The 57,671-nt window shown below is 41.5% G+C and carries 60 protein-coding genes (1 of these 60 running past the window's edge); 2 read left to right on the top strand and 58 right to left on the bottom strand.

All coding sequences use genetic code 11. The features are described from left to right. The 5 genes from BLU58_RS05280 to BLU58_RS05260 form a co-directional block, all read right to left on the bottom strand. Positions 1-36, bottom strand: the start of a protein-coding gene (locus tag BLU58_RS05280) for an ABC transporter permease (RefSeq protein WP_093291186.1). It extends 1,032 nt beyond the left edge of the window; 36 of the gene's 1,068 nt are visible here — the first part of the coding sequence; its start codon is at positions 34-36; its stop codon lies beyond the left edge, outside the window. Next, positions 33-1,556, bottom strand: coding sequence for an ABC transporter ATP-binding protein (locus tag BLU58_RS05275; RefSeq protein WP_093291185.1), 1,524 nt, complete (start codon positions 1,554-1,556; stop codon positions 33-35). The genes BLU58_RS05280 and BLU58_RS05275 overlap by 4 nt, the downstream gene beginning before the upstream one ends. Positions 1,557-1,665: 109 nt before the next feature. Further along, a complete protein-coding gene (locus BLU58_RS05270) occupies positions 1,666-3,996 on the bottom strand; it encodes an FtsK/SpoIIIE family DNA translocase (protein ID WP_093291184.1) in 2,331 nt (776 codons plus the stop codon). Positions 3,997-4,144: 148 nt separating this feature from the next. After that, positions 4,145-4,408 (bottom strand): YlzJ-like family protein, encoded by a 264-nt coding sequence (locus BLU58_RS05265; protein ID WP_093291183.1) that lies wholly within the window; start codon positions 4,406-4,408, stop codon positions 4,145-4,147. Further along, positions 4,405-5,157, bottom strand: coding sequence for a ClpP family protease (locus tag BLU58_RS05260; protein WP_093291182.1), 753 nt, complete (start codon positions 5,155-5,157; stop codon positions 4,405-4,407). The genes BLU58_RS05265 and BLU58_RS05260 overlap by 4 nt, the downstream gene beginning before the upstream one ends. Before the next feature lie 158 nt (positions 5,158-5,315). Here BLU58_RS05260 and BLU58_RS05255 point away from each other — a divergent pair, with 158 nt between their 5' ends. Then, complete coding sequence (locus BLU58_RS05255) at positions 5,316-5,873, top strand: PadR family transcriptional regulator (RefSeq protein ID WP_176786501.1); 558 nt, start codon at positions 5,316-5,318, stop codon at positions 5,871-5,873. A 63-nt stretch (positions 5,874-5,936) separates the two neighbouring features. Here BLU58_RS05255 and BLU58_RS05250 read toward each other — a convergent pair whose 3' ends face one another. From BLU58_RS05250 to BLU58_RS05005, 51 genes are all read right to left on the bottom strand, one after another. After that, entirely contained in the window at positions 5,937-6,548 is a 612-nt protein-coding gene (locus BLU58_RS05250) for a hypothetical protein (protein WP_093291180.1), read from the bottom strand. 196 nt (positions 6,549-6,744) lie between these two features. Further along, positions 6,745-7,365, bottom strand: coding sequence for a hypothetical protein (locus tag BLU58_RS05245; protein WP_093291179.1), 621 nt, complete (start codon positions 7,363-7,365; stop codon positions 6,745-6,747). A gap of 156 nt (positions 7,366-7,521) precedes the next feature. Further along, complete coding sequence (locus tag BLU58_RS05240) at positions 7,522-8,358, bottom strand: lipase family protein (RefSeq protein WP_176786500.1); 837 nt, start codon at positions 8,356-8,358, stop codon at positions 7,522-7,524. A 138-nt stretch (positions 8,359-8,496) separates the two neighbouring features. Then, a complete protein-coding gene (locus tag BLU58_RS05235; protein ID WP_093291177.1) occupies positions 8,497-10,167 on the bottom strand; it encodes a ribonuclease J in 1,671 nt (556 codons plus the stop codon). Between the two features lie 146 nt (positions 10,168-10,313). Continuing rightward, positions 10,314-11,186 carry a 4-hydroxy-tetrahydrodipicolinate synthase gene (dapA, locus tag BLU58_RS05230; RefSeq protein ID WP_093291176.1) on the bottom strand — a complete coding sequence of 291 codons (873 nt, stop codon included), beginning with the start codon at positions 11,184-11,186 and terminating at the stop codon, positions 10,314-10,316. Positions 11,187-11,201: 15 nt separating this feature from the next. Further along, a complete protein-coding gene (dapG, locus tag BLU58_RS05225; RefSeq protein ID WP_093291175.1) occupies positions 11,202-12,428 on the bottom strand; it encodes an aspartate kinase in 1,227 nt (408 codons plus the stop codon). Positions 12,429-12,430: 2 nt separating this feature from the next. Beyond that, positions 12,431-13,474 carry an aspartate-semialdehyde dehydrogenase gene (locus BLU58_RS05220; protein ID WP_093291174.1) on the bottom strand — a complete coding sequence of 348 codons (1,044 nt, stop codon included), beginning with the start codon at positions 13,472-13,474 and terminating at the stop codon, positions 12,431-12,433. Between the two features lie 150 nt (positions 13,475-13,624). Then, complete coding sequence (locus tag BLU58_RS05215; RefSeq protein ID WP_093291173.1) at positions 13,625-14,227, bottom strand: dipicolinate synthase subunit B; 603 nt, start codon at positions 14,225-14,227, stop codon at positions 13,625-13,627. Continuing rightward, complete coding sequence (gene dpsA / locus BLU58_RS05210; RefSeq protein ID WP_093291172.1) at positions 14,224-15,123, bottom strand: dipicolinate synthase subunit DpsA; 900 nt, start codon at positions 15,121-15,123, stop codon at positions 14,224-14,226. Before dpsA ends, BLU58_RS05215 begins: the two co-directional genes overlap by 4 nt. Before the next feature lie 97 nt (positions 15,124-15,220). Next, positions 15,221-15,463: a YlmC/YmxH family sporulation protein gene (locus BLU58_RS05205; RefSeq protein WP_072332554.1), complete on the bottom strand. Its 243-nt coding sequence runs from the start codon at positions 15,461-15,463 to the stop codon at positions 15,221-15,223. 138 nt (positions 15,464-15,601) lie between these two features. After that, positions 15,602-15,784, bottom strand: a complete 183-nt coding sequence (locus tag BLU58_RS05200; protein ID WP_072332556.1) for an aspartyl-phosphate phosphatase Spo0E family protein — start codon at positions 15,782-15,784, stop codon at positions 15,602-15,604. A gap of 15 nt (positions 15,785-15,799) precedes the next feature. Further along, entirely contained in the window at positions 15,800-16,243 is a 444-nt protein-coding gene (gene dut / locus BLU58_RS05195; protein WP_093291171.1) for a dUTP diphosphatase, read from the bottom strand. Positions 16,244-16,254: 11 nt separating this feature from the next. Next, positions 16,255-17,502, bottom strand: a complete 1,248-nt coding sequence (locus BLU58_RS05190) for a M16 family metallopeptidase (RefSeq protein WP_093291170.1) — start codon at positions 17,500-17,502, stop codon at positions 16,255-16,257. Positions 17,503-17,582: 80 nt separating this feature from the next. Further along, entirely contained in the window at positions 17,583-18,545 is a 963-nt protein-coding gene (locus BLU58_RS05185) for a polysaccharide deacetylase family protein (RefSeq protein WP_176786499.1), read from the bottom strand. A gap of 103 nt (positions 18,546-18,648) precedes the next feature. Further along, a complete protein-coding gene (pnp, locus tag BLU58_RS05180) occupies positions 18,649-20,781 on the bottom strand; it encodes a polyribonucleotide nucleotidyltransferase (protein ID WP_093291168.1) in 2,133 nt (710 codons plus the stop codon). A gap of 130 nt (positions 20,782-20,911) precedes the next feature. Continuing rightward, a complete protein-coding gene (rpsO, locus tag BLU58_RS05175) occupies positions 20,912-21,181 on the bottom strand; it encodes a 30S ribosomal protein S15 (protein WP_093291167.1) in 270 nt (89 codons plus the stop codon). A gap of 125 nt (positions 21,182-21,306) precedes the next feature. Further along, positions 21,307-22,257: a bifunctional riboflavin kinase/FAD synthetase gene (locus tag BLU58_RS05170; RefSeq protein ID WP_176786498.1), complete on the bottom strand. Its 951-nt coding sequence runs from the start codon at positions 22,255-22,257 to the stop codon at positions 21,307-21,309. Between the two features lies 1 nt (position 22,258). Then, positions 22,259-23,167 (bottom strand): tRNA pseudouridine(55) synthase TruB, encoded by a 909-nt coding sequence (gene truB, locus BLU58_RS05165; protein WP_093291165.1) that lies wholly within the window; start codon positions 23,165-23,167, stop codon positions 22,259-22,261. Further along, positions 23,164-24,141, bottom strand: a complete 978-nt coding sequence (locus tag BLU58_RS05160) for a DHH family phosphoesterase (protein WP_093291164.1) — start codon at positions 24,139-24,141, stop codon at positions 23,164-23,166. Before BLU58_RS05160 ends, truB begins: the two co-directional genes overlap by 4 nt. After that, a complete protein-coding gene (rbfA, locus tag BLU58_RS05155) occupies positions 24,138-24,494 on the bottom strand; it encodes a 30S ribosome-binding factor RbfA (protein ID WP_093291163.1) in 357 nt (118 codons plus the stop codon). Before rbfA ends, BLU58_RS05160 begins: the two co-directional genes overlap by 4 nt. 57 nt (positions 24,495-24,551) lie before the next feature. Beyond that, the gene (infB, locus tag BLU58_RS05150) at positions 24,552-27,152 is read right to left on the bottom strand and encodes a translation initiation factor IF-2 (RefSeq protein WP_143123711.1); all 2,601 of its coding nucleotides are present in this window, start codon (positions 27,150-27,152) and stop codon (positions 24,552-24,554) included. Between the two features lie 5 nt (positions 27,153-27,157). Further along, the gene (locus BLU58_RS05145; RefSeq protein ID WP_072332586.1) at positions 27,158-27,460 is read right to left on the bottom strand and encodes a YlxQ family RNA-binding protein; all 303 of its coding nucleotides are present in this window, start codon (positions 27,458-27,460) and stop codon (positions 27,158-27,160) included. After that, positions 27,453-27,731 carry an RNase P modulator RnpM gene (gene rnpM, locus BLU58_RS05140; protein WP_093291161.1) on the bottom strand — a complete coding sequence of 93 codons (279 nt, stop codon included), beginning with the start codon at positions 27,729-27,731 and terminating at the stop codon, positions 27,453-27,455. The genes BLU58_RS05145 and rnpM overlap by 8 nt, the downstream gene beginning before the upstream one ends. A 41-nt stretch (positions 27,732-27,772) precedes the next feature. Then, on the bottom strand, positions 27,773-28,849 hold the full coding sequence (nusA, locus tag BLU58_RS05135) for a transcription termination factor NusA (protein ID WP_093291160.1): 1,077 nt from the start codon (positions 28,847-28,849) through the stop codon (positions 27,773-27,775). Between the two features lie 22 nt (positions 28,850-28,871). After that, a complete protein-coding gene (gene rimP, locus BLU58_RS05130; protein WP_093291159.1) occupies positions 28,872-29,339 on the bottom strand; it encodes a ribosome maturation factor RimP in 468 nt (155 codons plus the stop codon). A gap of 153 nt (positions 29,340-29,492) precedes the next feature. Continuing rightward, positions 29,493-29,753 (bottom strand): GNAT family N-acetyltransferase, encoded by a 261-nt coding sequence (locus tag BLU58_RS05125; protein ID WP_255404623.1) that lies wholly within the window; start codon positions 29,751-29,753, stop codon positions 29,493-29,495. Next, positions 29,690-30,040 (bottom strand): GNAT family N-acetyltransferase, encoded by a 351-nt coding sequence (locus BLU58_RS16855; RefSeq protein WP_255404611.1) that lies wholly within the window; start codon positions 30,038-30,040, stop codon positions 29,690-29,692. Before BLU58_RS16855 ends, BLU58_RS05125 begins: the two co-directional genes overlap by 64 nt. Before the next feature lie 32 nt (positions 30,041-30,072). Next, on the bottom strand, positions 30,073-31,017 hold the full coding sequence (locus BLU58_RS05120) for a CPBP family intramembrane glutamic endopeptidase (protein WP_255404622.1): 945 nt from the start codon (positions 31,015-31,017) through the stop codon (positions 30,073-30,075). Positions 31,018-31,216: 199 nt separating this feature from the next. Next, positions 31,217-32,929, bottom strand: a complete 1,713-nt coding sequence (locus tag BLU58_RS05115) for a proline--tRNA ligase (protein WP_093291156.1) — start codon at positions 32,927-32,929, stop codon at positions 31,217-31,219. Positions 32,930-33,014: 85 nt separating this feature from the next. Further along, a complete protein-coding gene (rseP, locus tag BLU58_RS05110; RefSeq protein WP_093291155.1) occupies positions 33,015-34,304 on the bottom strand; it encodes an RIP metalloprotease RseP in 1,290 nt (429 codons plus the stop codon). Positions 34,305-34,322: 18 nt separating this feature from the next. Beyond that, complete coding sequence (locus tag BLU58_RS05105; protein ID WP_093291154.1) at positions 34,323-35,483, bottom strand: 1-deoxy-D-xylulose-5-phosphate reductoisomerase; 1,161 nt, start codon at positions 35,481-35,483, stop codon at positions 34,323-34,325. A 19-nt stretch (positions 35,484-35,502) separates the two neighbouring features. Next, positions 35,503-36,300 (bottom strand): phosphatidate cytidylyltransferase, encoded by a 798-nt coding sequence (locus BLU58_RS05100; RefSeq protein WP_093291153.1) that lies wholly within the window; start codon positions 36,298-36,300, stop codon positions 35,503-35,505. 20 nt (positions 36,301-36,320) lie between these two features. Then, positions 36,321-37,106, bottom strand: coding sequence for an isoprenyl transferase (locus BLU58_RS05095; protein WP_093291152.1), 786 nt, complete (start codon positions 37,104-37,106; stop codon positions 36,321-36,323). A gap of 87 nt (positions 37,107-37,193) precedes the next feature. After that, entirely contained in the window at positions 37,194-37,751 is a 558-nt protein-coding gene (gene frr / locus BLU58_RS05090; protein WP_093291151.1) for a ribosome recycling factor, read from the bottom strand. Next, positions 37,752-38,480 carry a UMP kinase gene (pyrH, locus tag BLU58_RS05085; RefSeq protein ID WP_093291150.1) on the bottom strand — a complete coding sequence of 243 codons (729 nt, stop codon included), beginning with the start codon at positions 38,478-38,480 and terminating at the stop codon, positions 37,752-37,754. Between the two features lie 76 nt (positions 38,481-38,556). Then, positions 38,557-39,210 carry a translation elongation factor Ts gene (gene tsf / locus BLU58_RS05080; protein WP_093291149.1) on the bottom strand — a complete coding sequence of 218 codons (654 nt, stop codon included), beginning with the start codon at positions 39,208-39,210 and terminating at the stop codon, positions 38,557-38,559. A 97-nt stretch (positions 39,211-39,307) separates the two neighbouring features. Beyond that, the gene (gene rpsB / locus BLU58_RS05075) at positions 39,308-40,030 is read right to left on the bottom strand and encodes a 30S ribosomal protein S2 (protein ID WP_093291148.1); all 723 of its coding nucleotides are present in this window, start codon (positions 40,028-40,030) and stop codon (positions 39,308-39,310) included. Positions 40,031-40,201: 171 nt separating this feature from the next. Further along, positions 40,202-41,614, bottom strand: coding sequence for an ATP-dependent protease ATPase subunit HslU (gene hslU, locus BLU58_RS05070; protein WP_093291304.1), 1,413 nt, complete (start codon positions 41,612-41,614; stop codon positions 40,202-40,204). Positions 41,615-41,623: 9 nt separating this feature from the next. Further along, positions 41,624-42,163 (bottom strand): ATP-dependent protease subunit HslV, encoded by a 540-nt coding sequence (gene hslV / locus BLU58_RS05065; RefSeq protein ID WP_093291147.1) that lies wholly within the window; start codon positions 42,161-42,163, stop codon positions 41,624-41,626. A gap of 54 nt (positions 42,164-42,217) precedes the next feature. Next, on the bottom strand, positions 42,218-43,525 hold the full coding sequence (gene trmFO, locus BLU58_RS05060) for an FADH(2)-oxidizing methylenetetrahydrofolate--tRNA-(uracil(54)-C(5))-methyltransferase TrmFO (RefSeq protein WP_093291146.1): 1,308 nt from the start codon (positions 43,523-43,525) through the stop codon (positions 42,218-42,220). A gap of 52 nt (positions 43,526-43,577) precedes the next feature. After that, complete coding sequence (gene topA, locus BLU58_RS05055; RefSeq protein ID WP_093291145.1) at positions 43,578-45,665, bottom strand: type I DNA topoisomerase; 2,088 nt, start codon at positions 45,663-45,665, stop codon at positions 43,578-43,580. Between the two features lie 92 nt (positions 45,666-45,757). Beyond that, positions 45,758-46,024, bottom strand: a complete 267-nt coding sequence (locus BLU58_RS05050; protein WP_093291144.1) for a DprA-like winged helix domain-containing protein — start codon at positions 46,022-46,024, stop codon at positions 45,758-45,760. Positions 46,025-46,125: 101 nt separating this feature from the next. Beyond that, positions 46,126-47,631, bottom strand: a complete 1,506-nt coding sequence (locus BLU58_RS05045) for a recombinase family protein (RefSeq protein WP_093291143.1) — start codon at positions 47,629-47,631, stop codon at positions 46,126-46,128. 487 nt (positions 47,632-48,118) lie between these two features. Then, entirely contained in the window at positions 48,119-49,456 is a 1,338-nt protein-coding gene (locus BLU58_RS05040; protein WP_093291142.1) for a helix-turn-helix domain-containing protein, read from the bottom strand. A 230-nt stretch (positions 49,457-49,686) separates the two neighbouring features. Beyond that, on the bottom strand, positions 49,687-50,883 hold the full coding sequence (locus BLU58_RS05035) for a transglutaminase-like domain-containing protein (protein WP_093291141.1): 1,197 nt from the start codon (positions 50,881-50,883) through the stop codon (positions 49,687-49,689). A gap of 61 nt (positions 50,884-50,944) precedes the next feature. Next, positions 50,945-52,336 carry a DCC1-like thiol-disulfide oxidoreductase family protein gene (locus BLU58_RS05030; RefSeq protein WP_093291140.1) on the bottom strand — a complete coding sequence of 464 codons (1,392 nt, stop codon included), beginning with the start codon at positions 52,334-52,336 and terminating at the stop codon, positions 50,945-50,947. Positions 52,337-52,371: 35 nt separating this feature from the next. Next, positions 52,372-53,037 carry a DUF5819 family protein gene (locus tag BLU58_RS05025; RefSeq protein ID WP_093291139.1) on the bottom strand — a complete coding sequence of 222 codons (666 nt, stop codon included), beginning with the start codon at positions 53,035-53,037 and terminating at the stop codon, positions 52,372-52,374. 55 nt (positions 53,038-53,092) lie between these two features. Further along, on the bottom strand, positions 53,093-53,386 hold the full coding sequence (locus BLU58_RS05020; protein WP_093291138.1) for a hypothetical protein: 294 nt from the start codon (positions 53,384-53,386) through the stop codon (positions 53,093-53,095). A 16-nt stretch (positions 53,387-53,402) separates the two neighbouring features. Continuing rightward, a complete protein-coding gene (locus BLU58_RS05015; RefSeq protein WP_093291137.1) occupies positions 53,403-53,693 on the bottom strand; it encodes a hypothetical protein in 291 nt (96 codons plus the stop codon). Between the two features lie 16 nt (positions 53,694-53,709). After that, positions 53,710-53,988, bottom strand: coding sequence for a hypothetical protein (locus BLU58_RS05010; protein ID WP_143123709.1), 279 nt, complete (start codon positions 53,986-53,988; stop codon positions 53,710-53,712). A 16-nt stretch (positions 53,989-54,004) separates the two neighbouring features. Next, entirely contained in the window at positions 54,005-54,307 is a 303-nt protein-coding gene (locus BLU58_RS05005; protein ID WP_143123708.1) for a hypothetical protein, read from the bottom strand. A gap of 430 nt (positions 54,308-54,737) precedes the next feature. Here BLU58_RS05005 and BLU58_RS05000 point away from each other — a divergent pair, with 430 nt between their 5' ends. Continuing rightward, complete coding sequence (locus BLU58_RS05000; RefSeq protein ID WP_093291134.1) at positions 54,738-56,021, top strand: MFS transporter; 1,284 nt, start codon at positions 54,738-54,740, stop codon at positions 56,019-56,021. Positions 56,022-56,090: 69 nt separating this feature from the next. Here the strand turns inward: BLU58_RS05000 and BLU58_RS04995 are convergent, their stop codons facing one another. Continuing rightward, a complete protein-coding gene (locus tag BLU58_RS04995; protein ID WP_093291133.1) occupies positions 56,091-56,819 on the bottom strand; it encodes a Rha family transcriptional regulator in 729 nt (242 codons plus the stop codon). A 273-nt stretch (positions 56,820-57,092) separates the two neighbouring features. Further along, complete coding sequence (locus tag BLU58_RS04990) at positions 57,093-57,617, bottom strand: hypothetical protein (RefSeq protein WP_093291132.1); 525 nt, start codon at positions 57,615-57,617, stop codon at positions 57,093-57,095. Positions 57,618-57,671 lie beyond the last annotated feature (54 nt).

Below are 57,671 nucleotides of genomic sequence, written 5' to 3'. Positions count from 1 at the left end.
AAAGAGGGTTGAATTTCGGTTTAATTTCCCAATCATTGTGAAGTACCTCCTTTCGCTTTGCTTCCCGCCATTAAGAGTCCAAGCTCTTCTTCTGTTGCTGTTTTTGGATCAACCCAGCCCTGAATTTTCCCTTCATAAATCACGGCCACTCGATCACTTACTTTCAGAACCTCTTCTAACTCAAGAGAAATGAGCAACACTGCATTGCCTGTATCGCGGTGCTCAATAAGACGTTTATGGATAAATTCGATCGCACCCACATCTAGTCCACGAGTAGGTTGAGCCGCAATCAGGAGAGAAGGATTTCGATCCACTTCACGTGCGATGATCGCCTTCTGTTGGTTACCACCTGAAAGCGCGCGTGCTGGTGTATCTTTATCAGGTGTTCGTACATCAAACTCTTGAATCAATTTGTTTGCATAGTCACCCACTGCCTTGTAATCAATCCCAAAACCATTTGAAAACGGTTTCTTATAATAGGACTGTAAAATTATATTCTCACTAACAGAAAAGTCTAGCACCAAGCCGCGTTTATGCCGATCTTCCGGAATATGTCCGAGTCCTATTTCAGTAATTTTCCGAGGAGCCAATCCAGTAACATCTTTATTATTTAAAATGACTCTTCCTGATTTCGGTTTCATAAGCCCGCAAATCGCTTCAATAAGCTCAGATTGACCATTGCCGTCAACCCCAGCAATTCCTACGATCTCACCCGCTTTCACTTCCAGATCTAAACCACGAACAGATGGATTATTACGGTTATCATTCACTTCCAAACTCTGAACCTTTAAAACGGGCTCCTGTGGATTAGCTGGTTGCTTATCTAGTTCAAACGAAACCTTACGACCCACCATAAGCGATGCTAACTCATTTTCATTGGTTTCATTGATATTAACCGTGTCAATCATCTTCCCACGGCGTATGACGGTACAACGATCACAAGTGCTCATGATCTCTTTTAACTTATGGGTAATGAAGATGATCGTCTTACCTTCTTTTACCAGTTTCCTCATAATTTCAGTTAGCTCATGAATCTCCTGAGGCGTTAATACAGCTGTAGGCTCATCAAAAATAAGAATATCTGCTCCACGATACAAAGTCTTTAAAATTTCAACACGTTGTTGCATTCCTACCCCAATATCTGCAACAACCGCTCGCGGGTCGACTTGAAGTCCATATTGATCTGACAAGGCTTGTACTTCACGTTCAGCCTTTTTATAATCAATCATTCCACCCGAAGCTCTTTCGTCACCAAGAATAATATTTTCGGTTACGGTAAACGGTTGCACTAACATAAAATGTTGATGGACCATCCCAATTCCTAGCTCGTTTGCCATCGTCGGACCCGTAATCGCAACTTCTTTTTCTTTAATGAAAATCTTACCTAGTTCTGGTTGGTATAGACCAAACAGGATATTCATTAATGTTGATTTACCAGCACCATTTTCACCAAGTAGGGCATGAATTTCACCCTTTTTTACAACTAGATTTATATTATCATTCGCAGTAAACGAACCAAAGTATTTGGTAATGCCCCGCATTTCTACAACGTTCATCCGTGTCCCTCCCCTGCATTAGGATAAAAAAAGCCAGCGGCATTTGCGCTAGCTCGCTTTTTTTAGTTTGCGTAATCGCTACCAAAAAATCAAGAGATTTTTTTTTATCTTACGTGTTGGAAATTTCTTGAATAAGATCTTCTGTCACTAATACCTCTCTCGGTTTACTCCCTTCATAAGGGCCCACAATTCCGCGAGACTCCATCAGATCAATTAATCGTGCCGCCCGAGTATACCCAACCCGAAGCCGCCTTTGAAGCAATGATACCGAAGCAGTTCTCGCTTCCAAAACTAACTGAACCGCTTGAGGATACATATCATCATCAACCAAATCGGCTCCTACATTCTCTGGAACATCTGGGATCATCTCTTCATTATAATGCGCTTCTTGTTGATTTTTAACAAAATTAACCACAGACTCCACTTCTTCATCTGTTACAAAGGTACCTTGTACACGGATCGGTTTAGGTGCACCGATCGGCATGTACAACATATCGCCGCGACCTAGTAACTTTTCTGCTCCCCCCATATCTAAAATGGTACGGGAATCAGCTTGTGAAGATACTGTGAATGCGATTCGGGAAGGAATATTTGCTTTAATGACCCCTGTGATCACATCTACGGAAGGACGCTGTGTAGCTAAAATCATATGAATACCAGCCGCACGTGCCATCTGGGCAAGTCGGCAAATAGCATCCTCTACATCTCCAGGTGCAACCATCATTAAATCCGCAAGCTCATCTACAATCACAACTATGTACGGTAAAATGGGCATGACAGTCTCGTCACTTCGATCCCGTGCCAATTGGTTATAACGTTCTAGATCACGCGCCCCGTTTTTAGCAAATAGTTCGTATCGCTTCTCCATCTCAGAAACTACTTTCTTTAATGCAATAGCCGCCTTTCTGGCATCTGTTACAACGGGTACAAGCAGATGAGGAATGCCATTGTATATGTTCAGTTCTACCATCTTAGGGTCAATCATCATTAGCTTTACCTCATCGGGTCTTGCTTTGTACAGGAGGCTGATAATAATTCCGTTTACACAGACACTTTTCCCTGCCCCTGTCGCACCTGCCACTAACAAATGGGGCATCTGAGCTAGATTGGCAATTACGGCTTCTCCTGATATATCTTTTCCAAGTCCAATTGATAGCTTACTTGGATTTTTTTGGAACCCTGTAGAATCAATTACATCTCGCAAGCCAACCATCGCTGTTTCTGAGTTCGGCACTTCGATCCCAATCGCTGCTTTACCTGGAATCGGCGCTTCGATTCGAATCGATTTTGCTGCCAATGCGAGAGCAATATCGTTGGATAAGCGTACGATTTGACTTACTTTCACTCCTACTTTGGGTTGAATCTCATATCTTGTTACCGCAGGTCCTTGTTGAACATGGTTTACCTTTGCCTTTACTCCGAAATTTTCTAGCGTCTCTTCTAATTTAGAGGCTTTTGATTTTAAGTCCTCAACATCCAAACTATCTCTGTTCTTTAACGCTCTCAAAATGGTGGATGGTGGGATTTTGTAATGATCCAAACGCTCTGTAGTATGAAATTTCACTACTACATCTTCCCCATCGTTTTGATTTCCTTGTGGTTCATGTTTCATCTCAGAAGTTGATTTTAATGAAAGAGTCAACTGCTTCGGCTTTTTTACAGGCTCCATATCAGGTATTGGATCTGGTTCATAGTAGTAGGCGATAGTAGGCTCAGAAGAGGATGATGACTCCAATTCTTCCTCAAACTCTGGATTCCCGGCACTTTCTACTTCCCGATTATGCGATGGCTTTTTTTGCCCCTTCGCTTTTGCATTTTTTTCTAACATGGAATTGACATTTTTTTTAACACTCGCTCTTTGACGTTGAAAAAGAACATATAATTTCTGTAAAAATTGGATATATGAAATCCCAAATACTAAGAGGATCCCCGCTAACAAAAACGCGGACAAAGCAATGACGGTACCGACATCATCAAATAGAAAATGGAACATACCATAAATAAGTCCACCGATCATCCCGCCGCCTATATCTGTCGGGAGTCTAGATGAGTATTCATTTATCAGAAGATTCCACGTGGTATCCATAACAGGGCCCACTTTCCCCGCGGCTTGTAAGTACTGAAATGTATTGAAATGAACAAAACCGAGTGTACACAAGAGAATCATCAAAACCCCTGTCATCTTAGGCGTCCAATTTTGCGGCCATCTTCGTTTTATCATGATATATAGGGCAAGCCCAATGGTGACAATTGGAATAAGAAAGTCCCACGTTCCCACTAAAAAACGAGATAAGTATGTTAGGTTCCGTCCGATTGCTCCTAAATTAGCTAAACTAATTACAGCAAGTGCTATCATGGCAATTCCATAGATTTCAAATAGCAGGTCATGTTTTACACGACTTGTTCGCTTCACTTCTTTTCGTTTCTTCTTTTTGGACATTGTATCCCCTTCTCCCGAAACAAAGCAGTCTTCTGAACATTATACATTTATTTGCCATATTTTTGTAGATGTAAGTAGTGTAAAATCTTTCGTCCCGGGACAATGTATCTGCCCACAGCTGGCTATTGAGCTGTAGGCAGATACATTTTTAGTCAATAATGCTTTGGGATGGCGATGAATACGTAGACTCCAGCATAGGATGAAGGGTAAGTTCCGTGCCTGGTTGGTATTTGGGATTTAGATAGTCTTGTGGGTTGGGACTTAGTAGGCGATTGATTTGAGCCTTTCCAGAGGGAAGAATCTCAATCACCATTTGAATCCCATTGATGGTGCATTCTTGAAAGTGAGGCTGATAGATTTGACCAGCCTCACTTTCATCCCAATTAGATGGTAATACTGTCCAGTGAATCATTGGAGATACTCTCCTTTTTTCTCTTGAATCAAACGATCTAGTTCTTGCAATGCGCTCGAGATGCCACCTAATCGGTCGATAAGACCCATATCAACGGCATCTTTTGCGACTACATTTGTCCCGATATCTCGTGCCAATTCTCCCGTTCGAAACATTAATTCTCGTAACTTTTCTTCTGTAACTTTGGAATGGCTCGAAATAAAATGAATGACTCGATCTTGCATCCTTTCCAGATATTCAAATGATTGAGGCACACCAATCACTAATCCCGTTAACCGAACTGGATGAATCGTCATCGTGGCTGTCTCCGCGATAAAGGAGGTACATGCAGAAACTGCTATAGGTACCCCGATACTATGCCCTCCACCTAAGACAATCGATACAGTCGGCTTACTCATCGTTGCTATCATCTCCGCAATGGCTAGTCCCGCTTCCACGTCTCCCCCTACGGTATTTAATATCAGAACAACCCCTTCAATTTTGGGATTCTGTTCAGCCGCCACGATTTGAGGAATGACATGCTCGTATTTCGTTGTTTTATTTTGGGGTGACATCACCATATGCCCTTCGATTTGTCCAATAATCTGGAGGCAAAATATATTCGATTCTAACTGAGGAACATTGGTTTGACCTAAAGATTGTAGCGTTTGGAGCATGTTTTTCTTCTTTAGTTCATCTGCTATTGCCCGATCGGGTGCCGTTTCCGGTGATTCGGCATTTGGGTTTAACTCTTCATTCATCTGGTACATATTCACCCTCCTTGCTCGCTCTTGTATATGTTCAATAGATGCTATGTAGACTCTAAGCTAATTTGCTTCTAATTTATTATCTTATACCATCAGGATTGTAAAAAATTACTATTTTTTATATACTAAACTAATGAAAGATGTATAGGAGAGGATGTCAGTTGGAATCTTTTGTTTATACCGTTTTGGCGATCTTAGCAAGGGATAGTGGGTCTAGCTTTGAGATTGCCAAGAGAATGGATTTGTGCTGGCAAACAAAACATAATCAGATTTATCCGATTTTAGTAGAACTAGAGGAACGCGATTTGGTATCTTGTACCACAATCCCCCAATCTGGAAAGCCAGATAAAAAGGTGTTTTCGATTACGGAACAAGGAAAAGAAGTGCTTGCTAAATGGATACCCAATGCTTTTCAAGAGCCGATCATTCGAGATGGATTTCTCGCAAAAATCTATGCACAATGGTTATTAGCTCCTGATACAATGGTTCAGTTATTGGAAGAGCGGATGAAGTTTTTTCAACACAAAGTGGAAGGACATGAATGTGAAATTGCACAGTTAGAATCGGAAGCAGGCTCTTCCCTTAAAGACCCTAGCAGCCCTCACTTCGGACGCTATATCCTCCTTATGCGCAAATTACAAATGGAGCAAGATGAAGCAGACTGGTGCGCTTGGGCGCTTGCCTTCTATCAAAAAGAGCCAATTATCCAATATGAATAACAAATAATGCCCTACAGTCCTGTTCGAGACAGGTTGTGGGGCATTATTTGTTATTCATGAGCTTTACTTTGTAACCTGCTCACCAGTCACTTTTTTATTAAACTCATTCCAAGACTTATTGAACTCGTTTATACTTGCTTCTGATTGATTCACTAGATCATTATACTTTACTCGCGCATCATCAATAGAACTATCTTTGCCTAGCGATTTAACATTTTTACCCTTGGCCTCAACAAATTGTTCTTGTGCCACACCAAATTGAATGTCTAATTTCGAGGATTTCTCAAAGTCAGCAACAAATTGTTCTGCTAATTTTTTAGTTTCAGCATCAGTAAATTTAGCAGCCAACTCTTTTAATTTGGGAATGTCAGCTTCAATTTTTTTCATAGCCTCACTAAATGCTTTTGCTTCTTTTAATGCATTATCCAAAAATGGTTGTGCTTTTTTGGATACATCAGGAGTGATTTTACCCTCCGGCGCCAATTTTTCAATTTCGGCTAGTTGTAGATCGACTTTCCTAGAAAACTCTCCGTTATTATTTGCTTCTTTAACTATCTTATCCATATCGTTAGCGATTGCCGTTGCGTTCACTTGATCTTTAACAAAAGAACAGCCTGTCACAACAGTAAGCAGAGATAGAGATACTACAAGTGCTAAAATCGATTTTTTCAACATGATCATTCCTCTATATTATATGTAGATACAGCAACTCTCATCATAATACATGGATATAATCATGTAAATACGAAATTGGACCAATATATATGTTTTTATGGCTATAATAAATAAAGAAACTCTTCTGATATGGAAGGGGATTCTGAAAGCTGATGTAGGTTCTTTATCTCAAGGGCTACCAGCCCTCGCTTTGAACTTATTTTGGCTCTTCTTTGAGTTTCTCACCAGTCATTTTTATACTAAATTCTTCCCAAGACTTATTAAACTGGTCTACACCTGCCTCAGATTGATCCGAAAGATTATCATATTTATCCACTATATCATTTACATCTTTGTCATCTTTACCCAATGATTTTAACCATTTACCATTCGCTTCAATATATTGTACTTGGACTGCACTAAATTGAATATCTAATTTTGTAGACTTCTCAAAATCGGTGACAAATTGGTCTGCTAATTTCTTTATTTCCACATCATTAAATCTAGCAGCTAGTTCTTTTAATTTGGGAATGTCGCTTTCGATTTTTTTATTCGCTTCACTATACGCCTGTGCTTCCTTCAAAGCATTATCCAAATGTGGTTGAGCTTTTTTAGCTATATCAGAAGTAATATTACCATCTTCAATCATCTTCTCAAATTTAGATAATTCCTCGTTAGCTTTTTTATTGAATTCAATGTCTATCCATGTTTGATCAACAACCTTACTCATCTCATCAAAAATTGCCGTTACATTCACTTGGTCTTTTACAAAAGTACAACCTGTCCCAACAGTCAGAAAAAATAGGGTTACAGATAGTGCTAGAATCATTTTCTTCATCGTATCAATCCTCTTTATATATGTAATATGGCGTTCCAATCATAATACATACTCATAAGTATTGTAAACACTCATTTCAATATAAATGTTAACATTTCTCTATAAAGAATACCCCAATAGTAGTCAATGCTCTACTTAGAGGGGTAAAAAGCACCATTACTTTTGAATAACAGACAATCTACATAAATCATCCGAAAACACGGGACAAAATCCGGGATTCTGCTCACACATTTTCATCGCAAAATCAGGGACCTGCAAACGAACGGTATTAAAATAGTTTTTCAACGTATGATTTCTACCTAGCGGGATATCTAGTGGAGTTGATTCCTTATTACATTGAAACGAAATCGGAAATAGATGATGGACATGGGAATAAGAAATCGTTTCTTCAGTAAAAGGTGGGGAAATCTCTGAGATTGGATTCAGAGGAATATAGTCGTGGATATTGGCAATGCGAATACTTTGAGAGACTAGAGAATTATATGAATCGACAAACTTAGGGTCCCCTACTTTGGGAGAACCGCTGTGAGAAACACAAATTCGCGGATAAGGGCCATTCACTGTTAAATCCAGAGCAGCTAGTGTGGCTAAGGCAGCTCCTAAACTGTGACCAGTAAGGAAGATTGTTTTTCCATTAGCGACAGGAGCAAGATTGGAAAGGCTAGAAAAGATCTGTTTTCTTAAAAGCCCATAAAGAAAAGTGAATCCTCTATGCGTTTTCCCCGCTCCCATAATCCAAGGAAAACGAGTTTGATATATATCCATATCGATACTAATGTCAAACGGTTTAAGCGAAGTAGCTTTGAATGCAATGACGATACTGTTATGATTTTCCATAATAAAACCAAAGCCATCAGCACCTAGAGAAGGGGGTGTGGCAAGCTTCTCCACAAGCTGATACCCGTAACCACTGGGAATAACAAATTGTTCAGGACGATCCAGATACTGTGTCTGATAACTACAAGCGATTAAAAATAGAACACGTTCGAGCATAGAGAGATCCTCCTCTACTGGGCATTTATCATCATATTTTATGCCTACCAGCCTGAAAAAGTTAATTGAATGGTGGAGGCACAACAAAGAGCTGAGCCCCTGCATTTCAAAGGACTCAGCTCAAGTAAGTGTAGAGGATTATACCTCCATGATAATTGGCAGGATCATCGGACGACGACGAGTACGTTCAAATAAAAATTTGCTTAGAGAATCACGAATGTTCGTTTTCAACGATGCCCATTCGCTAACTTGATCTTTCATACAGCGTTCCATCGTATTACGAACCACATGATTTGCTTCATCAAGGAGCTTTTCAGACTCCCGAACATAAACAAAACCACGAGAAATAATATCAGGTCCAGCAAGGATGGTACCGTGTTCTTTACTTAGGGTGACCACTACTACAAGAATACCATCCTGGGATAAGAGCTTCCGATCTCGTAACACAATATTTCCAACATCACCGACGCCAAGTCCATCAATTAGAACTTTGCCAGTTGGGATTTTCGGACCGTAACGAGCTCTCCCGTTTACGATCTCCACTGTGTCTCCATTATCGCAAATAAATACATTTTCAGGTCGTACGCCTACCGCTTCGGCAAGTTGGGCGTGAGCACGTAGCATACGATACTCACCATGAATCGGAATAAAATATTTTGGTTTTAGTAGACTGAGCATAAGCTTCAGATCTTCTTGAGAACCGTGACCAGACACGTGTACGTGGGAAACTGCACTATATACTACATCAGCACCAATTCGGAACAACTGATCTATCGTTTTACCGATCGCGCGTTCGTTACCTGGGATTGGGGTAGCAGCAATCACTACTGTATCTCCAGGTAGGATTTCCACCTTACGATGAGATGAATTTGCCATACGCGTAAGTGCCGACATCGTTTCCCCTTGGCTTCCAGTAGAGATAACCGCTACTTTATGTCCAGGAAGTCGATTAATATCATCGGTATCAATAATAAGATCCTCAGGCATTTGCAGATATCCAAGCTCAGTAGCAATATTGATTACATTAATCATACTACGCCCTACAACAGCTAATTTTCTTCCATAAAGTACACATGCATCCACTACTTGTTGGATACGATGAATGTTGGAAGCAAAAGTAGCAACGATCACGCGTTGTTTCGCATGTCTGAACGTCTCTTTCAGGCTTTCACCAACGGATTGCTCAGAACCTGTAAAGCCAGGACGTTCTGCATTCGTACTATCTGACAAAAGGCAAAGTACACCCTTCTTCCCAAGTTCAGCCATCCGGTGCAAGTCTGCATACTGGTCATTCACTGGAGTCATGTCAAACTTAAAATCACCTGTATGAACAACTGCCCCTTCTGGTGTATCAACACAAACCCCTACCGAATCTGGAATGCTATGGTTTGTTTGGAAGAAAGTTGCCTTTAGTCGTCCAAGTGTCAGCTCCGAATTCACATGAATCACAGTACGCTTAATATCATGAACATGAGCTTCACGTAGCTTGTGCTCAATTAACCCCATTGTTAATTGAGTAGCGTACAGTGGTACCTTTAACTGTTTTAAGATATAAGGCAAGCCACCGATGTGATCTTCGTGTCCATGTGTAATAATAATTCCCCGTACTTTATCTTGGTTCTCAACAAGATAACTCACGTCTGGGATCACTACATCGATCCCCAGCATTTCTTGATCAGGGAACATAAGTCCAGCGTCAATGACGACGATATCATTCCCATATTGAATTGCGTACATATTTTTTCCGATTTCATCCATCCCACCGAGAGCAAAAATCAATAATTTATTGCCTCGTTGGTTCTTACTCAATTTGTAACCTCCTAATAAACTTTCGTATCACCCTAAACCGCACAAATCACACTTGCTCTTATTATATACGATTCAATTTTAATGTTGCAAGTGAGAACAAAAAAAAGATACCTCTTGGGCCGACCGCAAGAGATATCTTTAGATAACTATAAAATGCTTTTGATCCAAACGTCTGCTATTGCTTTTTCCTCAGAAGTTAACGTTACAAGGGGTAAACGGACGTGCTCTTCCATCAACTTCATACGTGATAAAGCATACTTTAAAGGTCCAGGGCTCGTTGTGGAGAAGAGTCCATGAAATACTGGCGTTAGTGTATGATGAATCACTTGTGCTTTTTGATGGTCATTCGATAAGAACGCATCGATCATTTCCTTCATCTCTATTCCTACTACATGACTCGCCACACTTATCACTCCTGCTCCACCTAATGCTAAAACAGGGAGAGTTAGGGCATCATCACCACTATAAACCGCCACATCCTTCGGAACGAGACGAATCACATCCGAAATCTGCGAGATACTTCCACTCGCTTCTTTGATTGCCACTACACCCGGCAAAGCCGCCAAACGTACGAGCGTTTCTGTAGTAATGTTTACACTCGTGCGCCCTGGAACGTTATAAATCATTAAAGGAAGGTTCGTTTCGTTGTGAACGGCTGCAAAATGTTGATAGAGCCCTTCTTGAGAAGGACGGTTATAATAAGGAGCTACCAACATAACTCCATCTACACCCATTTCCTCCGCTTGCTTCGTTAGGGCAATCGTATCTGCTGTGGAGTTACTTCCTGTTCCAGCGATTACTTTTACCCGCTTCTTTACTTTTTCAAGTGTAAAAGCAAATAGTCTGCATTTCTCTTCTTTTGTAAGGGTAGGAGATTCTGCTGTCGTACCCGAAACTACGATCGTATCTGTACCCGTAGCAATTAGATGCTCAATGAGTGCTGCTTGCCTGTTCCAATCAATTTGTAAACTAGAATCAAAAGGGGTACACATCGCCGTAACCATTCGTCCAAAATTCATAAAATCTCCTCCTGCTTAATCATTAACACGGTGCAGCTCAAATTTACGGTGCAGAGCTCGAACCGCACGAATCATGTCTTCACCTTGAACTAACACCCAAATTGTCGTATGAGAATCAGCCGACTGTAGCACTCGAATATCTTCTTCCGTTAATGCTTCTAAAATTTTCGCCATCACTCCAGGAACTCCTGTTATTCCAGCGCCTACGGTGGAGACTTTTGCACAGTTCGGGCTTAGTTCTGGCTCTAGATCTAATTCACGTAAGATCTGTTCTGCCTTTCCTGCTAAAGCATCGTGTACGGTGTATGCGATCCCACTTGGATTTACACTAATAAAGTCTACACTAATCCCGTGATCGGCCATCTCTTTAAATACTTTTAGTTGTAAGTCAAATTGGCCCTGCTTCGCCGCAATTTTGATTTGAGTCACATTGGCCATCTGTGTAATCCCTGTAATTAAGCGATCACTCAGTTCACCCGCTACCCGATCTGCCTCAGGACGGCTCATCACCAACGTGCCAGGATGATCAGACATAGTCGAACGAACTCGGATCGGAACATTGGTCTGCATCGCAATTTCAACTGCACGTGGATGGACAACTTTCGCTCCCTGAAAGGCTAAGTTACACATTTCGGTATAGGTTACCGTATGGAGTGGTATCGCATCCTCCACAATTCGTGGATCTGCCGTTAAAACCCCCGCTACATCTGTAAAAATATCTACATACTCAGCATTAAGGGCCACCCCGAGCGCTGTTGCCGAAGTATCACTTCCCCCACGCCCTAAAGTGGTGATCTCTCCCTCTTCGGTGATTCCTTGGAAACCAGCCACGATAACAACTTTTCCTCGTTGTAGTTCTTGTGTGATTCGCTTTGGCTTTAGATCAACAATCTGTGCATTGGTAAAATGATCATTGGTGATAATTCCCGCTTGTCCACCTGTTAATACAACATGATCAATTTCATTTAGATGTAGCATGCTTGAAAAAACAGACGAAGATATCAATTCTCCGCAGTGAAGTAGCAAGTCTAATTCTCTCGGTGCTAGACCAGCTCCATTATGATGGATCAACTCTAAAAATGTATCAGTTGCGTATGGTTCACCTTTTCGTCCCATTGCTGAAAGCACAACTACTAAGCTATATCCATCAGCGAGAGCACTTTTAATATGATGCAATACCCGGTCTCTCATTTCAGATGTAGCAACGGAGGTGCCTCCAAATTTTTGTACCAGTATTTTCATGATTAACCCCTTCTTACCAGCCCGTCTTCCACCAGCGCTTCAGCGATTTCTATGGCGTTGGTAGCTGCGCCTTTCAGTAAATTATCCGAGACGATCCACATGTTTAGTCCTCTTTCATGTGTTAAGTCACGGCGGATACGACCTACAAAGGTTCTGGTGTCCTCTGCACTTTGAATCGGCATCGGATACTCTTTCTCAGATAGATTATCTTGAAGCACTATTCCATCTGCATTTGCTAATAGTTCACGTACTTCTGCTAAATCAAAATCCTGTTGTAATTCGACATATACGGACTCGCTATGGCCGCGGAATACGGGAACTCGAACACAAGTAGCGGTTACACCAATACGATCATCTGCAAAAATCTTTTTCGTTTCATTTACCATCTTCATCTCTTCATTCGTAAACCCATTATCGAGACCCACATCAATCTGTGGAATCACATTAAAAGCGATTGGATAATGTAAGCTACCTTGAGGGAGGGCATTACATTCCATCACTTCGCCTGAGAGAACTGACTTCGATTGTTGTTGTAATTCTTCGATCGCTTCCCAACCAGCTCCCGATACGGATTGGTAAGTAGATACGATCACTCGATCCAATCCATAGCGATCATAAAGTGGCTTTAACGCTACTACCATTTGAATAGTAGAACAGTTTGGGTTCGCAATTAAACCATTATGTTTTTGCAAGGCATAGCGATTGACCTCTGGTACAACAAGTGGTACATCGGGTGCCATGCGGAACGCACTTGTATTATCAATTACTACTGCTCCACGCTTTACAGCTTCTGGAGCTAAACGCTCACTAATACTCCCACCTGCACTGAAAAGGGCAATATCCACTCCTTCAAATACTTCTGGAGTCGCTTCTTGAATGGCAATCTCTTGCCCACGGAATGTGATAGTCTGTCCAGCAGAGCGTTTTGATGCTAGTGGACGTAGTTCCCCAACAGGAAAGTCTCTTTTTTCTAGAAACGAAATCATCTGGGTCCCTACTGCCCCTGTAGCTCCTACAACTGCAACTGTGTAGCCTTGCTTTGACATGAATGTCCCTCTCCATTCCTGCAAACAGTCAATTCAATTGCTGTCTGATCATTATTTTTGATAAAAAGGCTAGCCGCTCGAAGTGCCAGCCCACACACTATATATCTGTTTTATTTAACCCGTTACAAACTCCATAAACATCCTCTTCTATTATGACGGGAAATAGCGATATTTTTCAACTATCAAAGGTTGCAATTGTCTTCCTTCAATCGCTTCTAGGACTGTGTCAGGTATAAGTTCCATACGTGCTACCATCGATTTAGGTTTTTTCTCGGGCGCATCCTGACCAAATGGTACGAAGTAAATATCTTTTGTAGCTAAGAGACGAGCTAGATTTTGTGCATTTAGTCCAAGAGCATCATTGGTCGAAATCGCTAATACCACAGGGCGATGATTTCTCATCTGTGCTTTGGCAGCCATTAGAACGGGGCCGTCGGTTAAAGCATTCGCTAACCTTGCTAACGTATTTCCAGTACACGGTGCCACTACTAAACAGTCTAACATTTTCGAGGGGCCGATGGGTTCGGTTTCTTGAACGGTACTAAACGGACGCTTCCCCGTGATTTCTTCAATCTTTGCTTTCCAATCTTCCGCTGTCCCAAATCGTGAATCTACAGTCGCAACGGTATGAGAAATAATGGGAACAATGTTGGCTCCTAATTCCGTAAGCCTTCTCATTTGTGGTAAAACTTCATCATGAGTACAATGGGAACCTGACAATGCGAATCCAACGGTCAATCCACTAAAATTCATTGCAGATTTCCCTCCTCGACTACATTCTCCACCATCAATTTCATCATCGTACGAGCAATGATTTTACCTGCCGTTTTGGGCGCAACAATACCCGGTAAACTAGGTGCTAAAATCGCTTTAATACCACGCTTTTCAGCGAATTCAAAATCAACTCCACCCGGTTTCGAAGCTAAATCGATAATCACTACATCATAAGGTGTATGACTTAAGACCTCAGCATCTAAGATAACAGCAGGTACGGTATTAAAGATAAAATCCGCTTTCTCCACTTGTACTCCTAATTCGGATGTATAAAAAGGATTTAATCCCATCTCAAAAGCGCGGGCATAATCATCCGATTTGCGTACACCCACTTTCACATGGGCTCCGATTGCTTGTAGAACTCTTGCTAACGATAATCCTACTCTCCCTAATCCGAGTACGATGGTTTGCGAATCATGAAGGGTAATATCAGCATTTTGAATGGCCATCATAAGAGCACCTTCAACGGTTGGAATCGAGTTGTAGATTGCAACATCGTCTCGCTTCATTAACTCAAAATAGGTTACTTGATTGCTCTCGCATAGGTTTTTTAAATATTTTTTTGCAAGTCCTGTAAAGAGAAGACAATGGCTCGGAAGCGCCGCTATATGTTCTTCCGTCAAATATAGTTCCTCTGAGGTAAATACACTGCTAATTTTCCCTTGATCATCCGTTCCGATAATAGGAAGAACAAGGATATCCGCTTGGGCTAAGACATGATTCGTTAGTCGGCGTTGGGTGGCTCCACTAAATGGACTCTGCAAGTTATCAAAGCCAATTAGGCTTACTTTTGCATCCATTTCGATACAGCTTTTGATGACTTCCAGTTGCCTGGCATCGCCACCGAGGAAGACGACATGCTTGCCAATAAGCATCGCTTCTACTCCTTTCCCCAGGTAGGCTTTGGATTCTCCCTTTTTGGGCTATCTATCAGCATCATATGTATACACGCCCTACACGGTTACCCCTTTTTTAGGATCTTCTACCCGAATCGATAATGACCATCTCAGGACCTACTTTTCGAATCATTCCCCATGCCACACGTACCTCATGACTTCTCTTTTTAAAGACCGAAGTTCCCCCCATTGGAATTAAAATACTTTCAATCTGTCCACTATTCGGGTCAATCACCAGATCAGCATGGGAAAACGAACCTAAACGTTCTCCACTTGTCAGATCGATACACTCCTTATTCGCCATCTCACTCCAGCGCATGTCTCGACTCCCCTTTCAATTCGCTATATTGGTTTATATTATGTGAGCAGACATAGGACAATGATCAATTTTTGAAAGATATAAATCCATTAAAAATACCCTCAACCAATGGTAAGGGTATTTTAATGAGCTAGAGTTTCATTTGACCAACTTCATTTTTTCACGTTGAATTTCATTAATAAGGAGATCTAACTTCTGGCTAATGCTTAAAACTCGCGAGTCTTTCAGGTGAGCAGGGTTTCCATTGACCATTCGATGTAATTTGGAGCGAAGGATCTCAATCTCCGCTTCTAAACGTTTCATTCGCAGTGTACCCGTCAAGTGGACACCCTCTTTCTATTTCCCTGTATGTCCAAATCCACCTGTTCCTCTAGCTGTTTCTTCTAGTTGTTCTACTTCTATCAACTTTACGGATGCAACATGTTGAAATACCAACTGCGCTATTCGGTCTCCACGGTGAATTTCAAACGGCTCTTCACCTAAGTTTATGAGAATTACACCAATCTCGCCGCGGTAATCTGCATCAATCGTACCTGGCGTATTGAGAACCGTAATCCCATGCTTTAAAGCGAGTCCACTTCTAGGGCGAACCTGAGCTTCTATACCGATTGGCATCGCCATAGCTAGACCTGTCGGAATCAGCTTTCGTTTTCCTGGCTCTAGTGTAATCATTTCCGAAATAGCGGCTCGTAAATCGAAGCCACTTGCGCCTTGAGACATCTGTTCGATTTTAGGAAGATCTTCATTTCCTGGTAAAGATATAATTTGTATGTGTTCCATAAACATTTCTCCTAGCCTCGAAACGAATTAGGTACCATGCCATCCGGCGAGATCATCGCCAACGACATGGGTGTTGAAAAGGTGGTACGTGCCATCTCATTTAATTCAACGAGTGTTGTACGTGTAATAAGCTCCATCATTTCGTCCAATGTGTAATGTCGTCCCAATAAAATTTCATTACGACCCAGTCGGCTCATGCGATTACTGGTACTTTCTAAGCCGAGCACAATACTACTCTTTAATTGGTCTTTTGCTTTTCTTAGCTCTGTATCGGTTATCCCATGTGCAACTACTTGATCCAGAGTATAGTGAATTACGTCCATAACTTCTTCTTCCTGTCCCGGTGCAGTCCCTGCATATATAGCAAATAGCCCTGTTTCCTTATGTGCGGAGTGATACGAGAATACCGAATAAGCAAGACCCCGTTCCTCACGAATCTCCTGAAATAACCGCGAGCTCATATTTCCGCCCATGATATTATTCAATAAAATAAGCTGATATAAACGAGAATCCCCGATCGCAAGACCTGGTAAACCAATACAGAGATGTGTTTGCTCTGTTACTTTTTGCTTTATTTTTTGTTGCGGAGTAAAAATAGGTTGATCCATAGCAGTCTGAGCCTGACTTCCCGAATGGTTTGCAAATTTCTCTTCAATTTGCCTTAAGAAGTCATCCGGCAAGTTCCCCGCAATGGAGACAATCAGATTATGTGGATGATAATGATCATTCATATAAGATAAAAGTTGATCTCGTGTATAAGACTGGATATTCTCAACAGTCCCAATGACAGGAAGGCCAAGTGAATGATTCCCTAGCGAAGCCTCTGCTAGTAGATCATGCACAAGATCATCTGGAGTATCTTCGACCATGCGAACCTCCTCGACAATCACTTTTTTTTCTTTTTCAATCTCCTCTAATCCAAACTGAGAATGAAATAGCATATCGGTTAAGATGTCTAAAGCGGTTGAAAAATGCTCATCTAACACTTTTGCATAATAACAAGTCATCTCTTTTGCAGTAAAAGCATTTACTTGTCCGCCTATTTCATCGAAGCTTTCCGCTAACTGACGTGCCGTTCGAGTTGCCGTTCCTTTAAATAACATATGTTCGATAAAGTGCGAGATCCCATTATTTTGAGGTGTCTCTCTTTCAGAGCCCGCTCCCGTCCAAATTCCCAAAGCAACAGAGCGGACATGCGGAATAGACTCCGCCACAATCCTCACTCCATTGGGAAGAGTATGCTTTATGATCACTGTCATCCCCCTACTCTATCTATAAAAGCGAGCCAGAAAAACCTTGCTAACATCCCCACTATAGCAGAATTAAAAAGATCGCTCAATTAGTCGATTCGTTCTGGTGATAGAACTTTTCCGACACTTGTTAGAACAAGCCCTTTTTTCTTTACTTCTTGAATAACAGCAGGCAGGGCATCCACAGTGCGATCTGTTGGATGCGTTAAAAGAAGCATTCCTGGTTCTACTTTCTGAACACGACTAACGATCCTCTCGGGCGATGAACTCTTCTTCCAATCGATCGTATCACAGGTCCAGAGAACTGTTTTCATTTTGTACTTCTCTACCATCTCTACTACTTGTTGATTAAAGTCACCAGCAGGTGGAGCAAACCATTTGCTATGAATATGAAGAGTTTGATAGATTAAATCCTCTGTCCGAGTAATCTCTCTTTCTACTCGCTCTTTTGAAACTTGCCCCATTAAGGGATGAGTATAGCCATGATTTCCTATCTCATGCCCCTTCTTCACTAACTCTTTTGCAACTTCTTGATTTTTATTTAACCAAGACCCATCTAGAAAGAAGGTGGCTTTTATTCCTTCTTTATCAAGAATGGATAACATCCCTTTTAAATGCTCCGTACCCCAAGCTACATTCACCATTAAACCCACTGCTTTTTGCTCAGAATTCCCTCTGTACACAGGAGTATTTACCAGATCAGATAAACGTTTTTTAGGAGCCAGCTTTTTATATTTCCAGACAATCTCGCCGTTGTTCTTTTGCATAGAAGCTTTCAGAGAAGCCTCCATATCTACTTCTCGTCCCTCTAACTCTGGAATTGCTTTCCATATAGAATCCATTTTAGCATCAATCGGTGCTTTGTAGTGTTTGGGTGCATCTGCTTTCATCTTTTGTAAGTAACGTTTTTCCTCTTCTGTATATTGAACGACTGAGAAGACGGAGTTACTTTTCACTTGCATGACAAATTGTTGGATCAACTCTGCTTGAACAATAGATATGGCGATGATAAAAGAAATAAAGATAGCGATCATTCGTTTGGAATCATTCACTTTCGGACACCTCCTATGCTTACACGGTATGCAGGAGTTGTCCATTTCAGCACGTTTTCCATATAAAAAAGAGACAGATCGCTCTGACTCTTTTACGAGTTTCCTATGAAGGAGTGTCCGCTTTTTTCTTTTCTTCTTCTGCCTTTAATAATACTTTCCGTGAGAGGTTTACACGTCCTTGATCGTCAATCTCCGTTACTTTTACTTCAATTTTATCGCCTACATTCACGACATCTTGAACTTTCGCAACACGATTCACATCAAGTTGGCTAATGTGTACTAATCCTTCTTTCCCTTGGAATAGCTCCACAAATGCTCCATATTTCTCAACACGTTTAACCGTACCTAAGTAAACCTGTCCTACTTCCACCGTGCGTACTAAGTCTTCAATGATTTGTTTTGCACGATCATTTGCCTTCGCATCTGGAGAAGCAATATAGATTCGTCCATCTTGTTCGATATCGATCTTAACACCTGTTTCTTCAATAATCTTATTGATTACTCTTCCACTAGGTCCGATCACATCGCGGATTTTATCAGGATGGATTCGCATCGTCATGATTTTAGGCGCATACTGTGATAATTCTTCGCTTGGCTTGGAGATGGTTGCCTCCATGTTATCCAATAGAAGGAGACGTGCTGCTTTAGCTTGCTCAAGTGCACGTTCTAAAATCTCACGATTAATCCCAGAGATTTTGATATCCATCTGTAAGGCAGTCACACCATGGCGAGTCCCAGCCACTTTAAAGTCCATATCTCCCAAATGGTCTTCCATACCTTGAATATCGGTTAGAACTGCTACTTTGTCTTCCTCTTTAATCAAGCCCATCGCAATTCCCGCAACAGGGGCTTTAATAGGTACACCTGCATGCATTAGCGCCAGAGTAGAAGCACAAATACTCGCCTGGGAGCTAGAACCGTTAGACTCTAGTACTTCCGACACACAGCGGATGGTGTAAGGGAAATCCTCTTCTGTTGGAATAACCGGCTCTAATGCACGTGCACCTAATGCACCATGGCCAATTTCACGACGTCCCGGAGCGCGGAGTGGACGAGCATCTCCTACACTATAAGGCGGGAAATTGTAATGATGCATGAAGCGTTTAGACTCTTCTAGGTCCAGTCCATCTAAAATCTGGACATCACCTAACGCACCTAAAGTACAAATACTCAGCACTTGTGTCTGACCACGGCGGAACAGACCCGATCCATGTGTACGAGGGAGAATGCCAGTCTCACTCACTAATGGACGAATTTGCTCGGTCGTACGTCCATCTGGGCGTTTTCCTTCCTCCAAGATCAAACGGCGCACTTCTTTTTTAACAAGTGAGTCCAGAACGATATGGATGTCCTTACTCACAGCAGCAAATTCTTCTTCTGAAAGCTCTGCTTGAAAAGCTTGAATAACTTCGCTTTTCACCGCATCGATCGCTTCCTGACGAGCTTGCTTTTCGACCACTTGAACTGCGAGAGTGGTCTTAGAGAGTGCCATTTCGCTAATCCGGGCTTGTAATTCGTCATCCACCTCGTATAAAGTGGTCTCCATTTTACTTTGACCTACTTGAGCCACAACCTCTTCTTGGAACGCTACCAGACGGCTAATTTCTGCATGACCGAACAGGATTGCTTCTAAGATCGTCTCTTCTGGAATCTGTTTCGATCCTGCTTCGACCATATTAATTCCATCTTTAGTACCTGCGACTACGAGGTGTAAGTCCGAGTTGTCCATCTGTTCAACAGTAGGATTTAGTACAAGTTTCCCCTCTACACGTCCTACGATCACACCCGCAATGGGACCCTCAAATGGAATATTTGAGATCGACAATGCTAAAGAGGTACCGATCATCGCTGCAACCTCAGTCGAACAATCTTGATCTACTGACATAACCGTATTTACGATCTGCACATCGTGGCGATAACCATCCGGAAATAACGGACGAACAGGGCGGTCAATTAGGCGACTAGCCAATACAGCTTTCTCGCTTGGACGACCTTCTCGCTTAATAAAACCGCCTGGGATTTTCCCTACTGCGTATAAGCGCTCTTCATAATTCACAGTCAAAGGAAAGAAATCTAAGTCCTTCGGCTCCTTGGATGCCACAACAGCAGTCATGACAACCGATTCTCCGTAACGAACAAGCACGGATGCATTCGCTAACGTTGCATATTTGCCAATCTCAAAGGAAAGCTTCCTACCGGCAAGCTCCGTTTCAAAAACAACAGGTTGATGTTGCATATGCCTGTTAAATCCTCCTCTCGTCAACGAGACAACATTCCAATATTCTTCATTTAAACAGTATTTCCTTCTCGTACGTCATTTAATATAAATAACAAAAAGCGGGGTGCAAAACCCCCGCTAATCGAAACTATCGACGTAAACCAAGTTTGCCAATCAACTCGCGGTAACGAGTGACGTCCTTGTTTTTAAGGTAAGTAAGCAAGTTACGACGATGACCTACCATCTTTAAAAGTCCACGACGGCTGTGGTGGTCTTTTTTATGGTCTTTCAAGTGACCGTTTAACTCATTGATGCGATAGGTCAGCATAGCGATTTGCACTTCTGGAGACCCAGTATCGCTTTCGTGAGTTTTATACTCACTGATGATTTCACGTTTTTTTTCTAAAGACAAGCTCATTAGCATGTCACCTCCTGTTTTATTACCGAAAACCCCTGTAACCCAGATTGTCGTCGAGGCAATCGAGCGATCCGAGCTAAGGTTGCATCAGTATACCTGAAGCATTATATCATAGAAAACCTTTATTATACAAGGGAGATGGAAGCATGTGTAGAAAGCCATCCTATCGCTTGTTGCCTGTCAATTCGAATCTGATCTACTAAGGCATCGATAGAGGGGAACTTCTGCTCAGGACGAATATAGTGAAGATATTCAATATCTAACACTTGGTCATAAAGGTCTCCTTGAAAATCAAGAAGGTGGACTTCATATCTCTCTCTCGGCACTGGGTCTGTAAAAGTGGGGCGAATCCCGATATTCATAATCCCATAACTTTGATGTTGATCATGGAAAACACGAACAACATAGACACCGCGATTCGGAGGGAAATAAGAATATAGCTCTTGTAGATTGGCTGTCGGGAATCCCATTAATCTCCCTCGTTTATCTCCATGTATAACCGTGCCCCTCGTTCGGTACGGACGACCTAGCATGCGATTAGCTACCTCGATCTGTCCAGTGGTTAGAGCTTCTCTAATTCGTGTACTGCTGACAGGAATCTGATCGATTAGCACAGGACCTACCTGTCTTGTCACGAATCGACCTTGTCCAAGCCTTTGTAGATCTTGGGGCGTTCCTGCTGCAAAACGGCCAAAGCGGTAATTAAAGCCTGTTACCACTCCCACCACTCCCAGCGGCTGCAAAATTTCTTCCACAAATTGATCGGCAGAAAGCTTCGCAAACGCCTCATCGAACTTCATAATATAAGCGTCCTCGAGACCATGTTTCTCAAAGAGTTGCATTTTCTCGGGAAGCGGGGTCATAAAGCGCAAATTCGCTTCTTTCCCTAGCACTTCACGAGGGTGAGGAGAAAATGTCATCACGGCTGGTTTTGCTTGTAGCTCTTCAGCTAATCGGCTCGCTTCTGCTAATACAGCCTGATGTCCCAAATGAATTCCATCAAAGTTACCTAATGCCATCACAACTCGACTGTTATTCACTTGTCGTATAGGGTACGTAATATGATTCCTTTGCATACTATTCCACATCCCGAAATACTTTTTCCGGCTTTGCTACGCCATCCTCCACCAACCGATAAATGGCACAAAATCGCCCTGCCTCTGTATACACTCTTATAAGCTCTGCATCACGTGTCACTAACTGGTCCACTCGAATCGGCTTACCATCTAACACATCACATCCCTCTTGCTCCGACACGATTAAGCTAGGGAAGTGGGAGATCGCCTCACCAATAGGAACCATTGCATCATCCAGACGGCCTTTTTTTTGTAAATCGGCTACTTCTTCCAAAGTAAAGCAAGACTCTGATTGAAAAGAACCGCTTTCTACACGTGTCAAAGATGTCATATGAGCAGGTGTATCCCAAACTCTTCCGATATCCACACATAGTGTTCGTACATATGTTCCTTTGGAGCACAATACATCAAACTCGATTTCAGGATACTCTCCATCTTGGAAACCAATACACGTTAACTCATAAATAGTCACTTTACGTGGTTTGCGTTCCACGACCTTTCCCTCACGGGCTAAGTCATATAAACGCTTCCCTTGAACCTTAACAGCTGAATACATCGGAGGAATCTGCTCCATTTCTCCTAAAAAAGAAGAAAATACATGGTCCACTTCTTCTTTCGTCAGTAAATGATTGAGAGGTCTATCTTCGATAACAGTACCTGTCTGATCTTCTGTATCAGTCGCTATTCCCAGCTTTAGTCTACCACGATAACGTTTTGGTAAATCCTGAATATATTCAACCACCCGCGTCCCTTGCCCTAAACAAATAGGAAGCACGCCCTCCACTTCTGGATCGAGCGTGCCCGTATGTCCTACTCGTTTCTGACCAGCAATGCGACGGATGCGCCCCACTACATCGTGAGAGGTCATCCCACGGGGTTTATAGATGGGAAGAACACCGTGCCAAGTCATACTGGCAAGCCTCCTAAACGCTCATAAATTGCATGTAAAACTTGTTGTTCTACTACTTCCATCGACTTCTCATCCACAGAGCAACCGGCCGCTCTAGCATGACCGCCGCCACCAAAACATTTTGCCACTTCCCCTACATCTACTAGTCCGCGAGAACGAAAACTTACTTTAATATGATCACTTTCTTCACGAAATAGAATTCCTACATCTACTCCTTCAATGTTACGGGCGTAATTTACAATCTCCCCAATATCATCTGAAGTAGCATGTAATCCGTTAAAGTCGTCTTGGGTTAATACCATCCAAGCTACTTTTCGGTTAGAAGAAAGGGTTAAAGTCGATAAGGCGACTTGGAGTAATTGTAACTCCCGAAACGAAACCGTTTCTAACAGACGATCGGCTAGGTGATGACTTTCAATCCCCGTGCCAACTAACTTAGCAGCTTGCCTAAGAACTTTTGGAGACGTATTCGAATACCGAAAGCCACCGGTATCCGTCAGAATTCCGGCATAGAGAAAAGTTGCTATCGTTTGATCGAGTGGGAGCCCTAACTCTTCGATCCAGTCCATCAAGATCTCCACTGTAGAAGATGCATCTGGCACCACAATATTGACTGCACCGTATAAATCATTGGTCGCATGATGATCGATATTGCAAATCTGTACGCCTTCTGAAAACAGATGGCGTACTTTTCCAATACGGGCTTCATCCGCACAATCAAGGGCGAGTACATATTGAAATTGCCTTCTTATCTCTTCAGCTGGCTGAATCTGATCCGCATTAGGGAGGAACAGATATCGATCTGGCACATGAGAATCATTAGCCAATGTAACTCTCTTCCCTAATGATTGACAGATCCAAGCTGCTGCTAAAGTTGAGCTGATTGCATCACCATCTGGATGAAGATGCCCAGTAATTAATAGATGGTCTGCGGATTGGATGAAGCGAGTCGCATCTGAAAACGAATGCATCATGCATCTTGCTCCGGTTTCTTTACATCATTTAACAGCTTGGAGATATGCGCATGATGCTCCAGAGATTCATCCATCACGAAGACTAGTTCTGGAGTATGACGCATGTGGACACGACGGCCCACTTCAGAACGCAAAAATCCTTTTGCTTTTTCCAAACCATGTAAGGAATCTTGCTTTTGTTCTGCACTACCAAACACACTAATGTAAATTTTAGCGATCGATAAGTCCCCACTCATCTCAACATCAGTAATGGTAACAAATCCAATACGCGGATCTTTCAATTCTTGTTGCACAATTAAACTTAATTCTTTCTTAATCTGTTCACCGACTCGGCTCACTCGGATGCGTGCCAAGATCAGCACCTCCTCCGTCTAGACAAATGTGATATCGGCATCGAAGAGATGCAGGGCTTACTTCCGCTCCACTTCTTGGATCACGTAAACTTCGAGCTGGTCGCCTTCTTGGATATCATTATAATTTTCCAAGGTAATGCCACATTCATACCCTGTAGCCACTTCTTTTACGTCATCTTTAAAGCGTTTCAATGCATCCACTTTTCCATCGTGAACAATAATACCTTCACGAATGACGCGCACTTTTCCATCACGGACGACTTTACCTTCCAAAACATAACAACCCGCAATCGTACCAACCTTAGATACTTTAAAGGTTTGACGAACTTCTACCAGGCCAAGAACTTTCTCTTCATACTCAGGATCTAGCATGCCCTTCATAGCAGATTCAATTTCTTCTAAGGCTTTATAGATGATCGTATGGAGACGAACATCCACACTTTCCTTCTCCGCAGCAGTACGAGCATTATTATCAGGACGCACGTTAAATCCAATGACAATCGCATTAGAAGCAGAAGCAAGTGTGATATCTGACTCTGTAATCGCTCCTACACCGACATGAATAATTTTTACCCGGACTCCGGCAACTTCAATCTTCTCTAAAGAGCCGCGTAATGCTTCAGCAGAACCTTGTACGTCTGCTTTTACAATGATATTAATTTCTTTCACTTCGCCTTCTTGGATTTGCTTAAATAGATCATCCAAGGTTACGCGACTTCTAGATCCACGATCTTCTTCTCGTTGTTTCATCTCGCGGCGATCAGCAATTGCACGAGCTTTTCGCTCATCTTCAAACACGATAAACGGATCCCCGGCACTTGGAGCTTGAGGTAATCCCAAAATCTCCACTGGTGTAGAAGGAAGAGCTGTTTTTACACGACGTCCGCGATCATTTACCATCGCACGGATCTTACCAAAGTAGTTCCCTACTACAACTGCATCCCCTACATGTAACGTACCATTTTGCACGAGAATGGTTGCAACAGCTCCGCGTCCTTTATCTAACTCAGCTTCGATTACAACACCACGAGCGCGCTTATTCGGATTCGCTTTATATTCTTGAACCTCTGAAACCAAGAGGACCATTTCAAGTAATTCGTCAATTCCTTCGCCTTTAATAGCGGCAACTGGCACGAAAATCGTATCTCCGCCCCATTCTTCTGGAACCAATTCATACTCTGTCAACTGTTGCTTAATACGGTCTGGATTTGCATCTAGCTTATCCATTTTGTTTACAGCAACAATAATCGGTACACCGGCAGCCTTCGCATGGTTGATCGCTTCGATTGTTTGTGGCATTACACCATCATCAGCCGCTACAACCAAGATCGTAATATCCGTAACCTGTGCTCCGCGAGCACGCATACTCGTAAAGGCAGCATGGCCTGGAGTATCTAGGAACGTAATTTTTTTACCATTTACTTCCACTTGATAAGCGCCAATATGTTGAGTAATTCCACCTGCTTCTCCAGATGTTACATTGGAAGAACGAATCTTATCGAGTAAGGTCGTTTTACCATGGTCCACGTGTCCCATAATCGTAACAACGGGTGGGCGCTCTTCAAGATTTACATCTTCATCTGATTCTTCTACATCTTCGAATAAAGACTCATCAATCTCTTCTTTATAGGTAACTGGAATTTTAAACTCTTCCCCAATTACTGCCATGGTCTCTACATCGATTTCTTGGTTAATGGTAGCCATTATTCCAGCCTTGATTAAGCTACGAATCACCTCAGACGCTTCTTTACGAAGCAACTTAGCAAACTCTCCGACTGTAAGAGGTCCAGAAACCACGATTTCTTTTGGTAAGACTGGAGCGATTTTCTCCTTCGGGGCCTGCCTTCTCCCCTTCTTACCAAATCCTTTACGTGGGCCGAAGCGAGATTTGGAGTTTCTTTCATCCGAAGAATCATAAGAACGGCTATGCTTTTTAGCTTGCTCCTTCTTCGAAGCAAACGGACCGCCTGCACCGGTAGTCGGGCGAACATCAGGAGCTACAAAGGTAGCTGGGCGCTGGTTGTTTCCACCCCCACTTGGACGTGAATTGCGGTCGCCTCCTGGACGTGAGTTGCGGTCGCCTCCTGGGCGTGGGCCTCGGTCGCCTCCTGGGCGTGGGCCCCGATCACTCGCTGGACGTGGGCCCCGATCGCCTCCTGGGCGTGGGCCTCGGTCGCCTCCTGGGCGTGGACCTCGGTCGCCTCCTGGGCGTGGGCCGCGATCACCGCTTGGGCGTGGGCCTCGGTCGCCTCCCGGACGTGGGCCTCGGTCGCCTCCTGGACGTGAGCCTCGGTCGCCTCCCGGACGTGGGCCGCGATCACCGCTTGGGCGTGGGCCTCGGTCGCCCCCTGGACGTGAGCCGCGATCACCGCTTGGGCGTGGACCTCGGTCACTCGCTGGACGCTGACTACTTTCACTCTTATTTCCTTCCATACTCTTTGGGGTTGTTGCCTCTCCCTGAGGCTTGCTCTCGCTTGGTTTTGCGTTTGCTTCCTCTTTTACTTTTTTGTTAAATTGCTCCACTTTTTGTATCATTCCTTCGTCCATCACGCTCATGTGATTATTAACTTTCGTATTCATTCTCTCTAGAATCGTGAGAACTTCTTTACTACTCATATTTTGCGCTTTGGCGTATTCATACACACGCATCTTAGCCATCCCAGTCATCCCTTTTCAATTGATTCTTGAAGCATTCGGGCAAACCCTGGATCTGTAATTGCTATGACGACACGTTCTGGTTTGCCAATAGCAAGCCCCAACTCCTGTCTTGTACCAAATCGGAGTAGTGGAACTTGATAAGTACTACACTTATCTGTTATCTTCTTCTCTGAATTTTGGGCAGCATCTTGCGAAAGAATCACAAGACGTGCCTTTTTCGATCGTACTTCTCGCAGGACTAGATCTTCCCCTGACACTACTTTTCCAGCCCTCATCGCTAATCCCAGACGCTGAGTAAATTTACTCATCGTGGATCACCGTCTTCGCATACTCTCGTAACTGATCGTACAAAGCTGGATCGATTTGAACCTTTAAAGCTCTCTCAATCGCTTTTCGCTTTTGTGCTAAATCAATATAATCTTCTTTCGCACAAAGATAAGCTCCACGCCCTGATTTTTTACTCGTAGGGTCAATTAGCACTTCGTTATCCGGTGTACGAACGATACGAATGAGACTCTTTTTGGGAAACATCTCCTGCGAAGCGATACATTTTCGTAAAGGGATTTTCTTTTGTTTCAAACCCTACCACCTCCCTTATTGAAGATCCATGGAGTGGCTCTTTATGATTCTTCAGTCGATAAATCTAAATCTAATTCTGAATCCGAACCTGCTTCTGATTCACTTTTGATATCAATTTTCCAGTTAGTCAATTTCGCTGCTAGACGGGCATTTTGACCCTCTTTCCCAATAGCCAGTGACAATTGATGATCTGGAACGATCACACGCGCCATTTTTTCTTCGTCATAGATCGTGACAGAAGTTACCTTGGACGGACTAAGAGCATTCGCAATCCATTCATCCATATCTTCTGACCAACGAACAATATCGATTTTCTCGCCTCGTAATTCATTTACTATTGTCTGTACACGAACCCCTTTATGGCCCACACAAGCGCCAACCGGGTCCACGTTCGTATCCCTCGAATAAACAGCAATTTTTGAACGGAGACCCGCTTCCCTAGCAACGGAACGAATCTCGACAATCCCCTCAAAAATCTCAGGTACCTCTAATTCAAATAATCGCTTCAACAATCCTGGATGTGTACGTGATACAAAGATTTGCGGTCCCTTCGTAGATTTCTCCACTTTGGTTACATACGTCTTCACACGATCCCCATGTTTAAAACGTTCGCCTGGCATCGTCTCATTGTGTGGAAGAATCGCTTCCACCCTACCTAGATCAATATAGTAGTAACGATTGTCAGTCCGCTGAACAATCCCTGTCACAATATCATCTTCGCGCTCGATAAAGTTTTGGTAAATGATACTGCGTTCCGCTTCTCGAATCCGTTGTGTAACAACTTGCTTCGCTGTTTGAGCTGCAATCCGACCAAAATCGGCAGGTGTTACCTCAATTTCAACGATATCCTCTAATTCGAAAGATGGATTGATCTCTTTTGCGGCATCAAGGGAAATCTCAAGCCTTGGATCTAGAACATCTTCTACTACACTCTTTCTTGCAAATACACGAACCCTTCCTGACATCCGGTCTATATCTACTCGCACATTTTGAGCAGAGTGAAAGTTACGTTTATATCCAGAAATCAGTGCTGCTTCTATCGCTTCGATCAAAATATCTTTACTAATTCCTTTTTCTTTCTCTAATTGACCGAGAGCCTCGATGAACTCAGCATTCATCGCCTTGGTTCCTCCCTTCGCGCTAAAACACAATGGCAAGTCTTGCTTTTGCCACTTTACTGCGCGGTATCTCAATTTCTTTTCCTCGAACGTCTACAGTTAAATAGTCAACAGACACTTCTTTTAAAACACCTTCAAACGCCTTTGTTCCATCAATCGGTTCGTATGTACTTACAAAAACATTCTTTCCAATCGATTTTTGATAGTCATTTTCTTTTTTCAAAGGACGTTCCGCTCCTGGAGAGGACACTTCCAATATATATTCTGCCCCTGGTACGGGATCGTGTTCATCAAGAAGAGTGCTTATACACCCACTCGCCCTAGCACAATCATCTAGATCGACTCTGCCTTCATCGTTTTTATCTATAAAAACTCGAAGAAAATAGTTAGATCCTTCCTTCTTGTACTCTACTTCAACTACCTCTAATTGAAGCTCTTCAAGTGCTGGTGTCACTAACTTCTCAACTGTCTCTACGACATGGCGGCTCAAAGCCAACCCTCCTTACGCTACTCACAGCTTACTTTTTACCCACTAGCAAACGTGAAAGAGTGGGTAAGCACCCACTCTTTCCTCATCAGCCGTATCATTCTAAGTATAGCCAAGATGATTATATCACAACCACAAAAAGGCACGCAATCACAATTATCTGACGAGATAGTAGCTCATCAGTACCTCATCCGCATATGTACCATCCGCATATTTTATCGCATGGGGCCTTTCGCCTATGGCTTGAAACCCGAGCTTTTTATAAACATGTATCGCCCGATCATTATTCTTTAGTACAGTTAGTTGAATCTCTTCCATTTCATTCTCTTTTGCCCATTCAAATAATGCTTCTATTAATTTAGTTCCAACCTTCTGATTCCAGTACGATTTTCGAACCGCAATCCCCATCGTTCCAATATGACGGACACGAGTACGCTTCGGACGATTACGAGTGAACCGACAATCTCCCCCTCTATCTCCGCTACAAGTAATACATTCCCACCTGATTCAAAGCTTTTAATCCAATTCTCTTCCGAAGTTATATCTTCTGCCCTCATCTCTTCGGGGGTTATGATGAGAAAAGGAGACTCTTCTGCTATGTTTCGTCCATAATCTAATAATTTCTCTGCATCTGAAACATGCGCCTTTCGAATGATAAGTTCCACATATAGAATTCCCTTCACTCTAAGATAGATAAATTTCATCTATCTTATCTTACAAGGCAATAAAACACAAGCTAAAAATATAGACTAAACAACGTATTCATAAACATGTGTAAGGCACTAGCTGCCCAGACCGATTTAAATGCTTCGCGAAACACTCCAAAAATAATCCCCGTAAAAAAGAGAGGGAAAAAGGAAGCTACATCCACATGATAGAGAGAGAAGAGGAACGCTGTTAAGATGACCGATAAAACCCGACCCGTATAGTGGGTAAGCAACGTTTGCAAGTATCCACGAAATAAAATTTCTTCTGCAATGGGTGCCAATAAACATACTGCTAAAAAAGTCAAAGCCGCGTTCGAACTTGTAGATGTTGCAGACGAAAATGAATTCATCGTAGCATCCGTGTCCATTTGATACGAGTTTTTTATCGAATTTTCACGATCCGAATATTGATCAATTCCTAAGTAACTGTTTAGCTCAACTCCTATGAATTGCAGAACCTGTATCAATCCAAAAGCAAAAATAACACAAAAAAATAGAAGTACTTTTTTGATCGGAGCATGAAATCCGATTAGGACGAATCGTTTTTGATTTAAGAAAAGTCCTGCGATTACACACGATGTGAAGAACAAAATCATTCGGTTATTATATATATTTTCTATTAACCACGGCACATAAATCCAACTACAAAAAATGGCTAGATCTGTCCACTTTATTCGATCAATCATACGTCGTTCTAGAAAAAAACGCTCAGTGAATCCAAAAATGACAAAGAGAATAAACGCAAGGAAACCCAGTGTATAAAGAGCCAAGCATAACAAAGCCTCAAAACCATCCGGGGATGCTTCTGTAAACCTCAAAAGGTTCTCATCCGTACGAGTTACCTCAATAAACAAAAAGCGAATAAAAAGAGTGCTCCAAAAGCAAATCATCGTAATCCAAGCAAATACCACTCTAAATTTAGAGTCTTCGGGAGCATTTGTTAATTTCTGATATTGGGATTCTGTAATAAACACTACATCCAAGAAGTCACCTCCCATCTAACATCAATCCAGTTATCAGGAAAACACATCGTACATACAACTCGACGGTTCCGTAACCAAAGCTGTATTCAATAAGATTCCTCCATCTACTACTTAATGATTCAAAATAAAAAAGCTAACAGGTTGATAAACTTCCCCTCAATCGTTAGCTTTCTTATTTGTTTATACCTTGTTACGTCTGATCTGCCTTTTCTAACCATTCAGGGACCAAAGTCTGAATGTCCGAAAGCGATACTTCTTCACTATGTCCAGTACGGCGAGCTTTCATCTCCACCACACCGCTCTCTGCTTTAGACCCTACGATTACACGAACCGGAATTCCGAGTAAATCGGCATCTTTAAACTTCACACCGGCACGTTCAAAACGATCGTCGAATAATACTTCGATTTTCATGGAGCGTAGCTCTTCGTATAGCTTCTCTGCTGTTTCACGCTGTGCCTCATCTTTCATATTCACCGCAATTAAATGGACATGGAAAGGGGCAATGGAGGCAGGCCAGACAATTCCATTTTCATCATGATGTTGCTCGACTACGGAGGCCATAGCCCGAGAAATACCGATTCCATAGCAGCCCATGATCACCGATTGCTCCTTACCATTTTGATCAAGGAAATGGGCTTTCATGGTGTCACTATATCTTGTGCCTAGCTTAAAGATATGTCCGATTTCAATTCCTTTTACGAGGTTAATCACCCCTCCACAACGTGGGCAGGCATCTCCCTCTTGAATATTACGAAGGTCTACGTAGTGATCGACACCGAAATCACGTCCAGCTTGTACATGGAGAAGATGCGCATCTTTTTCATTCGCTCCTACTACCATGTCTGAAAGCCCTTGAATCGCTTGATCTGCTAGGATCATTACCTTTTCTTGAAGAGAAACGGGACCGACATAACCAGGGGTTGTTCCTGTAACTCGGCGTACCGTTGCTTCATCTGCCAATCCAACTACTGTTGCATCAAGGAAGTTCTTGATTTTTACATCATTCACTTCATGATCACCACGAACCAATACGAGTACAGGCTTCTCATCCACCATAAAGAGCAAACTCTTTACAAGTTGACTTGGATCGATTTGAAGGAAATCAGCCACCTCTTGAATGGAGCCTTTTCCTGGCGTCGCTACTTTCTCCATTACGCTTACTTCAGTAGAAGAAGTCGCAACTGTACCCACGACTTCTGCCATTTCGATGTTAGCCGAGTAATCACAGGACTCACAGATGGCAACGTAATCTTCACCGGCAGAAGATAACGCCATAAATTCATGTGTTCCCTTACCACCGATAGCGCCAGAGTCCGCCTCTACAGCACGGAAGTCCATTCCTAGGCGAGTAAAGATATTTGTATACGCACGATACATATCTTCATAAGTCACATCCAGCGAGTCTCGATCTGCGTGGAAAGAATACGCATCTTTCATCAGAAACTCGCGACCACGAAGGAGACCAGAACGAGGTCTACGCTCATCACGAAACTTGGTTTGAATTTGATAAAGCGTAGCAGGAAGTTTTTTGTAAGAGTTTATCTCGTTCCGTACAATATCGGTAACCGTTTCTTCATGCGTTGGTCCTAAGATAAAGGAACGGTCATGGCGATCCTGCAATCTTACGAGGTCAGGACCGTAAGTATCATATCGACCTGATTCCTCCCAAAGTTCAGCAGGATTAAGAGCAGGCATCAATAGCTCCTGTCCACCGATCGCGTCCATCTCTTCCCGTACAATTTGTTCCACTTTATTTAGCACACGTTTACCAAGAGGGAGATAATGATAAATCCCGGCCGCTAATTGGCGAATAAAGCCAGCACGCAATAGTAGCTGGTGGCTAATCATCTCAGCTTCTCCTACCGTACGAAGGGTAGGGATTAAGGCATGTTGTTGTCTCATGAAATTCCCCTCTATTTCCACTATTCTCTCGTTCCACCATACAAGGAGGGATGTGAGTATTAGACCCACATCCCTAGGATTTCGTCTATTTAAAGACTAATTTTACTATATCGTTGTAAGTCACGACAAGCATCAACATCATCAATAGCGCAAATCCAACAAAATGAACCATACTCTCGATATTCGGACTGACTGGGCGCCCTCGAAGTGCCTCGATTCCAATAAACAGAAGTCGACTACCATCAAGCGCAGGTATTGGCAGGAGATTAAATAATCCAAGGTTTAAGCTGAGGATCGCCATCCATTTGATTACAATATCAACACCCTGTTGCGCCGCTTGTCCCGTAATCGTTCCCATCTGGATCGGACCGCCTAAGTTTTCTAGAGATAGCTGGAAGGTAAACAGTTTATAGAAACCATCACCGATCACTTTGATCCAATCATAGGTAAGAGTAAAGCCACCACCTACTATTTCTCCAATCGTGGCAGGTCGTTTCCCCTTCTCACTATTAAAATCAATTCCAACTTGATAAATTACATCTCCCTTTTCGGTTACTTTTTTCTCCGGCTTCAGTGGAATTTCTAACTGCTGATCACCCCGATCCACAGTTAGTTTTACTTCATTTCCTTGTGACTCTAAAATTTGATACTTGAACATATCAAAAGTAGGGACATCTTTCCCATTAATTTTGGTAATAATGTCACCCGATTCGATTCCCGCAGCTGCACTTGGGCTACCTGCGACTGTTTTCTCAACATATAGTCTGTGTTCAACGCCAGTGATTCCTATATAGATCGCAAATAAGATCACGGTTAAGATGATATTAAAAACAGGTCCAGCTAAGATAGCCAATGCCTTTTGTCCAGCTGTTTTGGAACCAAACTGACGATCCCAAGGAGCAATCTGAGTGTTATTTTTCTCGTCAAAATGAAGAAACATTTTCGGGTCGAGCTCATAACGAGTTTCGTTCCCCTCTTCATTTTCGAGGACAACATATAGCTTGCGTTCTAAATCAATCTCTACCACTCGACCTGCCACTAGATTCCCAGTGGAATGATTCGGCTCATAGAGATACATATGTTCCAATTTCCCCTGCTCATTTACAGAGGCATATACATGTGCCCCTGCTTTTACTTCGACTGTTTCGGGATCTTCTCCAGCCATGCGAACATATCCACCCAGCGGTAAAAGCCGAATCGAATACAACGTCTCCCCTCTGCGCCAAGAGAAAATTTTGGAGCCGAAGCCGATAGCAAATTCACGAACTAAGATTCCAGCACGCTTTGCAAGAAGAAAATGCCCTAATTCATGAATAAACACTAATAAGCTGAGTACAGGAATAAAAACCGCAACATAATACAAAAAATTTCCCATCGTTTCACTCCTTATGTTCTAACCGAGAACAGGGATTATTTGACCCGCAGCAAATTTCCTTGCCCAACTATCTGCCTCTTCAATTTCCTCTAAAGTAGGATCTACACTACTTTGATGAGACTCTAATGCAAGCTCTACCACTCGATCAATCGCTAAAAATGGAATTTCATTACGCAGAAACCGAGCCACGGCAACCTCATTTGCTGCATTTAATACAGTAGGCATCGTTCCACCTGCTCGTCCTGCTTCAAAAGCAAGGCGCAGTGCCATGTATCGATCGAAACCCATCTCTCGAAAATCTAATGTTGCAATCTTGGCCAAATCCAGTTTGGTAGTTTGAACTGGTAGACGTTTTGGAAATGTAAGAGCATACTGGATTGGCACTTTCATATCAGGTGTACCTAACTGTGCCATAACGGCTCCGTCTCGAAACTCAACCAATGAGTGGATGATACTTTGCGGATGCAACAATACATCAATTTTGTCATAGTCAAACCCAAATAACCAGTGTGCTTCGATTACTTCGAGACCTTTATTCATCATCGTCGCAGAATCAATCGTTATTTTCGCGCCCATTGCCCAGTTCGGATGTTTTAACGCATCCTCCACAGTGACATTCTCTAATTCTAACCGTGACCGGTCGCGGAAGGAGCCCCCGGAAGCCGTGATGATGAGACGTTCTACCTCCGACATATTCTCTCCATTTAAACACTGAAAAATAGCAGAATGTTCGCTGTCGATGGGCAATAGAGGAACATTTGCTTTCCGGGCCTCTGTCGTTACAATGTGTCCAGCCGTTACAAGCGTTTCTTTATTCGCAAGGCCGATCTTTTTCCCTGCTTGGATAGCGGCTAAGGTAGGACGTAATCCTTGGCTACCAACCAAAGCTGATACCAGATAAGTAGCCTCCGGATGGGTAGCCACTTCAAGCAGCCCTTCCTCTCCCCAGAGTACTTGTACATCAGATCCTACTTCTGCTTGAACACGCTCCGCCGCCTCACGAGAAGACATCGAAACGACTTTCGGATGAAACTCTCGAATTTGCCTAATCATCAACTCTACACTTGATCCCGCAGAAAGAGAAATCACTTCAAACTCTTCACGTTGTCCACGTACTACTTCTAGTGTACTAGTCCCGATAGAGCCTGTAGAACCAAGTATCGCTAGTTTTTCTGACATACCAGAGACCCCTCTTTCTTTATAAGACCTCAATCAATCGCAAGATAATAAAGGTGAAAATCAGACTATCAAATCGGTCAAACACTCCGCCATGCCCAGGTAATATACTCCCTGAGTCCTTCACACCCATGGTTCTCTTAATCGCTGATTCAACCAAATCCCCAAACTGGCCAACTAAAGAAATAATAATACCTAATCCGATGAGAGTGGGAATTTGTCCAAGATTACAGCACAAACCGATCACTAGGGTTAACAAAGCACCAACCAAAACACCACCGATCGAACCCTCAATCGTTTTGTTAGGGCTGATAGCAGGCCACAATTTACGCTTACCAAATCGTTTTCCCACAAAATAAGCACCTGAATCACTTGCCCACGTAGTAAATAGAACCATTAATGTGAGAGCAAGTCCCTTTTCTTGCCAAATCGTTTCAATCATAATCGCAAATCCATATCCAATATAAAGTGCACCTAATGATAGATATGAAATATGATCAATCGTAACCTTGTTTTTACTTAACACAATGAAAACAAAAAAGAGCACAATTCCTAGTAACCACAAATTAGGAAACGTTAGAATGGAAGGGACAGGAATTTTTAGAAAAACAGACACACTATTCCATAAGATAGACCAAACTAATAAAAGTCCTAATAGTACATGCGGGGACTTCCAATGACTTAGCTTCATCTGTGCAAATTCGAGGAAGCTAAGGGTAGCGAGTACTGCTAATAACCCCGAGTACCATGGTGCTCCTAAGAATAATAGGGCAAGGTACGCGACCGCTCCTAATACTCCTGTTATTACACGTTGTTTCATTTGACGTTCTCCTTATTTGATCAAACTGCCCCGTATCGCCGACTGCGGTTCTGAAAGTCATAGATTGCTTGATAGAACGCTTCCTTACCAAAATCAGGCCATAACGCTTCTGTAAACCAAAGTTCACTATAAGCAATTTGCCACAATAAGAAGTTACTGATCCTCATCTCACCGCTCGTACGTATAATGAGATCTGGATCTGGCAAGCCACGGGTAAGCAAATGCTGATTCACTACTTGCTCGTCTATTTGCTCTTTATCAATATTGCCGTTTTGTACTTCATCTATAATCTCTCGAATCGCTTGAAGAATCTCGTCACGCGAACCATAATTAATAGCAAAATTTAATATGAGGCCAGTATTCTCTTTCGTTTTCTCTTCAAACTCAACAAGGGCTTGGTAAGTAGAAGTAGGCGTCTCTTCTTTTGCCCCTAGCATTTGAACACGAACATTGCGATCAATTAACTCTTGAAGATCAGACTTCAAAAATTCGATCGGCAACTTCATTAAGTACTCAACTTCTTCTTTCGGACGTTTCCAATTCTCAGTAGAAAAAGAGTAGAGTGTAATCGCTTCAATTCCAATCTCATCAGCAGACCGAATGATTTCACGCACTCTTTTCATTCCAGCCAAATGACCGGCGGTTCGAGGAAGCCCTCGCTTTTTTGCCCAGCGACCATTACCATCCATTATAAAACCAACATGACGAGGAATCGAATTCTTCCGAACTTCTCTCGTTAACTCCTCTAGGGTTAATTCCCCTTTGTTTTCAGCAGATCCCATCCAGCGCTTAATCGTTTCTAGCATATGTTCTCCTCCGCCGGCAAGCTCTTTTTCTCATCATCATAGCATAAAAACCCCCTCAGGGGACTGAAGGGGTAACACCCAGATCAATTAGATTTCGGTAATTTCTTTCTCTTTCGAAGCTACGACAGCATCGGTTTCTTTGATAAAACGATCTGTCAATTTTTGAATATCATCTGAACTGCGACGAGCCGCATCCTCCGGAACTTCACCATTCTTTTCTAACTTCTTCACTTCATCATTTGCATCACGTCGCACATTACGAATCGCAACTTTGGTTTCTTCACCCATCTTACGAGCTAATTTCACCAATTCAGTTCGACGCTCTTGAGTCAATGACGGAATATTAATGCGAATAATGCTTCCATCATTGTTTGGAGTAAGTCCAAGTTCTGATTTCAAGATAGAGCGCTCAATCTCAGCCAATGCGCTTTTATCCCATGGTTGAATAACCAAAGAACGTGGATCTGGCACTGAGATATTTGCTAATTGATTTAAAGGTGTTTCGCTACCGTAATATTCTACGACTACCTTATCTAAGATGGCTGGGTTTGCACGTCCCGCTCGAAGTGTCATCAAATCTTTTTTAAGCACTTGGATCGTCTTATCCATTTTTTCTTCCGCTTGTTTTTGCACTTGATTCACCATTTATTCATTACTCCCCTTTACAACCGTACCAATCATTTCACCGAGAATGACACGACGAATATTTCCTTCTTCAGAGAGGTTAAACACGATTAATGGAATTTCATTTTCCATACACAAGGTAGATGCTGTTGAATCCATCACAGCGAGGCCTTGATTCACAATATCGAGGTATGTAAGCGACTCATACTTAACCGCATCTGGATGATAACGAGGATCTGCATTATAAACACCATCCACATTATTTTTCGCCATTAGGATTACTTCCGCTTCGATTTCTGCCGCACGAAGCGCCGCATTCGTATCAGTAGAGAAGAATGGATTACCTAACCCTGCTCCAAAGATCACGACGCGACCTTTTTCTAGATGGCGAATCGCCCGACGACGAATATATGGCTCAGCAACTTGACGCATTTCAATGGCTGATTGGACTCGAGTTGGGATCCCATGAGCTTCGAGTGCATCTTGTAGCGCTAGGGAATTCATCACCGTTGCTAGCATCCCCATATAGTCAGCAGTTGCACGATCCATACCCGACTGTGCACCAGAGATTCCTCTCCAGATGTTTCCACCCCCAACTACAACCGCTACTTCTACTCCTAGTTCTACCACTTCTTTAATTTGAGATGCGATAGATGAGAGCACTTGGGCATCTAAACCATATCCCTGCTCACCAGCAAGTGCTTCTCCACTTAACTTTAAAATTACCCGTCTGTATTTGGGAGTACTCATAGGATGATGCCTCCATTCTCCTTGTGCTTGCAAAAAAAGGGAACACATTAGGTAAGTGTTCCCTATACATCTGTCATTAGCCTTTATTGACTTGAGACATAACTTCTTCTACAAAGTTGTCTTCACGCTTCTCAAGACCTTCGCCAAGTTCATAACGTACAAAGCGGCGAATCGAGATGTTTTCACCAATACGTGCAATTTGCTCTTTTACCATTTGTTCAATCGTCTTTTCACCATCTTTTACAAACACCTGATCCATCAAGCAGATATCTTTGAAGTGTTTGGTTAGACGACCCTCTACCATTTTATCAACAATTGCTTCTGGCTTACCCTCTTGAAGTGCTTGTTGGCGAAGGATTTGGCGTTCTTTTTCAACTTCGTCACCTGGAATTTCCTCGCGACGGACATACTTTGGGTTCATTGCAGCGATTTGCATAGCCACATCTTTCACAAAGCTTTTAAACTCGTCCGTTTTTGCCACAAAGTCCGTTTCACAGTTTACTTCTACAAGCACACCAATGCGGCCGCCACCATGGATGTAGGATTCTACTACACCTTCAGCTGCGATACGACCTGCTTTTTTATCAGCATTGGCAATTCCTTTTTCACGAAGATATTCCATTGCTTTTTCCATGTTACCTTCGGTTTCGTTCAATGCTTTTTTGCAATCCATCATCCCTGCGCCCGTTTTTTCACGCAGTTCTTTTACCATAGCTGCTGTAATTGCCATGATGAATCGTCCTCCTTATGTATCAAAAATTTTTCTTTTCTTTTATGAAAAAGAGGAGGCAAGGACTAGCCAAGCCACCCCATTTTTTGATTCTCGATTACTCAGCTACTGCTGTAGCTACTTCTGTTTCTTGGTCTTCGCCTTGACGTGCTTCAATGATCGCGTCTGCAATTTTACCAGTGAATAAACGAACAGCACGAATGGCATCGTCATTACCTGGGATAATAAAATCCACTTCATCTGGATCACAGTTAGTATCTACGATCGAAATGATTGGGATATTTAATTTACGAGCTTCTGCAACTGCGATACGCTCTTTACGTGGATCAACGATGAAGATTGCATCTGGCAACTTCTTCATATGTTTAATTCCGCCGAGGAATTTTTCTAATTTCTCATGTTCTTTTTTCAGTAATACAACTTCTTTTTTAGGAAGTACTTCGAAAGTACCATCTTCTTCCATACGCTCTAACTCATGAAGACGGTCGATACGCTTACGGATTGTTCCGAAGTTGGTAAGAGTTCCACCCAACCAACGATGATTTACAAAGTATTGACCTGCACGAATCGCTTCTTCTTTTACCGCTTCTTGTGCTTGTTTTTTGGTACCTACGAAAAGCACAGTACCGCCATTTGCTGCGATCTCACGAACACCAGCATATGCTTGCTCCATCATTTTTACGGTTTTTTGAAGATCGATGATATAGATCCCGTTACGTTCTGTAAAGATAAATTTTGACATCTTCGGGTTCCAACGACGTGTTTGGTGACCGAAATGCACACCTGCTTCGAGTAGTTGCTTCATAGATACTACTGCCATGTTTGTTTCCTCCTTGGTTTTTATACCTCCGCTGAAGATCAAGAGAGCCAGAAACCACTTAGGGCACCACTAACTCCTACTTCAGCGTGTGTGTTTTTACACCACTGATGACTATACCATGAAGTGGGGGTTCTTGCAAGCTATGATCTAGAAAAATGAGATTTGGGTTCATTACAGGATATACTGGGATAAATCTCGATCCTCAGCAATCGATCCTAGGCGTTCTTGCACATATTTCGGTGTGATCGAAATTTCTTCTAGATAAATATCAGGTGCTTCAAAAGAAAGCTCTTCAAGTAGGCGTTCTAAGATGGTGTGCAAACGCCTAGCGCCGATGTTTTCCGTAGTAGAGTTCACATGTTGTGCCAGCTTTGCAATCTCATGTATCGCTTCATCCGTAAAGCTTACGCGGATATTCTCTGTTTCTAGCAAAGCGGTATACTGTTTAATTAACGCATTTTTAGGCTCCGTCAAAATACAAACAAAATCATCAGCAGTTAGATCTTTTAGTTCTACACGAATGGGAAAGCGACCTTGTAACTCAGGAATGAGATCAGATGGCTTGGATACGTGAAAAGCACCCGCCGCGATAAATAAGATATAATCCGTTTTAACCGGGCCATACTTCGTTTGTACAGTTGATCCTTCCACGATCGGGAGAATATCACGTTGAACTCCTTCGCGGGAAACATCTGGACCTCGTTGATCTTTTCCCGCCACCTTATCAATCTCATCGAGGAAGATAATTCCTGATTGCTCAACACGATCCAACGCGTCTTGAATCACTTGATCCATATCAATCAGCTTTTGGCCTTCCTCTTGAGTCAGTACCTCTCTCGCTTCTTTTACCGAAAGGCGACGCTTTTTCTTCTTTTTAGGCATGAATTGACCTAACATTTCTTGCATATTCATCCCCATTTGATCGCCACCTGCACCCGCAAACATATCAAGCATCGGAGCCATCTGTTCCTCTACTTGGATCTCAATCATATGCTCTTCTAATTCCCCGCGTTCCAGCTTGGCTTGTATATCACGGCGTTTTTGGAGTATATGATTTTTTTCCGTAGAGTTGGTTTTAGTTGGTTGCTCATCCTGTTGATTGTTTGAGAAGAACATCTCAAGAGGATTTTTAAATCCAGACTCACTCTTCTTCTCGGGTACAAGTAACTCTACAATGCGTTCGTTGGCTAGTTGCCCTGCTCGTTCTTTAACCAGTTCAAGACGCTCGCCTTTCACCATACGAATCCCCACTTCTACTAAGTCCCGGATCATCGATTCTACATCTCGACCCACATATCCAACTTCCGTAAACTTAGTAGCCTCCAGTTTGACAAACGGTGCCCCCACTAACTTAGCAAGGCGACGAGCAATCTCCGTTTTCCCTACACCCGTGGGGCCCATCATTAAGATATTTTTCGGTACAATCTCATCTCGCATCTCTTGGGTCAGTAGGCTACGGCGATAGCGATTTCGCAGAGCAACTGCTACAGAACGTTTTGCTTCTGTCTGCCCAACGATATGTTTATCTAATTGTTCTACGATTTGTTTAGGAGTCCAATTTTCTTTCTGGTTTCGTTCGGTCATTGACATCCACTACACCTCTTCCACGATGATATTGCTATTCGTAAAGACACAGACTTCACTGGCAACAGTCAGTGCTGCTTGAGCAATTTCTTTCGCGCTCATATGAGTTGCATGGCGTTTTAATGCACGACCAGCAGATAACGCAAAGCTTCCACCCGAACCAATCGCTAAGACATCATCATCAGGCTCAATTACTTCTCCATTACCAGAAATCAGCAACAATTGATCTTTATTCAGTACAATGAGCATCGCTTCTAGATTACGTAGCACCTTATCCATACGCCATTCTTTAGCTAATTCCACAGCAGCTCTGGCAATATTCCCATGAAACTCTTCTAGACGTCCTTCAAATTTTTCGAAGAGAGTAATCGCATCTGCAACAGAACCAGCAAATCCTGCGAGTACTTTTCCTTTATAAAGATGACGAACTTTTTTAGCCCCGTGTTTCATAATCATCTGATTACCAAATGTTACTTGCCCATCACCTGCAATGGCTGCTTCCCCATTATGACGAATGGCAAATATCGTCGTAGCATGAAATTGTTCCATGATTTTTACATCCTTTCGGATTCTCGATTCCCATAAAGCATGTTTGTGATTAGATTATTCACTCACAGTCGCAGCGAAAGTTCCAATCTCTTTTAGCGCAATCTCTGCATATTTTTCAGCACGTTCTTTTTTAGAGCGAATTCGCTCCGGTAACTCCGTAAATAAGCCAAAATTGGCATTCATCGGCTGGAAGTGTTTTGAATCAGCTGTGGTTATGTAGTGTGCTAGGCTACCGATTGCAGTAGTAGCCGGGGGAGTAAGTAACTCTTTTTCCTGCACTAGACGGGCCGCATTAATCCCAGCTAGTAGTCCAGAAGCAGCTGATTCCACATATCCTTCTACACCTGTCATCTGCCCAGCAAAGAACAGATCTTCCCGATTTCGGAATTGATAGGTCGAATGTAGAACTTTTGGAGAGTTAATAAACGTGTTCCGATGCATAACTCCATAACGAACGATCTCTGCATTTTCCAATCCCGGTATCAACTGGATCACTTCTTTTTGAGGACCCCATTTTAGATGCGTTTGGAAGCCGACTAGATTAAAGAGAGTGCCGGCTGAATTATCTTGGCGTAATTGGACCACTGCATAAGGTCGTTTCCCTGTGCGAGGATCATTTAATCCTACTGGTTTCATAGGACCAAATAACAATGTTTTCCTTCCACGCTTTGCCATCACTTCGACCGGCATACAGCCTTCAAAGTAAATCTCCTTCTCAAACTCTTTTAGAGGAGCAACTTCTGCCTCAATTAAAGCATCATAGAATCGATTAAACTCTTCTTCATTCATTGGGCAATTAAGGTACGCTGCCTCCCCTTTATCATAACGAGAAGCAAGAAAAACTTTATTCATATCTATACTTTCCTTCTCCACGATAGGAGCGGCTGCATCATAGAAGTATAGATATTCTTCACCCGTCAGATTTTTCAACTGCGCTGATAGCAGTTCCGATGTAAGTGGGCCCGTAGCAATCACAGTTGGACCCTCTGGAATGGACGTTACCTCTTCTTTTATCACTTCAATCATGGGATGCTCGTGCAAGGTTCTCGTAATCTCTTCCGAGAAATTTTCACGATCTACCGCTAACGCGCCCCCTGCTGGCACAGCATGTTTATCCGCCGCTTTCATAATGAGTGAATTAAACTGACGCATTTCTTCTTTTAAGATCCCTACTGCGTTTGTTAATCCAGCCGCACGTAGAGAGTTACTGCAAACTAACTCAGCAAACTGATCCCCGCGATGTACAGGAGTTGGCTTAACCGGGCGCATCTCAATCAAACGAACGGATACTCCTCGCTGGGCAATCTGCCATGCAGCTTCACTCCCTGCAAGACCGGCCCCTACTACTATCACTTTCTGCATGGGTTTCTTTCTCCCTCCAAGATGTTTATTTCAAGCCTGTGTCGTTATTCCCCTAATTCTTCTCTTCTTCATAATGACACTCTGTACAAACAAGGATCGTTTCTTTCTTTTTCTTCTTTTCAACCACCAGGCCTTGACATCTTGGACAAGGACGACCAACCGGACGATCCCATGAAACAAAGTCACAATCAGGATATCGACTACAGCCGAAGAACAGACGAGATTTCTTACTCTTTCTCTCTACCACTTCTCCCTGTTTGCAGGTCGGACAAACCACTCCCGTTGATTTTAAAATGGGCTTCGCATTCCGGCAATCTGGAAATCCTGGGCAAGCTAAAAACTTACCGAATCGACCATGCTTAAAAACCATTAAACGACCACATTTCTCACACTCTTCATCCGAAACTTCATCCTGCAACTCTACTTCTGCCATCTCTGATTCTGCGAATGTTAAACGCTCTCTAAACTTTTCATAGAATCGATCTAAAATCGCAACCCAGTCAACCTCACCGTCTCCCACGAGATCTAAATCTTGCTCCATATTAGCCGTAAACTCGACATTGAGAACCTCAGGGAAAAACTCGCTGATCATCTCAATCACAATCTCGCCAAGTTCAGAAGGAACAAACTTCTTCTCCTCTAGTAAAACGTAACCGCGTTTTTGAATCGTATCCAAGGTAGGTGCATATGTACTTGGTCGCCCGATCCCATTCTCTTCTAGTGCCCGTACCAATCTAGCCTCTGTGTAACGTGGAGGTGGTTGTGTAAAATGTTGTTTCGGGTCAATTTTCTTCTTCTTCACCACTTGGCCCGGCTCAAGAGGCGGAATCAAAACATCGTCATCTTCTTTTTCTTTCTTCTTATCATCTGTGCCCTCTATATATACTTTCATAAATCCAGGAAACTTCACCTTAGAGCCCGTAGCACGGAATAAGGCATCTCCAGCACGTAGGTCCGCAGTAATCACATCCATCACAGCAGATGCCATCTGACTTGCGACAAAACGTTCCCAGATTAATTTATAGAGACGATATTGATCACGAGAAAGAGCGCTTTTTAGTTCATCTGGAGTACGGAAAACCGACGAAGGACGAATCGCTTCGTGTGCATCTTGTGCTCCTGATTTACTCTTCGTGACGCGCGGCGAACTTGGCAAGAAAGAAGAGCCAAATTGATCCGTAATATATTGTTTGGCCTCATCTTGCGCAGTTGGTGAAATCCGTGTCGAATCCGTACGCATATATGTAATCAAGCCCACAATCCCTTGCTTTTTACCCAAATCAATTCCTTCATACAACTGTTGGGCAATGGACATCGTTTTTTGGGCACGAAAATTACATTTACGCGCAGCTTCTTGTTGCAAAGTACTTGTGATAAAAGGAAGAGAAGGATTCCGTTTTCGATCCGTCTTCTTTACTTCTTCCACAGAAAAGCGCTTTCCTTTTATGGAAGCAAGTAAATCGTTCACCTCTTGCTCTGACTTTAGTTCTACTTTCTTTTTTCCATATCCATAAAACTTCGCTGTAAAGGGTTCATCTTTCTCTGCCAATAGATGTGCCGTTACCGTCCAATACTCTTCTGGCACAAAGGAACGAATCTCTTTTTCACGATCCAAAACCAATTTTACTGCTACCGACTGTACACGTCCCGCAGAGAGGCCCTTCCGGACTTTCTTCCACAAGAGCGGACTAATCCCGTATCCAACTAATCGATCCAATACCCGACGAGCTTGTTGTGCATTTACAAGATCCATATTGATTTTTCTAGGTTTCTTAAATGCTTCTTTCACTGCTTGTTTGGTAATCTCATTAAATACCACTCGACATTCTTCATCCAAAGCAACTTTCAAGTAATGAGCGAGATGCCATGCAATCGCTTCACCTTCACGATCCGGGTCAGCTGCGAGATAGATTCTTTTTACTTTTTTACTCGCATCACGAAGATCTTTCAATAGATCTCCCTTTCCCCGAACAGTGATATATTTGGGTTCAAAATTATTTTCCACATCTACTCCCAATTGACTTTTTGGTAAGTCTCGCACATGTCCCATGGAAGCTTTTACAATATAATTTTTACCCAGATATTTACTGATCGTTTTGGCTTTGGCAGGCGACTCTACAATCACTAATGAATCTGCCACCCTGCATCCCCCTCTTTAGGCTGTAAACCCTGTTTTCAAGCTCATAATTGTTACCATACCAGATGGTAAAAACAAAATGCAACTTTTTTGACTTAGATTCGAATATATCGATTCCCCGGCAACTGCTGGATTAATTGTTTCATTTCCAACATTAATAGTGCGGGATGAATCTGCGAAATGGACAGAATTTGCCCCACTTCATCCAGTAAACTTTGCAGGGAAATCGGCTCGTTTGAAAGCTTCCGATAGACGATTTTTTCATGTTCAGTTAATAATTGTAACTTTTCTTTCTCTTTTGTCAGTCCAGAAAGATCCCTTTCTATTGTAGCAGCTGTGGCAAACTGCGCATATTCTTCCAACACATCTCCAATATGACGAATGCACTTTGCCCCTTGTTGGATTAACTGAATCGTGCCTCCACTCTGCTCACTTGTACAAGTTCCAAATAGGTACTTAGAAACTAGTAGGTGATAATTTCAACATCTGTATACGAACTAATCCTAATCTCTTTCACAATAAGTCGTACAAGATGCTGCTTTTCATCAATGCCTAGCCCCATCCGTTTACCGTAATAATACTCTGTTGCGACTTTCAAAACCTCTTTCAATCTGTCTTTCCTCAATTGATAGCTATCAAAATCTGATTGTTCTTTCTTTAGACATTCCAATTCAGATAGTAACTTTGTCTGTTTCTCGGTTACATCTATAAGTTTCTTTCTAACATCCTCTACAAGTTCAGGTGTGCTTAACAACTCAAATAATCTACTTTTCATTTGCTCAATTTTTGAGAGTTCCTTTTCTAACCTTTTTATTTCTCTCTCATATCCAGTATCTAGGATATTATCTTCCAATATATTTGTATCCTCAATACAATCGGGGTCGTTCAATAATTGGCTGATTTGATTCCATACTATATCATCAATATCGGAACATCTAATTGACTTGCCGCATCCCCATTGAGACCCTTCAACATCACACTTACAATAATAGTAATAATCGACTTTATTTTTACGTGAAACCTTTTTCCCTCTCATAGGACGATCACATTCTGAACAACGGCATAGTCCCGAAAGCAGGTATTTATGTTTATTTAGTCCAGCATAAAGCCTTCTTGACACTTGAATTTTATCTTGTGCAATTTCAAAAATAGCAGGATCAATAATAGCCGGGATGTTAACAACTACCCATTCAGAAGGATCTTTTTGTTTAGGAGTAATCCTATCCCTTCCCCTTACTATTCCATTCCAATCGGTTTTATTCTGGATAAATTCCCCTTTGTAGGCACTATTACAAAGAATTCTCCGAACAACACTACGATGCCATTTCCCTACTCTCTTTTTAGTAGGTATACTTTGTTCATTCAACCAACGTGCGATCATGTTGGGGCCACTAATACACGGGTCTGGGTGTACAAATTTATTAAATATTAGCCTCACAATCTCCGCTTCTTCGTCATTAATATCGAACATATCTGTTTCTTTATTAAAATTATAACCATATAGGTTGTTTCCTCTTACAATCTTCCCCAACTTCATTTTCTGTTTTATCCCTCTCATACTTCTCTCCCGAGTTTTAGCTCGTTCAAACTCCGATACTATGCCTTTCAGTTGATAAAAAAGCATGCCTTCTGGCGTCTTGTTATAATCACTATTCACAAACATAAGTTTGCAGTATTTCTCTATCTCTTCGGTAAGTATGAGTAGAATAGATGTTCCTCTAGCAAGTCTATCCGGATCTAGTACGATCACCGTATCAATTATTCCTTGTCGAATATCATTACGTAATTTCTCCAAACTAGGCCGTTCTAGAATAGACCCTGTAATTCCATCATCAATATATTCAATGATTTCATTGTCGACCCTTTCTTCCCTCGCCTTTGCCCTACAATCCTCTAATTGGGCTGGTATACTAAAACCCTTCTTTGCTTGTTCGTCCGTCGATACTCTTACATAAATTGCTGTTGCCATTCTTAATCTCCCTTTCTATGTACATTTTTATAATATAATTATACGCCGCTGTTCGGGCCTCCGATAAGCGCTTACCTTCTATAATTGTGACATTCATGCGCCAGCCTCCAATTTTGGATTCTTATACTTATACAAGCGCAAGAGGGTCAGAAAAAAGGACAAAAAAACTACATGAAAATAAATAAAGAAGGCATCGCCCTCTCCATTCAATCCCTCTTTATCGATTCTAATTTGATTAATGCTGACTCAAGATTCGCCTTTCCCTCCGAAATAAAACCTGAATGATCTTTCTAATAAGATCGTGATAATGTGGCCAATATGCGATATAAAAAAAGCCCCCTTGTTAAAAGGAGCCTTCTATCATCTCTAAACTATATGTCACTACCCACCCACGGGCTCAGACGAGTATTGAACTGGATAAGGAGCGTCAATTTTAACAACTAAGTTTGCAGACAAAATACCTGCCAAAAATAATACAAACATAAAACTAACACCATACTTCCTCATTTAACAATTCCTCCCTACTCTTCACTTGTGCAAGAATCCCGACTAAATCGAGTACTCTTGCATCGTGTCCAAGAATCCTCATACACTCCATGAGAGGTACAATTACTTTCTCGATTAGATTGTCCATTTTCAAAAAAATTGCTGCATTCAATCCGCTCTCGAAATAAGATGTAGCTGCACTAATATCATTTTGTGATAGCTTTAAATTTCCGAGCGTAAGGTGTGCATCAAAAACTCGTATTTTGTCATTATGTTTTTTACCAATTTTTAATGCTTTTAAGTACAATTTCTCTGCGGCTTCTGTGTTTCCATCCTGTACATGGAGCTTTCCCAATTCAATATAAGCCCCACTAATCACGGATTTATAGGTGGTAAGAGCATCTTCCAAATCTAAAGCCAATTGATAATAGGTTTCTGCAAGCTCCCTACTTCCAATTAGCTTATACGCCTGACCTAATTGAACAGAAAGATCAACAATTCGTTCTGGACTTCCATTTTTCAGAGATAAATTAAGACCTTCGGATAACACATTAATCGCTTCCTTAGGTGAGTTTCCCAATAAGATGCGACCATAAATTTCAAACAAATTCAATCTCGATTCGATATCAATTTCTTCTTTATGTTTCAACAAGGCTTCAATTTTAGGCAATATCTTATTCGTCAACCCAAGTTTCTCTAAGTAAACAATTTCATCGACTTGCAAATTGTAAAATAGATAACTTCGCTCACCTTGACCCACAAATGAGTCTATCCCTTTTCGGACTGTAGCAATAGCCTTTTTAATGTCACTATTCAAATAATGACACACAGCTAGATCCCCATAAGCTGTAGACTTTATGTTCAGCATATCATCCTCAGGACAAATCGAAATACACCTTTCAAAGTAACGAATAGCCTTGGATATCCCTCCTTTTTTCCTACATACCTTACCGCTCAAGAGCAAATAGTATGGATAATGTTGATTTTCTTCGTCTAATTTTATCATATTCAGAATGTTTTTTATACAATGGCTTTCTATGTCTTTTTGATTCACTAGAAACTCACATCGTAGCAGTTGATGATGTACTAGAATATCAGTTACCTGACCACACGGATTGATTAAGGAAGAAATTTCGTCCTTGATCTTACTCATATCGACCCCCATCTTATCTGCTAAATACATAACTTTAGGGGATATGGTCTTCAATTTGCCATTTTCAATATGACTAATCATGCCAGCCGAAATAGTCTCATCTGCTATATCAGCTTGTTTCAAATCGAGCTTCTTTCTCTTTCGTGCAAACACCTTCCCTAGCGCAGCCATAGCATCTTCGCCCATTTGTTGTTCACTCCTATTCTTTTAGAAATAAAGAACGATCTTGCAGACTTACATCTTACTAACTATTGAACTGAATCTACCTGTTTTCTTGATGATTTGATCCGATACGCTTCTTCCGAAAATAACCTATCACCAAAATCAAAGTATAAATCACAACAGCACACGGAGCGATTATACTACTCCAATATGTAAATATTCCCCACATATTATCACTCCAAATAAATATTTTTTTAGAAAATAGAAACCAATCGAAACACTGCATACATAGATATAATACTAAAAATAACAGGTCGTTCCTTTCTGACAATGGATAAAATTGAATAGCCGAGCAAACATGGATAGATAATATGCTCTGGCATCCATGTAAATTGAATACGGAAAATAAAAAACAATATATCTACCAAAATTCCAATCAATGCAATCCGAAAAAATGACTGTTTCAATTGAAACAACCCATTCTTTAATGTATCCTTGCTACGAATAACTGCTTCTCCAAAATAGTCACTCATCTTTTTCTTTGAAGCCGTGTCTTCGAAATCAATATAAATAGGTTGCATATATGGAATTTTCTCATTCAGCAGATCTCTTCCCCAGCAGAACTCCTCCTTACTCCCTAGCGTCAACGTTGGATATTTTGTAATAGTACCCTGCCCTTTCAACTCTTTCGGATACTCTGGCATGGGAGTCAGTTCCGTATCAATGGAGAAGACCACTCGTTGATCCTCTAGCTTCCCGAAATATTCTTTAGACTTCAAGGTCCTAATATTACTAAAGAGAAATCGGAATGGATATTTTGTAACTCTTGCCATCGAAAGATCAACAGGAACCCATCCCTTTCCCTCGACAAAAAATTCATTCCATGCATGGTGTTGTCCCTTACCGATCCAAGCCCCGAAAAGTGAACGGCAAGGAATCCCTTGAGCTCGGCACAATGCTGCAAACAGAAAAGAATACTCTCCACAATCACCTTTGCGGGCCTTTAAAAAATGAACTACTCCTCTTGCTTTAGGGGGATAAACATATCGAAAATTTTCTTTTATGTACTGGAAAATAGCAAAAGCTTTATCTTCCACAGTCTTACACTCATGGACTATATCTCTCGATATTCCTCTAATCGTATCGTTTATCTCCACGAGAGACGTTGATCGAAGATAAAAGTCCCTTTCCTGATCCGATAAAAAACCAGATTGGTTGAGATAAGGCGAAGAATGAATTGTAATCTCATAAGTCTTTTCTAGTGACTCTCCTTCTCCTAATTCGTAATACGACATCCGATTAAAATCAACATCCGTTTGTGACGTAGAGGGACGGTTTGAAGACACTTCTCTTACAGTCTGCACATGATTAGTAGGCGGTTCAGATAACCAAATCCGAGTAGTCCCTTTCCTTGAGTTTGGAAATCTAAATGTGTAAATATGTGTTTCCATTAAAACCTCCGATTTTACAGGGTAAATGCTCCTTTCATTCTACTAAGGAGCATTTTTCCTTTTAATCAATTTTTTTGACAACTGTAGGTAATAAACATTCTTTGTCATTACAATTTCCTGCTGGAATGATTGTTCGACGACTTGCAATCCAATCATATACCTTGTTTCCAAATCCCAATTTAACTGATAAATAAAGAAACGGAACAAGGACCCAGAGTAACGGGATATTTCGAGATATCTTTATAATGGTATCGATTCCATCCTCAAGTCGATCGTAACAGACATCTAACGAATGAATACGTACCTCTAATTTCGTAATATCCAAGCCATAATCTTGAGTAACTGTTCCGTCTCTAAACGAAACAAACTCAAGACGCTTCAAAGTATCCCATTTTTTAAATCTCTCTATGCTGCTGATACAGAAAGGACACCAGCCATCATAAAAAACAAGAACAGTTTTAAATGATTGAGGTTCTACAGAAGATGATGAGGGCTTCCATTTTCGAATTAAGTTGCTAACTGCCCCTGTTACTCTGTTTCTCATTATAACAAAAAATTCCTTCAATCGTCTGTATTCGCTATCTTTCAAAAATAGTAATTGGTTCGCTATCATAGTAAAGGAGAAGCTAAATAAGCCCATTACTACAAATATACCAAAATGCATTCCAATGACACCAGCCATAGCCAAATATTTGGTATATCGATTGAACAGTAAAAACGGAAAGGCTATCTGGACTAATACAGCAAAGTAGGCTCCTGCCACTAACAAAGTTTCGGAAGATGAAATAATCTCTCGAAAAAACGGATGAGAATATTCGTCAACCTGCAATATGTAATAAAGAGCAGTTCCTTTCTGCCAAAGGACTCCCATCGCTTTGTGCAACCCCGATGTTAGATACAATAAACTGACTTGAACCATGCAAGCTAAAACAGCTAAATTGTGTAATAGATTTCGTAGTGAAATTCCGTGTATAGCCTTTGTTACAACAGCTTTATTACTTTTACTTTTATGATAGGCGTCAACTGAAAAATAAGAGGTAGTATCTGCAAAAAGGAGATAAAATAATAAAATTCGTATAATATTGTCTCCACCATCCGAAATAATTCCATTCCGCGCAAACAAAGACCAGACAAAAACAAAGTTCAATATCGAAATGATTCTTCCTCTATAACCCAAGGTACATAATAAAGCAATCAAAATTCCAACATGGAAAATAACTTCGAAATATAATGATGATGAAGAAAGTTGATAAAGCGAGAAAGAACCTGTATAGAATGTCTCTTTAACAAAGTCTGAAAAATCAATGATACCGTTGGGTCCCCACAATATGTGCCGTTGTTGGTATTGCATACAATACATATACAAAATAATACATCCAAAAGCAATTCGAATCAAACTAGCCCCGATTAACATTTGCTTTTTCTGATTCCAGCGGATCAAATAATCAAACATACAATCTCACCTTTCCTTTCTTTCATAAATTTTTTCTACAACAAAGGTACACCTGGCTGATAGTCTTTCCAATCAAACTCATACGAACTTTTTTTATTTTGATAAGACTTATCAGCTCTCTTGGAGAAGGGAGTAGACTCGGTTTCAACCATCATCACTTGTAATTGTTCAATTTTTTTACCTGGAAATACGCTGGCAAGATATGATTCTGCATAGCGATTTACAAGTTTGGTCGCATAAGTCTTTTTCTGCTTTATCTTCTCTCCTTCGAGTAAATCTTTAAATTTCTCTTCGTCCACTTTTTTATCTTGAACCTTCTTTTTCAATGTAGCTAATATATCATCTTGTTCTCCAATCAAAGCAATTGAACTACGGGGAAATCGTAACAGCCTGTTATACGGCGTGAAACGGTTTTCTTGATTTTTCTTGAATAGATCAGAAGTTATATCAAACCATCCTGTTATCTTCTCCTGTCCATCTGTCTCTTTTATCTTTACTCGAACGTAAAAAGTATTGTCAGAAGTAACTGGGTCTGGAGCAAATAGCTTCCAATTCTGAGTGAACAGTGGTTCCATATAGCCATTAACAACTTGGCTATACTTAACCTTTAGCGGATTAGATGGAGAAACATACAAAGCTGTCAAAGCAAAATGAACGACAAAAGCACCTAAAAATCCTAGTGATAATATTTTCTTCCACATATCCATCCCCCTAGTGAATAACAGGGCATCCTAAGACGCCCCGTCATATAATAAATTATTGGTCGAATGCTTCTTGAACTGCACTATACTCATAATTTCTACTCGTATCCATACCACTACTTCCAAACCATCCAGTTACCTTTGCTGCTGCCCAAGCCACTCCCATTCCCACGCCAGTAGCGGCGGCCTTTACGAGACCAGCTTTCTGGGGTTCAACTGATGGCAACGTGCTACTAACAATCACTTCATAGTCTTTTGTAGGAGAAGATGCATGTACATTTGAGGAACTAAGTACGGCTCCGCCCATAAGCATTGATAGTGCTAATCCTGTTGCTACTATTTTTTTCATGTAATCCCTTCCCTTCTTATTGATCAAATGCTTCTTGGACTTGACCGTAGTCATAGTTTGATGTCGTGTGACTACGACCAAAAAGTGCGCTTCCAATTTTCTCACCAGCTACAAATCCAACCGCTCCTGCAAATCCTCTAGCAAATAAGCCACCAATTGACTTTGGCTCAATATCACCTTGGGGAGACTGACTACTAACTGCATTTACATTTCCCTTAGGAGAAGATGCATGTACATTTGAGGAACTAAGTACGGCTCCGCCCATAAGCATTGATAGTGCTAATCCTGTGGCTACTATTTTTTTCATGTAATCCCTTCCCTTCTTATTGATCAAATGCTTCCTGGATTTGACCATAGTCATAGTTTGTAGACTTGTGGCCACCTCCATAAAGCTTACTGCCAACCACATGCACAATTCCTTTTGCCAACCCTTTAGCAAATGCACCAGCCAATGACCTAGATTCAATGGGATCCGCCGCAGATTTCATGTTATCCACACTCACTTTTTCTGTAATAGATGATGCATGTACACTAGATGAACTAAGTACTGATCCACCCATGAGCATTGATAATGCTAATCCTGTTGCTACTAATTTTTTCAAGTAATCTTCTCCCTTCTTATTGATCAAATGCTTCCTGGACCTGGCCATAATCATATCCGGATGAAAGTTCAACATTTCTCCCGACCACCGCTCTGGCAGCGGCATCTCCAGCTAGGGCCCCAGCTAAATAAGCTGCTCCTTTTGCTGCTCCTCGACCAATCGCCGCCCAGAATTGAGGTTGAATATCACCAGAAGAATAGTTCGTCTCTGCCCCTACTCTCTGTTCTTCCACGGAAGATGCATGTACATTGGAAGAACTAATCATTGCGCCTCCCATAAGCATTGACAATGCTAAACCACATACTAAAATTTTCTTCATTTCACCCGCTCCTTCAACAAATTTTATTTTAGATAATTTAAAAACTTGTCCTTCATTACATAGTGAATCACCTCCTATCATTAATAATTTTTCATATTTAAATTCTTTATCTATCGAAATAAATAGAATAAGTAGATTTCTTAAAAATATAATAATACATATTTGTATTATTTGCAATTTAACAAAAATGATTAAAATATTAATATAGTGACTTCTATCATCATGAGTATTGACTGGATTTCCAACCTATGTCAGCTCACTATAATGAATTTAAGTTATATAAAATTAGTATTTAGATACCCATTACTAATACCAATAGAAAAAAATATTTCAAGATAAAATCAATTACCAAAATAATATTATCAGTTATTATTAAATAAAATATTGAGATTATTAATCTTAAATAGTATAATTTATAAAAAAATAAAAGATGGTGATTTATCTGTGGATTAAATTTCTTAAATTACATATTAATGTAAAAACACGCTTACTTGATCAATTCCTACGTAATCTTGCATTTAACATGGTTACCCCCTTTATGACTATTTATTTTGCTGGATATCTAGGTGCATTTAATGCAGGACTCATACTCATGATCAATCTAGTATTATCCTTTATACTAGGTCTTTACGGAGGTCATCTTGCTGATAGATTGGGCAGAAGAAAAATATTACTCTGGGCAGGATCAATACGATTGATTGCCACTATGGGAATGGCTATCGCCGTTTCACCTTGGGTCAATTCTCCTATTCTTGTATTGGGAATGGTCACCCTGAATAGTTTGTGTATCGGGGTTGCTCGGCCAGTAGGTTCTGCCATGATCGCTGATTCGAGCCAACCTGAGGAGAGAAAATTTATCTATACCATTGATTACTGGTTGTTTAATCTCTCGATGGTTATCGGGGCAATACTTGGGGGATTTTTCTTCCAACAGTATTTATATGAGTTATTACTAGGGGTCGCATCCTCTGCATTCGTTTCACTATTATTAATTACATTTTCTATGAAGGATATATATCTACCACAAACAAAAGTAAGTTGTGTAAAGACAAGCCCTTTAAAAGAAATAACAACAATCTATAGCAGTGTATTAAAAGACAACGTATTCCGTATTTTCATATTAGCTAACTTAATGAATATTTCTGTCCAAACACAAACTATGGACTACATAGCTGTTCGGCTCAAAGAAGAAATGGTCAGTCAAACTTTATTTACCATTGGAGATTTTTCATTTGTTATAAATGGGATTAATATGTTTGGATTGCTGTATTCAGTTAATAGTTTTTTAGTCATTATTTTCGGATTGTTTATTGCGCAGTTATTTAAGAAATTGAGTTCTTTATCTTTGCTAAACATCGGACTTCTCCTATACACGATCGGTCTTACTACTCTCGCAGTTAGTAACAATCCATATCTCCTAATCTTTTCTGAGGTTCTAATCGTTGTAGGCGAACTAATGTACATACCTATAAAGCAATCTATAATGGTCGATATTATTCCGCAAGAAAGTAGAGGAGCTTATATGGCAACCAACGAGTTTGGGATTTTAGGAGCTATGGTAATGGGAGCGTTGGCAGTTTCGCTAGGTGCTCTTTTTCCTTCTTGGTTCATGGGTAGCATGTTTTTTGCTTGCGGCATCACTAGTATATTTTTATTTAGAAAATTATCTAAACATCAGTATGGTAAAAACTCAACTATGTTAAAAGCAAGTTAGATCTTCTAGTAAGCATACACAAAAAAGGACGGTCATTAGCGACCATCCCTTTTTTATTTGTTTTGATATTTAACATGCTGGAAGTATCTTCTGTTCCTTCAAAAACTCGTATAAAAACAACCGCCCTGCCTGCGTCCATCTCATCAACGTATTCCCTTGTTCGTAGGTAACGTAATCTACGTATCCCTTATCAGCATATCTATCGTACAAATGCCACTTATTTCCCTGCCTGTACTGAATTCCATGTAACCGAAGTAGTCGATTAAACTCGATTGCAGACATACCGAAATCCTTCGCAATCGTAGTAACTGTCAAAAGCTCCTTCGATCTAAGGACTTTATCATGGAACTCCACTTTCGGAGCTTGTTCGGTTAACTTGTCTTCTAACAACATACGCTCTTTCTCTTCTTCGATCCATCTCGTAGCACGTTCAATCGGATTTTTGATCATGTACGAACTCATCTTTATTTGTTCTTTAATAAACTGTTCCATACGGTTAAATTCCGCAATATAACGTTCCTTCATTTCGGCTGCCTTCGCTCCACGGTATCCCATTACAAGGAACATGAGACCGTCTTTGGATAGTAGATATTTACGAAATCTACGTCCTTGTTCATTCACGAAGGTGGATTCCCCAAAGTTGGGGAGTCGGAAATCAGAGCTACACTCCAAGTTTTCGATATCTCTCATAACATGGTCATGACGTTTCCCAAACACTTCGGCCACCATTAAAGAATCCGTCACTACCTTCTCATTCTCGATAAATACTAGTTGGCTGTTGTTGATATTGTTGTCCAATAAAGAATCATCCTCTTCTGTTTTGGTTTGTGCCTAACGTAATATAATTCTTTAAGCGCACAGGGTATCAAAAAGAGGACATAGAAAGTAAAATTATTTTTCATGTTTTTTCGTCTATACCTTCTTAACAACCGAACATAATTTAAAATCTACACATGTGAACTTGCATGTGTAATTACTTGTTGCTCTTTTTATATTTAGTCTTTTTATACTTGCTCTTTTTACACACCCTACAGGAAGGATAATGCGTAATCCCTCCTGGGAGGATAACCGTTAATCCCTCCTGGGGAGATAAACGGCTTGATCGGGTATGATCTTTTCCCCATCTGGATTAACTAAGTACCCGTCATCACTAACCCTCGGGCTCCAACTCGGATAATAGAGCTTGTACCTCTTCGCACCTTCATAGTAGTGAACGGATCTAATTATCAGGCCATTCGCTTCCAGCACGTCAGCAAGGTACTTAATCCGATCCTTCGTCATACATAGATCCTCAGTAATCCTCTTATAACTGACGAAACATGCCCCGTACTTCTCGTTAGGTTCCCCACTCTCCCTATAAGCTTGTCCATTTACATACGATAGAATATAGAAATAGAATGCCACTACATCCCGAATCTCTGGGAGCCGACCAACCTTCTTTGCCCCTGTTGCGAGCTTGGCTTTCGTATTAGCTTCGTTGGACTCTCGGAAGATCCTCGGAAAGACTAGACGGATTACTTCTCGTTTATAGATCTCGTAGTTTTCACTCGCCATAGCTTCGGCTTTGTCGTTCGGATGTATGGTTTTACTCTCCATATATAGTCCCCCTATAGTTTAGTGCCTTCACTTCTGTTAGCGTATGGCTACTAA

It is taken from the genome of Thermoactinomyces sp. DSM 45892 (assembly GCF_900107305.1).
In the GTDB taxonomy this organism is placed as follows: domain Bacteria; phylum Bacillota; class Bacilli; order Thermoactinomycetales; family Thermoactinomycetaceae; genus Baia.
This window is presented reverse-complemented; position numbering and strand designations above follow the sequence as displayed.

Excerpts from the sequence above, each read along its gene's own strand:
- BLU58_RS05275 (WP_093291185.1), bottom strand. The coding sequence starts at position 1,556 with ATGAACGTTGTAGAAATGCGGGGCATTACCAAATACTTTGGTTCGTTT.
- BLU58_RS05270 (WP_093291184.1), bottom strand. The coding sequence starts at position 3,996 with ATGTCCAAAAAGAAGAAACGAAAAGAAGTGAAGCGAACAAGTCGTGTA.
- BLU58_RS05265 (WP_093291183.1), bottom strand. The coding sequence starts at position 4,408 with ATGATTCACTGGACAGTATTACCATCTAATTGGGATGAAAGTGAGGCT.
- BLU58_RS05260 (WP_093291182.1), bottom strand. The coding sequence starts at position 5,157 with ATGTACCAGATGAATGAAGAGTTAAACCCAAATGCCGAATCACCGGAA.
- BLU58_RS05250 (WP_093291180.1), bottom strand. The coding sequence starts at position 6,548 with ATGTTGAAAAAATCGATTTTAGCACTTGTAGTATCTCTATCTCTGCTT.
- BLU58_RS05245 (WP_093291179.1), bottom strand. The coding sequence starts at position 7,365 with ATGAAGAAAATGATTCTAGCACTATCTGTAACCCTATTTTTTCTGACT.
- BLU58_RS05240 (WP_176786500.1), bottom strand. The coding sequence starts at position 8,358 with ATGCTCGAACGTGTTCTATTTTTAATCGCTTGTAGTTATCAGACACAG.
- dapA (WP_093291176.1), bottom strand. The coding sequence starts at position 11,186 with ATGAATTTTGGACGAATGGTTACGGCGATGTGTACCCCTTTTGATTCT.
- dapG (WP_093291175.1), bottom strand. The coding sequence starts at position 12,428 with ATGAAAATACTGGTACAAAAATTTGGAGGCACCTCCGTTGCTACATCT.
- BLU58_RS05220 (WP_093291174.1), bottom strand. The coding sequence starts at position 13,474 with ATGTCAAAGCAAGGCTACACAGTTGCAGTTGTAGGAGCTACAGGGGCA.
- BLU58_RS05215 (WP_093291173.1), bottom strand. The coding sequence starts at position 14,227 with ATGAATTTTAGTGGATTGACCGTTGGATTCGCATTGTCAGGTTCCCAT.
- dpsA (WP_093291172.1), bottom strand. The coding sequence starts at position 15,123 with ATGCTTATTGGCAAGCATGTCGTCTTCCTCGGTGGCGATGCCAGGCAA.
- BLU58_RS05205 (WP_072332554.1), bottom strand. The coding sequence starts at position 15,463 with ATGCGCTGGAGTGAGATGGCGAATAAGGAGTGTATCGATCTGACAAGT.
- dut (WP_093291171.1), bottom strand. The coding sequence starts at position 16,243 with ATGGAACACATACAAATTATATCTTTACCAGGAAATGAAGATCTTCCT.
- BLU58_RS05190 (WP_093291170.1), bottom strand. The coding sequence starts at position 17,502 with ATGACAGTGATCATAAAGCATACTCTTCCCAATGGAGTGAGGATTGTG.
- pnp (WP_093291168.1), bottom strand. The coding sequence starts at position 20,781 with ATGCAACATCAACCTGTTGTTTTTGAAACGGAGCTTGCCGGTAGGAAG.
- rpsO (WP_093291167.1), bottom strand. The coding sequence starts at position 21,181 with ATGAGCTTGTCTTTAGAAAAAAAACGTGAAATCATCAGTGAGTATAAA.
- BLU58_RS05170 (WP_176786498.1), bottom strand. The coding sequence starts at position 22,257 with ATGCAAAGGAATCATATTACGTACCCTATACGACAAGTGAATAACAGT.
- truB (WP_093291165.1), bottom strand. The coding sequence starts at position 23,167 with ATGACTTGGCACGGTGTTCTTCCCATCTATAAACCCCGTGGGATGACC.
- BLU58_RS05160 (WP_093291164.1), bottom strand. The coding sequence starts at position 24,141 with ATGATGCATTCGTTTTCAGATGCGACTCGCTTCATCCAATCCGCAGAC.
- infB (WP_143123711.1), bottom strand. The coding sequence starts at position 27,152 with ATGGCTAAGATGCGTGTGTATGAATACGCCAAAGCGCAAAATATGAGT.
- BLU58_RS05145 (WP_072332586.1), bottom strand. The coding sequence starts at position 27,460 with ATGAGTAAATTTACTCAGCGTCTGGGATTAGCGATGAGGGCTGGAAAA.
- nusA (WP_093291160.1), bottom strand. The coding sequence starts at position 28,849 with ATGAATGCTGAGTTCATCGAGGCTCTCGGTCAATTAGAGAAAGAAAAA.
- BLU58_RS16855 (WP_255404611.1), bottom strand. The coding sequence starts at position 30,040 with ATGAAATTTATCTATCTTAGAGTGAAGGGAATTCTATATGTGGAACTT.
- BLU58_RS05115 (WP_093291156.1), bottom strand. The coding sequence starts at position 32,929 with ATGAGACAACAACATGCCTTAATCCCTACCCTTCGTACGGTAGGAGAA.
- rseP (WP_093291155.1), bottom strand. The coding sequence starts at position 34,304 with ATGGGAAATTTTTTGTATTATGTTGCGGTTTTTATTCCTGTACTCAGC.
- BLU58_RS05105 (WP_093291154.1), bottom strand. The coding sequence starts at position 35,483 with ATGTCAGAAAAACTAGCGATACTTGGTTCTACAGGCTCTATCGGGACT.
- BLU58_RS05100 (WP_093291153.1), bottom strand. The coding sequence starts at position 36,300 with ATGAAACAACGTGTAATAACAGGAGTATTAGGAGCGGTCGCGTACCTT.
- BLU58_RS05095 (WP_093291152.1), bottom strand. The coding sequence starts at position 37,106 with ATGCTAGAAACGATTAAGCGCTGGATGGGATCTGCTGAAAACAAAGGG.
- frr (WP_093291151.1), bottom strand. The coding sequence starts at position 37,751 with ATGGTGAATCAAGTGCAAAAACAAGCGGAAGAAAAAATGGATAAGACG.
- pyrH (WP_093291150.1), bottom strand. The coding sequence starts at position 38,480 with ATGAGTACTCCCAAATACAGACGGGTAATTTTAAAGTTAAGTGGAGAA.
- tsf (WP_093291149.1), bottom strand. The coding sequence starts at position 39,210 with ATGGCAATTACAGCAGCTATGGTAAAAGAACTGCGTGAAAAAACGGGC.
- rpsB (WP_093291148.1), bottom strand. The coding sequence starts at position 40,030 with ATGGCAGTAGTATCTATGAAGCAACTACTCGAAGCAGGTGTGCATTTC.
- hslU (WP_093291304.1), bottom strand. The coding sequence starts at position 41,614 with ATGACCGAACGAAACCAGAAAGAAAATTGGACTCCTAAACAAATCGTA.
- hslV (WP_093291147.1), bottom strand. The coding sequence starts at position 42,163 with ATGGAACAATTTCATGCTACGACGATATTTGCCATTCGTCATAATGGG.
- trmFO (WP_093291146.1), bottom strand. The coding sequence starts at position 43,525 with ATGCAGAAAGTGATAGTAGTAGGGGCCGGTCTTGCAGGGAGTGAAGCT.
- BLU58_RS05045 (WP_093291143.1), bottom strand. The coding sequence starts at position 47,631 with ATGGCAACAGCAATTTATGTAAGAGTATCGACGGACGAACAAGCAAAG.
- BLU58_RS05040 (WP_093291142.1), bottom strand. The coding sequence starts at position 49,456 with ATGGGCGAAGATGCTATGGCTGCGCTAGGGAAGGTGTTTGCACGAAAG.
- BLU58_RS05035 (WP_093291141.1), bottom strand. The coding sequence starts at position 50,883 with ATGGAAACACATATTTACACATTTAGATTTCCAAACTCAAGGAAAGGG.
- BLU58_RS05030 (WP_093291140.1), bottom strand. The coding sequence starts at position 52,336 with ATGTTTGATTATTTGATCCGCTGGAATCAGAAAAAGCAAATGTTAATC.
- BLU58_RS05025 (WP_093291139.1), bottom strand. The coding sequence starts at position 53,037 with ATGTGGAAGAAAATATTATCACTAGGATTTTTAGGTGCTTTTGTCGTT.
- BLU58_RS05020 (WP_093291138.1), bottom strand. The coding sequence starts at position 53,386 with ATGAAAAAAATAGTAGCAACAGGATTAGCACTATCAATGCTTATGGGC.
- BLU58_RS05015 (WP_093291137.1), bottom strand. The coding sequence starts at position 53,693 with ATGAAAAAAATAGTAGCCACAGGATTAGCACTATCAATGCTTATGGGC.
- BLU58_RS05005 (WP_143123708.1), bottom strand. The coding sequence starts at position 54,307 with ATGAAGAAAATTTTAGTATGTGGTTTAGCATTGTCAATGCTTATGGGA.
- BLU58_RS05000 (WP_093291134.1), top strand. The coding sequence starts at position 54,738 with ATGGTGATTTATCTGTGGATTAAATTTCTTAAATTACATATTAATGTA.
- BLU58_RS04990 (WP_093291132.1), bottom strand. The coding sequence starts at position 57,617 with ATGGAGAGTAAAACCATACATCCGAACGACAAAGCCGAAGCTATGGCG.